The following is a 55,661-nucleotide window of genomic DNA, read 5'->3' as shown; positions in this document are numbered from 1 at the left end:
CTCGGCTTCTTCGCCTGGGAGTGGCCCGAGGGGCCGCCCACCCTGCGCCGGCGCAACGCCCTGCTGAAGGCCTGGGGATTCGGCGAGGTGGCATCACTGAGCCGGCCGGTCGCCTCGATCGAGGACATCGCTGCGTGGCGTCAGCGCTGGTATCACGCAGGGCTGCCGTTCGCCAGCGATGGCATCGTGGTGCGCCAGAGCCGGCGCCCCGAGGGCGAACGGTGGCGGGCAGAGCCGCCGGACTGGGCGGTGGCGTGGAAGTATCCGGCCGAAGAGGCGCTGGCCACGGTCGAAAAGGTCGAGTTTCACATCGGCCGTACCGGTCGGATCACGCCTGTGCTGGCACTGGCGCCGGTACAACTCGACGATCGCCAGGTCACGGCCGTCAGCGTCGGCTCGATGGCGCGCTGGCGTCGTCTGGATATCCGACCCGGGGATCAGGTGCGTCTTGCCCTGGCCGGCCTGACCATCCCCCGGCTGGAGGGGCGCGAGATCGCCGTGCAGCCGCGCCCGGCGCTGCAGCTGCCCGATGAGCGGGCCTACGACCGCTTGAGCTGTCTGAGCCTGACCCCCGCCTGCCGGGAGCAGTTCGTGGCGCGGCTGGTCTGGCTGGGCGGGCCTCATGGCCTGAACCTGCAGGGCATTGGCGAGGGCAGCTGGCAGGCAATGGTGGATGCCGGTCTGGTCAGCGGGCTGCTGGACTGGCTGACACTTGAGCCCGAGCAGCTGGCGGCGTTACCGGGCGTTGGTGAGGCACGCGCTCGTCAGTGGCAGCAGCAATTCCAGCAGACGCTGCACCAGAGTGATCGGCACTGGCTGGCGGCGCTGGGCATGCCGCCGCTGCCGGAGGTGGCGTGGCCGGATCAGCCGCGGCTGGCGTTCGATCGGCTGGCCGCTCGCTCGCGGCAGCAGTGGCAGCGTCTGCCGGGGATTGGCGCCGTACGGTCGGAGCAGCTGGTGCGCTTTTTTACCTCTGGTAACGTTAAGACACTATTGCGGCAGCTGCGTCAGTTCGAAAGCGCTTCGGCCTTTCAGGGCAGGGGCCTCCCGGGGTAGCGGATCACCCGGGTATGAGTCCCTGGAGAAGGCGGTTTGCCTGGCCCTGCATAAGAAAACGCTGTTCTTTAAAAGTCGTGGTAATAGTGCCTTTGTATGAACACGATCATACTTCAGGGTATATACTTTCTGTTACAGGACGACTAAGGTAGCAGTGCATGTTGTCATGCTTCTGACATCATGACACTCATGCAGGGGCCGAAGGCAGGATGGCAGGGATAGGAAAGATGACTTCAGAAGTCGTCGCACCTGCCGATAGCCGAACAAGAGCCTTACATGAAGTTAACCAACGGGCAGCGTCGATTGACGCGATGTGCAGGAGCTGCAGGGGTGCAGCGATGTGTCAGGGAGTGAACCTGCGATCAGTCCCGCCCAGCGATATCGCCATTTGAGCGATATGGATCCAGGAGAAAGGACATGACACTGTTGATGATTGGTGGTACCGCCTACGCACTGCTCATGCTGTTCGTGTTTGGCGCCATGGTGGCTTCCGGTCGGGCGTCCGATCGCGAGGAACTGCAGCGTCAGACCGTCCAGAGTCGGGCAGTCCAGGTTCCGGCTACCAGCGAGGCCGGTCAGCTGCGCCTGAAGGTCGAACCGGAGCAGCATCCGCAACCGCACGCTGCCTGAACAGTTCGCGACTCCGGCCGTCAGGGCCGGAGCGCCCGAGATGAAAAACGCCGCCGGGAAAACCGGCGGCGTTTTCGTTGTTACCCCGAAAGACCGCGCGCATGCCCGGTACCGAGGTACCGGGCCGCAGCCAGCGCTTACTTGCGGGCGCGCTTGCGCTCGTTCTCGGTCAGCTGCTTCTTGCGCAGCCGGACGTGTTCGGGCGTGATCTCGACCAGCTCATCGTCGTCGATGAACTCGATCGCCTGCTCGAGGCTGAAGCGTACCGGCGGGGTCAGCACGATGTTCTCGTCACTGCCCGAGGAACGCATGTTATCGAGCTTCTTGCCCTTGGTGGGGTTGACCACCATGTCGTCGGCGCGATTGTTGATCCCGATCAGCATGCCCTCGTAGACCTCGGTGCCCTGCTCGATGATCAGCTTGCCGCGATCCTGCAGGGTGAACAGCGCATAGGGCAGCGCCTTGCCGGCCACCATGGAGACCAGCACGCCGTTGCGGCGTTCGATCGTGGCATCCGGCTTGAGCGGGCCGTAGTGATCGAACCGGCTGGTCAGGATGCCGGTACCGGAGGTCAGGGTCAGGAACTGGCCACGGAAGCCGATCAGACCGCGCGACGGGATGGTGAAGTCCAGCCGGACCCGGCCCTTGCCGTCGGGGTTCATGTTGGTCATCTCGCCCTTGCGATAGCCGAGCTCCTCCATGATGGCGCCCTGGTGCTCTTCCTCGCAGTCGATGATGACCTCTTCGTAGGGCTCCTGCTGTTCGCCGTCGACCTCGCGGATGATGACCTCGGGGCGCGCCACGGCCAGTTCGAAGCCCTCGCGGCGCATGGCCTCGATGAGTACCGACAGGTGCAGCTCGCCGCGTCCGGAGACCTTGAACCTCTCCGGCGATTCGCCCGGCTCGACCCGCAGTGCCACGTTGTGGATCAGTTCGCGCTCGAGGCGCTCCTTGATGTTGCGGCTGGTGACGAACTTGCCCTCGCGACCGGCGAAGGGCGAGTCGTTGACCTGGAAGGTCATCGATACGGTGGGTTCGTCGACGGTCAGCGCCGGCAGGGCCTCAACGGTGTTGGGGTCGCAGAGCGTATCGGAAATCGCCAGGTCGTCGATGCCGGTAATGCAGACGATGTCGCCGGCACTGACCACGTCGGCCTGCATGCGCTCCAGGCCCATGTGGGTCATGACCTGGCCGATCTTGCCGCGACGGGTCGCGCCGTCGCGGGAGACCACGGTGACCTGCTGATTGGTGCGCACGCTGCCGCGCTTGACGCGGCCCAGGCCGATGACGCCGACGTAGCTGTTGTAGTCCAGCGCCGAGATCTGCATCTGGAAGGGGCCGTCGAGCTCGACCGTGGGCGGCTCGACGATATCGACGATGGACTGGAACATGGGCGTCATGTCCTCGGCCATCTCGTCCGGATCCATGCCGGCGACGCCGTTGATGGCCGAGCAGTAGATGATCGGAAAGTCGAGCTGGTCCTCGGTGGCGCCGAGATTGTCGAACAGATCGAAGATCTGATCGATGACCCAGTCGGGGCGGGCGCCGGGGCGGTCGATCTTGTTGACCACCACGATCGGCTTGAGCCCCTGGGCGAAGGCCTTCTGGGTCACGAAGCGGGTCTGCGGCATCGGGCCATCGACGGCATCCACCATCAGCAGCACCGAATCGACCATCGACATCACGCGCTCGACCTCGCCGCCGAAGTCGGCGTGACCGGGCGTGTCGACGATGTTGATGTGATAGTCGTGCCAGCTGATCGCGGTATTCTTCGCCAGGATGGTGATGCCGCGTTCCTTCTCCTGGTCGTTGGAATCCATGATCCGCTCCTGGTTTTCCGCCTTGCGGTCCAGGGTACCGGATTGCTGCAGCAGCTTGTCGACCAGGGTGGTCTTGCCGTGGTCAACGTGAGCGATGATGGCGATATTGCGCAGTTTGCTGATATCGCCGGCGATGTCCTGACTGGTCATGGATGATCACCCGAAAGTGGAAGACACGCGTTCACTCCTGTCCGACGAAGCCTGTCGGAGGGATGACGTGTGGAAATTTGCGCGCATTGTAGCGATTCACGGGCGTGACGAATAGCTGCCCCATGCCTTGCAGGCAAGAAGTCGGCAAATCCGGTGGCTGGCAGCGCCGCAGATGACGTTATTGAACTGATTTGGTGCATGCACCCATAAGGTGCATCAGGAAGGTGCAGTGTCCGGGGCTGCTGTACTCCGTCGGCGGCTGGAAGTGTGTCTGGAGAAAGCCGGGAAGCGTGAAATTTCATTTCCAAATCATGATGATATTTTTATCAGCGCAGAGGGCGACAGGGGATTGGCACGGTGCGTGCATTATTTGGGGACAGCACACGGCCTGTATGCACTACAGGTGAGCGTGTTACAACGACAGTGCCGAGAAGATGTTTATCGATCCCGAGCCGTCACGCTCATAACGGAGGACCATCATGTCAGAGAAAACACTTGCCCTGATCGAGGAAAATGACGTCAGGTGGGTTGATCTGCGCTTTACCGATACCAGGGGCAAGGAGCAGCACGTCACCATTCCTGCGCGCAGTGTCGATGAAGAGTTCTTCGAGACCGGTCAGATGTTCGATGGCTCCTCCATCGATGGCTGGAAGGGGATCAACGAGTCCGACATGATCCTGATGCCGGAAGATGGCACGTCCTATCTCGATCCGTTCACCGAGGATCCCACCCTGGTGCTGCGCTGCGACATCATCGAGCCGGCCACCATGCAGGGTTATGAGCGTGACCCGCGCTCCATCGCCAAGCGCGCCGAAGCCTACCTCAAGAACACCGGCCTGGGCGATACGGCCTTCTTCGGTCCGGAACCCGAGTTCTTCATCTTCGATGAGGTGCATTTCAAGACCGACCTGCGTGGTTCCTACTACCGGATCAGCTCCGAAGAGGGTGCCTGGGCGACCGACGAGAACTTCGAAGGCGGCAACATGGGCCACCGGCCGCGCGTCAAGGGCGGCTACTTCCCGGTGCCGCCGGTCGACTCCTTCCACGATATCCGCAGTGCCATGTGCACCACGCTGGAGTCCGTGGGGCAGGGCGTCGAGGTGCATCACCACGAGGTGGCCAACGCCGGGCAGAACGAGATCGGGGTCAAGTTCAACACCCTCGTGCAGAAGTGTGACGAGGTGCAGACCCTCAAGTACGTGATCCACAACGTGGCGCACGCCTACGGCAAGACCGCCACCTTCATGCCCAAGCCGATGAACGGTGACAACGGCTCCGGCATGCACGTGCACCAGTCCTTCTGGAAGGACGGCGAGAACATGTTCGCCGGTGACGGCTACGCCGGGCTCTCCGAGACCGCGCTGTACTACATCGGTGGCATCATCAAGCACGCTCGTGCCCTGAACGCCTTCACCAATCCCTCGACCAACTCCTACAAGCGCCTGGTGCCGGGCTTCGAGGCGCCGGTCATGCTGGCCTACAGCGCCCGCAACCGCAGTGCCTCGCTGCGTATTCCGTATACCTCGAGCCCCAAGGCCAAGCGTGTCGAGACCCGCTTCCCGGATCCGGCGGCCAACCCCTATCTCGCCTTTGCTGCCATGCTGATGGCGGGTATCGATGGTATCCGCAACAAGATCCATCCCGGCGATGCCATGGACAAGAACCTCTATGACCTGCCGCCGGAAGAGGGCAAGTCGGTGCCCACCGTGGCCAACAGCCTGGACCAGGCACTCGATGCCCTGAAGGAAGATCACGACTTCCTGACCGAGGGTGGCGTGTTCAGCGAGGACATGATCGAAGCCTACATCGAGCTCAAGATGGAAGAGGTCACGGCAGTGCGCATGGCGCCGACGCCGGTCGAGTTCGATCTCTACTACAGCGTCTGAGCTGTCGCATCCGGGGCCGCCTGTCAGCCGGCAGGCGCGCTCCGGTCGCAATGAAAGCGCCCCGCATCATGCGGGGCGTTTTCTTGCGTTGCCGATCGGTCGTGCGGCGGCGGATCAGTTGGTGTGCAGGTTGAACCAGAGCCAGAAGCCCTTCGGCGTCTTCGGCTGCCCCGTCTGACGATCGACGAAGTGCAGGGTCAGCCAGCGGGAGGAGCGGGAGTCGCTGTGATTCCAGGTCTCTCCCTTGTCATAGGTGACCCCGTCGAGCACGATGCCGCGGTCCTCGACCGTGACGTTGAGCATGGGGTTGTCGAAGCCATAGACGGCCGCCAGCGAGATTTCGCCCTCGGTGCCGCGGTCGATGTCGGTAAAGGCTTCCAGACCGCGGGAGCGGCCACCTTCACAGACATAGCACTGGGCGGGCACCCCGGTCAGGGCCACATGGTCCTGTTCCAGCTCGGAGCGGCCGATCAGGCCGGGCTGGGGGTGGTCAGCGCCATCGCGCACCAGCCGCAGCGATTCATGGCGCTTGTTGTCCCCGTCCACCAGCTTCAAGAACCGCAGCGAGCTCTTGAAGACGCCGCCACTGTTTTCCGGATAGTTGTCGAGCGTGACATGGCCGCCATCGCCGCCCGGGCCACCGGTGCGCAGGGCAATGTCCTGTGACCAGCCGCCTCCCCTGGAGCGTCCGGCGCAGATCATCAGTGGATCGGCGCCGATCCAGTCCGCGCGGCTGGAGGTGAGGCCATCCGGGGTCAGCTTGGTCGACTTGCCGACACTGCTGATGACACGCAGCAGCCCCTTGTTGGTGGAGACACCCCCCATGCCGCCACCGTTGCGGCCTTCCTCATCGAGGTTGAACAGGTTCAGCCAGCCATCGGCCACCTGGTTGGAGCTGGCCGTGTTGTTCATCATCTGCTGGGATTCGGTCACGCGCAGGCAGGGGTAGCCGTCAGGGTACTTGTCGCTGTCATGGCCGTTGTGCCCTTCCCACCAGTTGCCTTCGAAGTTGCAGACATAGATGTGCGAAGCCCTGATGGCATCACCATCCATCTGTTCGAAGATGTTCTGGCAGAAGTTGGACCCCCAGAGCTTGCCGGCAAAGATCAGGCCGTGATGGGTGCTGTTGAATTCGCACCCGATGACATGGACGGTCGTGTTGAGTGCGCCGCCCTTTGTCTGGCGAATGCCGTAACCTACCGAGGTGAAGTTGCAGAACTCGACCCGGAAGTTGACGAAGGCGTCTTCCTCGAACATGGCGGTGCCGAGCTGTTCGAAATAGCAGTTGCGCACCACGGCGTTATAGCTGAACAGATCGAAAACGCCGCCCTTGCCCAGGTTGCGGAACGTCAGGCCGTCCACTATCGGGCCCTGATTTTTGAACAGGTAATCGTTCTCGCCGGTCAGCTTGCCGGTGGTGAGGTGGCTGGATTTGGAAGTGGCCTGACCGTAACGGGATTTCCCCGGACCCTGCAGATTCTTCATTTTCAGATCGACGGTCGAGTCGATGCGGAAGATGCCATTCGGGACGATGACGGTCGAGATCGACGAGTCCTCGGCCATCTTGCGAAAGGCCTGGCTGGAATCGCTCTTGCCGCTCGCATCAGCGCCATAGTCGAGTACGGTCGTGTATTCGCTCATGAAAACCTCCGGGTACTGCGTGAATGAGGCTTTACCGTACGAAAGAGTGATGTGGCTTGTTTAGCGGCGCCCGATGTAAGTCAAAAGGCTTACACACGTTATAATTAAAAACCCCATTCCCAGGGGGCGGCGTGGCCGCATCCGGCCCGAACAGGGCAGGCGGACGCCGGCTTATCGGGCGATGCCCGCCGTGCGGGCTCGGCTACCCTGGTACGGTTTCCTCCTCCGGACCCGGCCATGACATCGTTGCAACAGCCCCCTGCAGTGGGGCGTACCCGCCTCGGAGCGCGCCTTGCGGGGCTTGCCGCCCTGCTGCTGGCCGCCACGGCCGCGGCCGATACGGCGTTCTACCGCCAGGTGGATGATCAGGGCCGGGTGTACTGGAGCGACCGCCCGCAGGGCGAGCGTCGCCTGCCGGCAGCGCCCCGGGTGCTGGCGCCGGCAGAAGGGGAGGTACGGGGTGCGGCACCTCCCGGCACGGTGTGGCGGGGCTGTACACGACTGTCCCTGACGCTGTCGTCGCCCGAGCGCTCGATCACGCCGCATGAAGCGGCCACCGGCATTGCCCTGCGGCTGCGCTGCCATCCGTCGCTGGCTGCAGGTGTTCGGGTGCAGCTGACGGTGGATGGTCGGCTGCATCAATCCCCCCTGCATGCCACCGCCTTTCTGGTTCGCGGCCTCGCCGCCGGTTCGCATCAGCTGCGGGCCGAGCTGGTGGATGGTGCAGGCCGGGTGCGTCAGCGCTCGGCGCGGCTGACACTGCACGTGGCTGCGGCCCCCTGACGCCTGCCCTCATGAGTGTCAGAGTGGCTGATGTCATGCACTGTAGTGGTGCAATATTGCGGTCAGAGTGGACCGGGCTGACCGGCTGCCGTCAGGCCATGGCCGCCATTGTCGGTTGTGGTGCAGGACCGGGATCCGGTTTGCACGAGACTGGCGCGCTTCTTGCACCAGCTCAGGCACTACCGGGGAGAGATCACGATGACGGAACACGGCATGCATCAGCGGCTGCTGGAACATCTCACCACAGCGGTCGTGCTGCTTGATGAACAACTGCGGGTGCGCTGGCTCAATCCGGCCGCCGAAGCGCTTTTGAGCGTCAGTCTGAGCCGGGCCGGTAATACCTTCCTGGAGTGTCTGGATGGTGAGGAGGGGCGCATCAGCACCATGCTGCGTCAGTCACTGCGCGACCAGCATCCCTTCACCCAGCGTGAGGCGCAGCTGTTCCTGAGCAGCGGGGAGAGCATCACCGTGGACTACACGGCCACCCCCCTGTCCGCCCGGGAGCTGCTGCTGGAGTTCGAATCGCGTGATCGGCTGATGCGGATCTCCCGTGAAGAGACGCTGATGGCCCGTCAGGAGATGGTCAAGGTGCTGACCCGCGGACTGGCGCACGAGGTCAAGAATCCGCTGGGGGGCATTCGGGGGGCCGCCCAGCTGCTCGAGCGCGATCTGCCCGATGACAGTCTGACCGAGTTCACCCGCATCATCGTGGAAGAGGCCGATCGCCTGCGCGATCTGGTCGATCGCATGCTGGGGCCCAACAAGCCGGTGCAGCACGGCCCGCTCAACATCCATGCCGTGCTCGAGCGGGTGCGGACCCTGCTCGACGCCGAAACCGGGCGGGTCGCCCTGCTGCGCGACTACGATCCCAGCCTGCCCGACATTACCGGCGACGAGTCCGCCCTGATCCAGGCCGTGCTCAATGTCGCCCGCAACGCGGTGCAGGCGCTGGCAGAGCATGAAACCGCCGAACCCGCGGTGACGTTGCGCACCCGCGCACGGCGTCAGTTCACGCTGGGGGCCGAGCGCCACCGGCTGGTCTGCGAGGTATCCATCATCGACAACGGTCCCGGAATCCCCGAAACGCTGCGGGAATCGCTGTTCTACCCGATGATCTCGGGCCGGGCCGAAGGCAGCGGGCTGGGGCTGTCGATCTCCCAGTCGATCCTGCATCAGCACCAGGGCCTGATCGAGTGCCACAGTCAGCCCGGTCATACCGAATTCCGCCTGTTGATTCCGCTGGACGTTTCCGGCGAACACAGCGCCAGGCACGAGCATGGAGGCCAAGCATGAGTGATATCGCCCGCGTCTACGTCGTCGATGACGATCGCGCCATCCGCTGGGTGCTCGAGCGTACGCTCGCCCAGCCCGATATCGAGGTGGAGTGCTTCGAGCGCGCCGATCAGGCCGAAATGGCCATGGAGCGGCAGCCGCCGGATGTGCTGCTGACCGATATCCGCATGCCGGGCATTGATGGGCTGGATCTGATGGCCCGGACCCGTGAGCGTCATCCTGACATGCCGGTCATCGTCATGACGGCGCACTCCGATCTCGACAGTGCCGTGGCGTCCTATCAGGGCGGGGCCTTCGAATACCTGCCCAAGCCCTTCGATGTGGACGACGCCCTGGCGCTGGTGCGCCGGGCGATCGCGCATGCCCAGGAGCGCAGGACGCCCTCGCGGGAGCCGGAGGGCATCGATACCGAAATCATCGGGGAAGCGCCGGCCATGCAGGAGGTCTTTCGTGCCATCGGCCGGCTGTCGCAGTCACATATCACGGTGATGATCAACGGCGAATCGGGCACCGGCAAGGAGCGGGTCGCCCAGGCGCTGCATCAGCACAGCCCCCGGGCCCGATCCCCCTTCATCGCCCTGAACATGGCGGCGATTCCGCGCGATCTGATGGAATCGGAGCTGTTCGGCCACGAGAAGGGTGCCTTTACCGGTGCGACTTCGCAGCGGCGCGGGCGTTTCGAACAGGCTGATGGCGGCACGCTCTTTCTCGACGAGATCGGTGACATGCCGGCCGAAACCCAGACCCGGCTGCTGCGGGTGCTGGCCGATGGCGAGTTCTACCGGGTGGGCGGTCACACCTCGGTGAAGGTCGATGTGCGGATTATTGCCGCCACCCACCAGAATCTCGAACAGCTGGTGAGCGAAGGGCGCTTTCGCGAGGATCTCTATCATCGCCTCAACGTGATCCGCATTCAACTGCCGCGGCTGGCCGAGCGGCGCGAGGACATCCCGCGGCTGGCGCATCACTTCCTGGCCGAGGCGGCCAAGGAGCTCTCCGCCGAGCCCAAGCTTCTGACCGAGGAGGCCGAAGCGCATCTGGCGCGCCTCTCCTGGCCCGGCAATGTGCGTCAGCTCGAAAACACCTGCCGCTGGCTGACGGTGATGGCCTCGGGGCGCGAGATTCTGGTCGATGACCTGCCGCCCGAGCTGCGCGAGGTCGGCAGCGCCGAGATGGCCGCCGGGGACTGGCGCGGCGCCTTTCGCGAATGGGCCGATCGCGCCCTGGCCGCGGGGCATACCCATCTGCTCGAGGAGGCCGTGCCGGATTTCGAGCGCATCCTGATCGAAACGGCGCTCAAGCACACCGGCGGGCGCAAGGGTGAGGCCGCCGAGCTGCTGGGCTGGGGGCGCAATACCCTGACCCGCAAGCTCAAGGTGCTGCTGCCGGCGCTGGCGGATGGCAGCGACTGACCGCCCGGAGCGCCGGCGGGAGAGGCCCGGGGCGTACCAGCGCCGGGTCGGTTCCGACGCCGGCATTGGTGCCACGCCCGGCAAACGTATAAAGTAATGCGCCATTGTACCCGGGTCGCATCGACCGTTTTCGGCGGTTTCAGGAGTTATCATGGCCACGCCTTCCCAGCACGATCTGCGCAAGGAATTCCGCGCTCTGCTCGACAATCGACAGTGCTACTACACGGCATCGACATTCGATCCCATGTCGGCCCGCATTGCCGCCGATCTCGGTTTCGAGATCGGCATTCTGGGCGGTTCGGTGGCCTCGCTGCAGGTACTGGCCGCCCCCGATTTTGCGCTGATCACGCTGAGCGAGTTCACCGAGCAGGCGACCCGGATCGGCCGGGTCGCGCGGCTGCCGATCATTGCCGATGCCGATCACGGCTACGGCAACGCCCTCAATGTGATGCGCACCGTCTCCGAACTGGAGCGTGCGGGGGTGGCGGCACTGACCATCGAGGATACCCTGCTGCCGGCCAGGTACGGTCACAAGTCCACCGATCTGATTCCGCTCGAGGAGGGGGTCGGCAAGATCCAGGCCGCGCTGGAAGCGCGCATCGATCCGGCCATGGCGATCTTTGCGCGCACCAATGCCGGCCAGCTCAGCGTCGAGGATACCATTACCCGCACGATGGCCTATCAGGAGGCCGGCGCCGACGGGATCTGCATGGTCGGCATCCGCAACTTCGATCACCTCGAGGAAGTGGCCCGCCACCTGAGCGTGCCGATCATGCTGGTGGCCTACGACAACCCCGAGCTGCGCGACCGGGCGCGGCTGGCCGAGGCCGGCGTGCGCGTGGTGGTCAACGGCCACGCGGCCTATTTCGCGGCGATCAAGGCGACCTATGACTGCCTGCGCGAGCAGCGCGGCATTGCCGAGGGCGAGCTCGATGCCTCCGAACTCTCCACCCGCTACTCGACCCTCGAGGAGAACCGCGAGTGGGCGCGGCGCTACATGGATGTGAGCGAGTAGTCCCGGCGGCACGCCGGTGACGGTGGATGACACGGCAACGGGATGAAGGCATGACAAGAATGCAGTGGCAGCAGCTGCTGGACCCTGCGCGGCTCAATGACAAGCCCTCCGGCAGCGAGCGCGAGATCGGTCGCAGTCCGTTTCACAAGGATTTCGACCGCATCGTGTTTGCCGGCTCGTTTCGGCGGCTGGGCCGCAAGACCCAGGTCCATCCGCTGACCGAGAATGATCATATCCATACCCGGCTGACACACTCGCTGGAAGTGGGCTGTGTCGGCCGCAGTCTGGGGATGATCGTCGGCGAGCAGCTCAGCGATCAGTTGCCGGCCTGGATCGCGCCGGCGGATCTGGGCGTCATCGTGCAGGCCGCCTGCCTGGGACATGACATCGGCAATCCGCCCTTCGGCCATGCCGGTGAGTACGCAATCCGCGACTGGTTCACCAGTGCCGTTCACAACGGCAGCGGTCTGCTCGATGATCTCGACGCGGTCGAGCGTGCCGACCTGCTGACCTACGAGGGCAACGCCCAGGGCTTTCGCACGGTCACCCAGATCGAATACAACCAGTTCCGGGGCGGCATGCGGCTGACCATGCCCACCCTGGGGGCGATGCTGAAGTATCCCTGGACGGTAGAGAGCGCGGGCATGACCGGCAAGTTCGGTGCCTACCAGTCCGAGAAGCACATGCTGGCCGAGGTCGCCGAGGGGCTGGGGCTGCTGCGGACCGGCGACTGGTCATGGTCTCGGCATCCGCTGGCCTGGCTGGTCGAGGCCGCCGACGATATCTGCTATGCGCTGCTGGATCTCGAGGACGGCCTGGAGATGGGCATCCTGCGCTATCAGGAGGTGGCCGACATCCTGATCCACATTGCCGGCGCGCCCCCCGAGGGCTACGAGCGGATGGAGCGCGAGGGCGTCTCCCAGCGCCGGCGGATTGCCGCCCTGCGCGGTGCGGCCATGGAGCGCGCGGTTACCGAAGTGGCCGGGGCCTTTGTCGAGCACGAGCAGGAGCTGCTGCACGGCCGGCTCGAGGATGACCTGCTTGATCTCTGCCATCCCGATCTCGGCTGGGGGGTCGGCGAGGCCAAGAAGACCGCCCGCGAACGCATCTTTCGCAACGCGCGCAAGGCCAAGATGGAGATCGGTGCCCATACCACCCTCGGGCTGCTGCTGGAGACCTTCATCGGTGCGGCGCACGAGCTGCACCACACCGGACTCTCGAGCTACAAGCACCAGCGCGTGCTGATGCTGATCGGCGAGAACACCCCGCTGGCCCAGTGGCCGCTCTATGACAGCTACCGCCGCATGCTCGACTTCATCGGCGGCATGACCGACCACTATGCGGTCGATCTCGCCCAGGAGATGGGCGGCCGGCTGCGCGGCGAGTAGTCACGTGCTCGACAGCGCGCCCGGGTAGCGCTCTTCGGCATCAGGTATGGCGCTCCAGCCAGCGCTGCATGGCGCCGCCCAGCTGACGACTGGCGTTGTCGATGCCCTGATTGCCGAACAGCCGGTTGAATTCGAGCAGGACCGGCTTCCCCCCGACCATCGCGATATCGAAGCCGGCATGGTCGATATCCAGGCGTTTCGCAATCTCCAGTGCCATGGCGATGGCGGCCTGCGGTATATCGTCGAAGACGATCTCGCCGCCCTGGGAGACATTGGCCCGGTAACCTCCCATCGGCGTGATGCGCCAGTAGGCCGTCAGTACCTCATCCCCCACGATGACGATGCGCAGGTCACGATCGATCGGCAGCCGCGGCTGTACGTAGAGGGTCTCGTGCGCGTCGGCAAAGCCTTGCAGCTCGGTGCGATCGGCGATCAGGTGCACGCCATGGCCCTGGGCGCTGCGGATCTCCTTGACGATCAGCGGGTAGTCGAAGGCCTGCTCGATCACCTCGATGCCGGCGCGAGTGGCGGGCTGGATCTCGGTGGGCGGCATGGCCTCGGGAAAGACCGCCCGGATGACGCGGGTCTGCTCGACCTTGTCATGGCCCAGATAGTAGGTGGCCGGCGAGGGAAAGATCCGCTTGTGCAGACCGAACAGCAGCGTATTGATCTGCCAGTAACCCGGAAACAGCAGCCAGTCGGCCGCCCGGATTTCATCGAGATGATCGTACATGCGTTCGGGCTTGATGTAGCGTACGCCGGCCATGCCGAGGGTGCGAAAGGCGTCAAACGTGATCAGTTTCATGGTGATGATCGTTTTCCGGACGAGTAGCGCGCGTTGTACCGCAGGAGATTCCACGATGGTGCCGTCGGCCATGATAGCCCGCTGCCGCGGCCTTGACCCGGGTCCGGCCGGCTGCCTTTTGCGGGCACAGCGGTAACCGGTATCGAGGCCGCTGTCCCGGCCGATCACGCCATGCAGCCCTGCACCATGGGCTGATAGACCTTGGCACAAGCGACCAAGGTACAGCTTGTGGCCCCTCCCTCCGGTTGTTACTGATAGATCTCCAGTGAATCAGCAAAAAACGGTATGCCACCGGAGGTCTGATGAAAGCTCTCTCCCTTGTGAGCATTGCGGCCGTGTCAGGTCTGGTTGCCATGCAGGTTCAGGCGGCGGAAATCACCATCTCCTGCGGTGCAGTGGGCGCCGAACTGCAGCTCTGCCAGGCCGGCGTGGCGCGCTGGGAGAAGCAGAGCGGCCACAGCGTCGAGGTGGTGTCGACGCCCAATTCGGCCACCGAGCGGCTGTCGCTCTATCAGCAGATCCTCAACGCCCGCTCCAGTGATATTGATGTCTTCCAGATCGATGTGGTGTGGCCCGGCATGCTGGCGCCGCATCTGGTCGATCTCCAGCAATATCTGCCGCAGGACGCGACCGATGACTTCTTCGAGGCCATCGTCGCCAACAACACCGTTGATGGCCGGCTGGTGGCGATGCCCTGGTTCACCGACGCCGGGGTGCTCTACTACCGCCAGGATCTGCTCGACGAGTACGGGCTTGAGGTACCGACCACCTGGCAGGCGCTGACCGCGGCGTCGCAGACCGTTCAGGCCGGCGAACGCGAAAAGGGCAATGGCGGCTTCTGGGGCTACGTGTTCCAGGGGCGGGCCTACGAGGGGCTGACCGTCAATGCGCTGGAGTGGATTGCCAGCTATCCCGAGGGCGGCACGATTGTCAACGATCAGGGCGATATCACCGTCAATAACCCGCAGGCGGTAGAGGCATTGTCCCGGGCCGCCGGCTGGATCGGCGATATCTCGCCGCAGGGGGTGCTCAACTACACCGAGGAGGAGGCGCGCGGCGTCTTCCAGTCGGGCAACGCGCTGTTCATGCGCAACTGGCCCTACGCCTGGGATCTGGTGCAGTCCGAGCAGAGCGATATTCGCGACCGGGTTGGCGTGGTGGCACTGCCTGCCGGTGGCAACGATGGCCAGAGCGCGGCGGTGCTGGGCGGCTGGAATCTGGCGGTATCGCGCTACAGTGAACATCCCGAGCTGGCCGCCGAGCTGGTCGCCTTTCTGACTTCGCCCGGGGAACAGAAGCGTCGCGCCATCGAGGGGGCCTACAACCCCACCCTGCCGGCACTCTATCAGGATGAGGAGGTGCTTGCCGCGGTGCCCTTCTTCGGCACCCTCTATGACACCTTCACCTCGGCGGTACCACGGCCCTCGGCGGTCACCGGCGACAAGTATCCGCGTGTCTCCAATGCCTTCTTCAACGCCGTTCACGAGGTGCTCTCCGGCAATACCGGGGCCGAGCAGGGGCTCGCAAATCTGCAAAGCGAGCTCGAACGCATCAAGCGGCGCCGCTGGTAAGCGCCTGAGGAGGGCACACCATGATCACCCGACAGCGGGCAGCGACGGCCGACGTCGCTGGCGACACCAGGGATGCGGCACCGCTCGAGCGTCAGGCCGATAGCCTGCACCGCGAGCGCGGTACCCGGGTGCGTCGTCGTCGGGTGCGCGCTGCCTGGCTGTTCCTTGCGCCCATGCTGGTGGTTCTGGCGGCGGTCGCCGGCTGGCCGCTTGTGCGCACCTTCTGGTTCAGCATGACCGATGCCAGCCTGGCGAGTCTTGAAGGGGCGCAGTTCATCGGTTTCGAGAACTACCTGGTCTTTGATAACGGCTGGTACGGCATCATGGCCGATCCGCTGTGGTGGCAGTCGGTGTGGAATACCCTCTACTTCACCGTGGTGTCGGTAGCGCTGGAGGCGATGCTGGGAGTGATCGTGGCGCTGGTGCTCAACGCCCGCTTCAGGGGGCGCACCCTGGTACGGGCGGCGGTGCTGATCCCCTGGGCCATTCCCACCGTGGTGTCGGCCAAGATCTGGGCGTGGATGCTCAACGACCAGTTCGGCATCATCAATCACGTGTTGCTGGGGCTGGGGCTGATCGATGCGCCGCTCTCCTGGACTGCCGATGCCAGCCTCTCCATGTGGGCGGTCATCATCGTCGACGTCTGGAAGGCGACCCCCTTCGTTGCGCTGCTGGTGCTGGCGGCGCTGCAGATGCTGCCGTCGGACTGCTATGAGGCAGCGAAGGTCGACGGCATCCATCCGGTCAGGGTGTTCTTTCGCGTCACCCTGCCGCTGATCATGCCGGCACTGCTGGTGGCGATCATCTTTCGCGCGCTGGATGCGCTGCGGGTGTTCGATGTCATCTACGTGCTGACCTCCAACGCTTCCTCAACCATGACCATGTCGATCTATGCCCGCCAGCAGCTGGTGGAGTTTCAGGACGTGGGCTATGGCAGCGCGGCCTCGACCCTGCTGTTTCTGATCATTGCGCTGATCACGGTGGTCTATCTCTACCTCGGCCGCCGCCAGCTGGGAGGTGGCTCATGACGCTGCGTACGCTGAAGGCCTTGATGCTCAGGCTCGGCTTCTGGCTGCTGGTCGCGGTGCTGATGGTCTATGCCATCTTCCCCTTCTACTACGCGGTGGTGACCTCACTGAAGCCGTCGAGCGAGCTCTTCGAGGTCAGTTACTGGGTCGACAGCCTCGATCTCGCCAACTATGCCACGGTGCTCTCCCAGCCCACCTTTCTGGCGGCCATCCGCAACTCGGTGATCGTCGCCGTAAGCGTGGTGATCATCGCCCTGCTGCTGGGACTGACCGCGGCCTGGGCGCTGGGGCGGGTGCGCTTTCGCGGTCGTACCACGGTGATGATGACCGTGCTGGGGGTGTCGATGTTCCCCCAGGTGGCGGTGCTCTCGGGGCTGTTCGAGGTGATCCGCACGCTTGATCTCTACAACTCGCCGGGCGGGCTGATCCTCAGCTACACCATTTTTACCCTGCCGTTCACGGTGTGGATCCTGACCACCTTCATGCGCCAGCTCCCCGACGAACTGGAGGAGGCGGCGATCGTCGATGGCGCCTCGCCCTGGGTCACGCTAACGAAGGTGTTCATGCCGCTCTTGTGGCCGGCAATGGCCACCACCGGGCTGCTGGCCTTCATTGCGGCGTGGAACGAGTTTCTGTTTGCCCTGACCTTCACCCTGACCGACTCCCAGCGCACGGTGCCGGTGGCGATTGCGCTGATCTCCGGGGGCAGCCAGTACGAGCTGCCGTGGGGGCCGATCATGGCAGCGTCGGTGATCGTCACCGTGCCGCTGGTGGTGCTGGTGGTGATCTTCCAGCGTCGCATTGTCTCCGGTCTGACCGCCGGCGCGGTCAAGGGCTGAACGCGGTTCGGCGACTTTCCGATTTCGTGCAGGAGGGCATATGGCTGGCGTAAGGCTTGAGCGGGTCAACAAGCGTTTTGGTGCCACCCGGGTGATCGAGGATGTCTCGATGGAGATCGGCGATGGCGAGTTCGTGGTCTTCGTCGGCCCTTCGGGTTGCGGCAAGTCGACACTGCTGCGGCTGATCGCGGGGCTCGAGTCGATCACCCACGGCGATCTGCTGATCGACGAGGCCCGGGTCAATAACCTGACGCCGCAGGAGCGCGGCATCGGCATGGTGTTTCAGTCCTATGCGCTCTATCCGCACATGAACGTTTATCAGAACATCGCTTTCGGTCTGAAGCTGGCGAAGGCGGACCGGCAGACGGTGGATGAGCGGGTACGCCAGACGGCACGGATCCTGCAGCTCGACACCCTGCTGGAGCGGCTGCCGAAGGCACTCTCCGGTGGTCAGCGCCAGCGTGTGGCAATCGGCCGGGCAATGGCGCGCGAGCCGAAGATCCTGCTCTTTGATGAGCCGCTCTCCAATCTCGACGCTGCCCTGCGGGTGCAGACGCGCAACGAGATCGCCGGGCTGCACAAGCGTCTCGGCTCGACCATGATCTACGTCACCCATGATCAGGTGGAGGCGATGACGCTGGCCGATCGCATCGTGGTGCTCAATGCCGGCCATGTCGAGCAGATCGGCACGCCGCGAGAGCTGTACGAGCGCCCCGCTTCCCGGTTCGTGGCCGGCTTCATCGGCTCACCGCGGATGAACTTCGTCAGCGTCGAGGCACGCGCCGGCAATGACGATGGCTGTCGTGTCGAGGTGCCCGGCGTGGGTGAGCGCGAGCTGCCGCAGCGGCTGCCGGAAAATGCAGTCGGCGAGCGGCTGGAGCTGGGCGTGCGCCCTGAGCATCTGCGCCCGACGGCGGCGCCGGAGGGCGAGGGGATCGGGATCGTCAACGTCGAGTATCTCGGCAGCGAGGCCTATCTCTATCTGGAGATGGCCGACGGCGAGCTGCTGGTGTGCCGCACCGAGGCGCCCAGCCGCTTCGAGCGCGGCGAGCGGGTCACCCTCGACTTCGATGCCGACAGGGTGCATCTGTTCGATCGCGACGGCCACGCCCTGCCTCTGGCACACCATACCGGCGCTGCGCGCCATACCGAGCAGGAGCCTTCCTGATGATTACCCGCATCCTCGGACAGCCACCACGGCTTCTCGGTATCGGCATGACGGCTGTACTGCTGCTGGGCGGTGCTGCCCGGAGCGCAGGCGGGCAGGAGATTGCCATTGCCTGCGGCGGTGGCGGCGACAGTGACTACTGTCCGCAGGCAGCGCAGGCGTGGGCGGAAAAGACCGGCCACAGTGTCAGCGTCGTCTCCACCCCCAACGGTACCACCGAGAAGCTGGCGCTGTTTCAGCAGCTGCTCAACAGCCACTCCAGCGATGTCGACGTGATGATGATCGATATCGCCTGGCCGGGACTGCTGGCGCCGCATCTGGTCGATCTCGGCGAGGCGCTGCCCGGCGTCGAGCGCGACGCCTTCTTCAGCGCCTTGATCGAGGCCAACACCGTTGATGGCCGGCTGGTGGCGCTGCCGTGGTATACCGATGCCGGGCTGCTCTACTATCGCACCGATCTGCTGGACAAATACGACCGTCCGGTGCCCGGAACATGGGCGGAAATGGCCGACACTGCTGCCCTGATCCAGCAGGGCGAGCGCGAGGCCGGGCATGACGAGCTGTGGGGCCATGTCTTTCAGGGGCGTGCCTACGAGGGGCTGACCTGCAACGCGCTGGAGTGGATCGCCGGCTACGGCGGCGGGCGCATCGTCGAGCAGGACGGCACCATCACGGTGGATAACCCGCAGGCCGCACAGGCGCTGGCCGAGGTGTCGGGCTGGATCGGCACCATCGCGCCGCGCGGCGTACTCAACTATACCGAAGAGGAGGCGCGCGGTGTCTTTCAGAGCGGTAATGCGGTCTTCATGCGCAACTGGCCCTATGTCTGGTCGCTCGCCCAGGCCGACGGTAGCCGGGTGCAGGGCAGGATCGGTATGGCGCCGCTGCCCCACGGCCCTGACGGCGAGTCGACCAGCACCCTGGGCGGCTGGAACTTCGCGGTATCGCGCTATAGCGATCACCCCGGGCTGGCGGCCGAGCTGGTGCAATACCTGACCAGTGCCGAGGTGCAGCGCCGTCATGCCCTGAGCAACGGCATGAATCCGACCCGCCCCGCGCTCTACGATGAGCCGCAGGTGGTGGCGGCCAATCCCACCATGGATGTGCTGCGTCCGGTATTGGCCAACGCCATCCCGCGGCCATCGGCGGTAACGGGCAGTCACTATGCGCGGGTCTCCAACGAGATCTTCAATACAGCGCACTCGGTGCTCTCCGGCGGGACGCAGCCCGGGCCGGCGGTCGAGTCGCTGGCGCAGCGGCTGGAGCATCTGCACCGGCGTCATTGGTGATCATCGTTCGCGAGCTTTCGCATTCACGTTCATTCGATTACGGGAACAATCATGACTCAGCAGCCGTGGTGGCGCAGTGCGGTCATCTATCAGATCTATCCGCGCAGTTTCATGGATGGCAACGGTGACGGCGTGGGAGACCTGCCGGGGATCGTGGAGCGCCTTCCCTATCTGGCGCAACTGGGTGTAGATGCCATCTGGCTGTCGCCGTTCTATCGTTCGCCGCAGGCGGATGCCGGTTACGATGTGGCCGACTATCATGATGTCGACCCACTGTTCGGCACTCTGGCCGACTTCGATGCCATGCTGAAGCAGGCGCATCTGCTGGATCTGCGGGTGATCGTCGATCTGGTGCCCAACCATACCTCGGATGAGCATGCCTGGTTCAGGGCGGCGCTGGCGTCACCCGAAGGCAGCCCCGAGCGTGCCCGCTACATCTTTCGCGAGGGGCAGGGCGCGCATGGCGAGCTGCCGCCCAACAACTGGCAGAGCGTGTTCGGCGGCCCGGCATGGACGCGCGTGCCCGGCGAGCGGCAATGGTATCTGCATCTCTTTGACAGCAAGCAGCCCGATCTCGACTGGCGCAATCCCGAAGTGCGCGATGCGTTCGACGATATCCTGCGTTTCTGGCTCGATCGTGGCGTGGATGGTTTCCGGGTCGATGTCGCCCATGGACTGATCAAGCAGCCCGAGCTGCCCGACTGGGACGGCAGCCAGGCGATGGTGGAAGGCGGCAGCATGGGGCCGATGTGGGATCAGGACGAGGTACACGAGATTTATCGCCGCTGGCATCGGATACTCGAGGAGTATACCGGTCATCGCATGATGGTAGCGGAAGCCTGGGTGAGGCCGCAGGCGCGGCTGGCGCACTATATTCGCGCCGACGAGATGCAGCAGGCGTTCAATTTCGATTACCTGCTGGCGCGCTGGGATGCCGGTGAGCTGCGCGAGGTCATCGACGACTCGCTGGCCCAGACGCAGGCCGTGGGTGCGCCGACCACCTGGGTGATGTCCAATCATGACGGGGTGCGGCATGCCTCGCGGCTGGGACTGTCACAGCCCGGCGCCCGGCCGCACGGCATCGACAGTCATGGCGAACAGCCCGATGAGGCACTGGGGCTGCGCCGCGCCCGGGCGGCCATCATGCTGACGCTGGCCCTGCCCGGTTCGGCCTACCTCTACCAGGGAGAGGAGCTGGGGCTGCCGGATCACACCACCATGGCGGCGGAGTATCGTCAGGACCCGACCTATCACCGTACCGCCGGTCGCGAGATCGGCCGTGATGGCTGCCGGGTGCCGCTGCCCTGGCAGGCGCAGGCGCCCGCCTACGGGTTCGGCAGTGATGGTATGCCCTGGCTGCCGCAGCCGGAGAGTTTCCGGCGCTACGCGGTCGATCAGCAGGAGGACGATGGTGATTCCACCCTGGCCCTCTATCGCCAGCTGCTGGCGCTGCGGCGTGAGCATGAGCTGGGCGAGGGCTCGCTGGAGTGGCTCGAGGCCCCCGGCCCGGAAGTGCTGGTGCTGCGCAACGGCGCCCTGACCGCCGTCATCAATCTCGGTCATGACCCCGTGGCCCTGCCGTCATCGGCCGGCAACGTACAGGCCTGCAGCCTGCCCGGAGCGCTGCCGAACACGGAACTGCCCGGCAACGCGGCCGTCTGGCTGGTCGGCTGACCCCACCGAGGCCGGGGTGGCGGCGGCATCATCCGCGCCGCTGCCATCCCGGGGCGGGCGCTCAGGGCGTGCTCGTTCTGAGCTGTTTCGCCAGCCACGCCCGGGTGCCGGTCTGGCCGGCGCTTTCGGCACGATCGGCCAGCTGCATCGCCAGCTCGATATCCCCTGCCTTGAGGGCGGCGCGAATCATGCGGCGATAATCCAGCTCGGACTGCTGAGTCCGAGTCGCCTCGCGCTGTCGTGACGAGGAGGCGGCCGTGGCCTGCTGCGCGGAAACCGCTGCTGCAGGGGCCGTAGAGGTCGTATTGCGCGCGCTCTGCGATGCATTGAGCGGCGTGGGGGACTGGCGACCCATCAGTGGCGCCAGCAGATTACCGTTTTCCGAAATCGGCGAGATCTCGAGGGTCACCCGGCCGGTTGCAGCATGGTCGGCCACCGGGTCGGGCAGGGCGGGTTCGGCCAGACCGCGTACCCGGGCGTAGGTCTTCTCCGGATTCTCGTAGCTGGTGCTCCCGGCGCGATCGCTGTCGCTGGTATAGAGCACGATATAGGCGGCATCGGGGCCCGGCATCACGCTGACGGCGCCGCCCAGGCGGGCATCCCGGAAACCGTTGGGGCCCTGGTAGGTGAGCTGATCGCTGCCCAGCCGGCGTACCGGCTGGAAGTTGTCATCCAGCAGCAGCAGGGTGGGGGCCACGACCTGTTCCTGCTCGATCGGGCTGCTGATCTGCAGCACGACCGGCTGCTGGCTGTCGGGCAGGGCGAAGGCGTGGAAGAAGCTCTTGCCATCACTGAAGTGGTGGGCCGGGGTGTTGGCATCGAAGGTCAGGGTCAGGCTCTGCCGGTTCTGCAGGGACTGATAGGGCAGGCTGGCCAGGCTGTCACAGCAGTCGGCCGCCCGGCTCAACGCCTGCTGGCCGGTTGCCACCGAGGGCGTCGAGGTCGTGGGCGAAGACATGGCGGCACAGCCGCTCAGCGTGATCAGCAGACCGCTGGTGAGCAGTGCAAGAGGCGCTCGTTTCATGAAGCTTTATCCCGCGCTATGGAAAGGGCCCCGAAGCGCGCTCCGGGGCCGAAGAGATGAACAGTAAACCCTGACGGACGAGGCGTCCGCGATCAGTCGCCGAACCAGACCTCGATCTGGGCGCCGAAGGTCACGCCATCACCGTCGTCGAAGTCGACGTTGGAGGGGCCATTGCCCACTGCGATGTTCTCCGAGCCGCGATCGTAATCGGTATCGCCCGGGGCGCCATCGACGTTATAGGCGTTGCCGCTCCAGTCGGCATAGGTGGCGAACAGGCGGATGGTGGGGCGCACCAGCGCACCGCGGCCGGCGGACCACTGCTGGGCTAGCGTGACCTTGGTGACGTGGTTGTTGCCGCCATTGCTGGCAGCGCTTTGCGGCTTGATGTAGTCGTAACCGAGCTCGAGTGCGGTGCTCATGATGTCGGTCCAGTAATACACCGGGCGGACACCGGCGGAGTACCACTCACGCCCGGTGTTGTCATTGAAGTTCTTGTCTTCGTAGATGACGGCATAGAGCATGTCGAGCTGATTGGGTACCAGCCAGATGTGGCCATGATCCAGCACGCGCCACATGTGGCCATCCCGGCTCTCCAGGTTGCTGACCCGGCCGACGCTGTTGTTCGGGGTCAGGATGCCATCGGTGCCGTACTGGAGGGCCAGCTTGTTGTAACCGCCGAACCAGTTGGCCTGGGTGTGCTGGATGGTGCCCAGCCAGCCCTTGTCGGCGTCATCCGGATCAATGTCCTGGCTTTCGAGCAGATCCTCCTGCCAGTCGCTCAGGTTGGCCTCGCCGTAGTCCACCCCGAGCTCCAGGGAGCCGCCCGGGTTGACCGGGATTTCGCTCCAGCGCACATCCACGGTATCGCCGGAGAGGCGTTCACCGGCATCGGGGAAACGGTCATCGGTGCTACCGCTGGCGCGGGTCCAGGCCAGGCTCAGCTTGCCGGTACCGACATCGATGTCCTCGATCCCCACGCCGGGCCCGGAGACATCCCAGTAGTAGAAGTCGTTCATGTGGATGTCGTGACGGCGGTAGAAGCGCTTGCCCGCCCACAGCGTGGCGCCGGGCAGACCGTCGATGACATTCTTGCCGGTCACGAACATCTCCCGGAGGGCGATGTTGTTGCCATCATCCTGGAGCGATTCATCATCGTTGCTCTGGGAGGTGACGTAGGCGACCCGGCTTCTGAAATCGAAGGTGGTATCCTGCTGCTGATAGACCTGCGCCCCCAGGCCGATTTCGGCGTAGGTTTCACACTCGTTGCCGAGACGATACTTGGCGGGTGCACCGGCGGCCTGGAAGCAGGTCTGCGCACCGCCGCCGGCGGTCGAGCCGATGCCCGAGCGGGCATAACCGAAGAAGTAGGGATTGATGGCGGCATGAGCGAGTGCCGGCGCCATGCAGGTGGCACCCAGCAGCCCCAGCAGCAGTGGCCGATGGAAGGTGTGGCGGTTTCTGATTTTCATTGGTGTTTCCCTTGTTTTTTAAAGGTTGTTGTCGATCCGCAATACCCGGAATTCGATGAAGGTCCTGACGACAGGAACGGCATTATCGGTTGTTCTTTTGTCCTGATGTTTTGTACTGATGGTTTATATTGATGCTGGCGGGATCATCAACCCGCTCGAAACACTTTTCCGGTTCGCAAGCCTGAAGGAAAACCGGTTTGCGCAAGGCATTGTTGTTCTTCAGGGAGACAGCACAATGCCGGCCTCGGTGCATGAGTCACCGCGGCGGGCCGGTCTGAAAGGCCAAAAAGGGTGTATCGCTTCTCTGCGTTACCGGCATCTTGTCAACCTCGACGGCAGGACAGGTCAGCAGGTTGGTAAGCCGGTTTTCAGGAGCCCTTTCAGCACCTGCCGCCATGCATGAGATGTTATCGATTGTGCGCATTGCGGCTCGGGTATGGTTACACGGTGTCCCCATTGCGCTGGCTCCATTGGTATCGTTATGAAATCCTGCCATCCCCTTGTGCGGCCATCTTTCTCGAATATGAGATATTTGTCACTTTGACAATGGTATATAGGGACCAAAGTCGAACTGGCGCTACACGAGAGCGATTTTTCCTTTCAAAACAGCTATTAATTACAGAGATTCCGGTTTGATGAATCGTCTGTCTTGTGCCGGTTCGGTCATGTTGTTCCGATGAAAATAAATACGGGCATGACGGCAACAACGGATTGAAAGGAGAGGGCGGCTATGGCCATGACAGGCAGAATGCTCAAACGGGTCGGCATCGGATTGCTTGCGCTGGGTATGATGGGCGAGGCCATGGCCCGGTCACTGTCGCCCACGCGCCTGACCGATTTCGAGCACTACACCCTGGCCCTGAGCTGGCATCCCGGCTTCTGTCATGTCGAAGGCCGGGGCAGAGCCGAATGTGCCACGGATACGCCCGATGGCCTGCTGGTACTGCATGGGCTCTGGCCCTCGCTGCCGCAGCAGTTGCGCCAGCAGGGCGTAGCGCAGAGCGAATGGTGGCAGGCGGGCTGTTATCACTTCAGTGGCGAACCCCGGGGCGGCTTCTGCCGGCTGACGCCGCTGACGCTGGAAGACAGGCTGCAGGGCCGGCTCGAACAGGCCATGCCGGGAACACGCAGCTGCCTCGAGCGGCATGAATATACCAAGCATGCCGCCTGTTTCGGCCTTTCGGCCCAGGACTATTTCTCGACCGCGCTGCAGCTGTATCGACGGATCAATGCCAGCGACTGGAGTGACTTCATGCGTCTGCGGGCGGGTACGATGGTCGCGCGCGAGACACTGCTGGCACGCTTTCGCGAGGAGTTTCGAACCGACAGCACTCGTGCGCTGAGGCTGGATTGCGAACGCCGCGAGGGGGTGGCCTGGCTGACCGGCATTGCCATCGGCATCCAGCGCCGGGCGCTCGACGCTTTCCCGCAACCGCGCTCGCTGGCGCCCCTCGAGCCCGGCAGCTGTCCGAGCCGCTTCCTGATTGCGGCACCGTCCTGAAGCCCGCGGCAGCGGCCGGCGGATTCAGGTCTGGGGCAGCCGGCGCAGCAGGCGGTCGATGCGTCGATACTGCTCGATCGGGATGATCTCGGCGTCGGCCCCGGCGATCAATTGCGACAGCCCGGCTTCATTGACAATACTGATCCCCCGGTTCCTGTCGCTGTCGTTGATCTGCCAGCCCGGAAGTACCAGTACCGCCTGCACCGGTATGGCCTCGTCTGCGTCGCGGTTGACCCGGGCCTCCAGCCAGCGGGCGGCCCGACGGGCCTCGCGCAGGGGGCGACGCTCCTCGTTGTGGGGAAACAGCAGGCGCTCCTCCTGTACCCGGACCGGACTCTCCGCAGTGGTCCAGGGAGGGCGCTGCCGGCCCTTGGTGGTGATGACGAAGAGGGCCTGACGGGTCAGTACCACATGGCCGATACTGAAACCGTCACCGGGAACGTCATGCAGCAGATCGATGTCACGATGGCCTTCCAGCGATGCCTGATGACAGACCTCATCCAGCGTATGGTGGACTTCCAGGGCACAGGAGAGGCTCAGGCGCAGATGGCTGATATGGTAGTGCAGGCGCATCAGCAGGCCGCAGGCGATCATCACCGCCAGCGTGCACAGCAGGCCGTAGAAACTCCATTCGATCCAGTCCTGGCGCGGTGCAAACAGCATTCGCCCCATGCCGTAGACAAGCGGCAGCATGACCATGATGGGCCCCAGACCGCCCACCAGAAACAGTCGGGTCTGGGCGGTATCGAGACGATCGCGCAGATGCTGACCGGGTTCGCGCAGCGGGCGTTGCGTCACGGGCGATACCAGTCGCCGGCTGAACAGGCGACGCAGTGCGATGACCACGAGTGCGGTCGCGCAGGGTGGGGCAAGAAAGATCAGGGGCAGCAGGTATTCCAGCCAGGCCATGGGCAGGTTCCACGGAAGAGAGAGCCGACGAGGGGTCATGGTAACGGCAGTGGTCCGCGGGGACCACGTCCGATCGGTGAAGAGCGGGTAACGAAGAGAGGTCAGCCAGCGTCATGAAACACCAGCCAGTCAGACCGGATGCCGGCGATGAGGACGCCGCGAGCCGCGATCGCACCCTGGCAGTGCTGGCCGAGCAGGTGCAGGGGCGGCGGCTGTGTGTATTGACCGGCGCCGGTATCAGCACCGCCAGCGGCATCCCCGACTATCGCGACGAGAGCGGGGCCTGGAAGCGCCCGCAGCCGATGAGCCATCAGAGCTACATGAGCAGCGAGTGGGCGCGTCGCCGCTACTGGGCGCGCAGCCTGGTGGGCTATCGGCTGCTTGCCGGGGCGCAGCCGGGGGCGGCCCATCGCGAGCTGGCGGAACTCGAGCGGCGCGGCCACATCGAGGGCGTGATTACCCAGAACGTTGATCGGCTGCATCAGAAGGCCGGCAGCCGCCGGGTGATCGATCTTCATGGGCGTGCCGATCTGGTGCGCTGCATGCAGTGCAATCTGCTCATAAAGCGCGATGCCCTGCATGAGCATCTCGGCGCGCTCAACCCCGACTGGGTGAACATGGAAGCCGAGGTGGCTCCCGACGGGGATGCCTATCTCGAGGAGGTGGATTTCTCACGCTTTCGGCTGGCGGCCTGTCCGCGCTGTGAAAGCGGCATTCTCAAGCCGGATGTGGTGTTCTTCGGCGATAACGTGTCCCATCCGCGCCTCGGCCGGGCAATGGGCATGCTCGAGCGGGCCGATGCCCTGCTGGTGATCGGCTCCTCGCTGATGGTGTTCTCGGGCTATCGCTTTGCCCGCCATGCCGCGAGACTCGCCATGCCCATCTTCTGTTTCAATCGCGGTCGCACCCGGGCCGATGCGCTTTTCACCCTCAAGCATGACCGGATCGACGAGGGGCTTGCCACCCTGCTGACGGTCATGCGTCCGGGCGGTTGACCGGCACCATCGGAATATCCAGCGGCTGCCCGGGGTCGTGCTCCGTCGACAGGGGCACGGTGTCGCCGTTGAGATAGCGCACCCGAGTGTTGACCCGGATGGTGGCATCCAGCGTGTAGCGGTGGTCAGTGCGCAGGGCAGCGGCGTCGTAACGAAGCTGGTAGTCGATCGGAAAGGGCCCGGGGTGGTGCAGCTCGGTGGTTGCCAGGGTGGTGTCATCGCCGCCGTGCTCGATCAGGCGTACCTCGATCGTGGCGTCGGCTGGCAGGGAGGTGGTCGTCTCGCTGGTCAGCTGCCCCGATAGCGTCTCCAGCTGCGGCTCGCCGGCGAACAGGCTGCAGCCGCCCAGTAGGCCGGAAATACACGCAAGCGCCAGCAGTGGCGCGGACTTCCGTGCTCTCATGCGTCAGCCACCTGCCAGCCGAACGGTGTAGCCGCGACGCTCGAGTTCCGATTTGAGCGTGTCGCGATGGTCGCCCTGAATCTCGAGCACGCCCTCCTTGAGCGCGCCACCGCTGCCGCAGCGCTTCTTCAGGGCCTGCAGCAGAGGCTTGAGTGCTTCTTCCCGCAGCGGTACGCCGTCAATGACGGTCACCCCCTTGCCCTTGCGGCCCGACTTTTCACGCCGGAGGCGTACGATGCCGTCCAGCCGGGCCAGCCGTTCATCCTCGACATCATGGTCAGGGAGCTGCTGTTTGCGCAGATCACCCTGTTCGGTGGAGTACACCTGACGACTCAGTTGGTCACGCAACGATGACATGATGGCTCTCCAAGGCGTTGCGATGTGATAAAAGCGGGTACAGAGGCCTGCCAGGGTGGTGCGCCATTTTCGGGCAGTACCACCATGGCCCGAACAGAACCCATTGCAACAGGGTATTCGATCCTTGCAGCCGTTTGAAATGGGGCATGATAAGAAGCCGTCGACTGCCGGATTACACGACCGGGCCCATCTTGCCGACGGTAGCCGCCGCGTCGATACCAATTATTATTCAGGGGAATCGTCTGTCATGTTTCGTTCTGCTTCAATGGCGCTGGCTGGCGCACTGCTGCTGTCGACCGGGGTGAGTGCCCAGGCGGCCGATCACTGGTCGGTGGGGGCCCAGGCCGGCACCACCGGCTTCGGCGGAAGCGTCAGCTGGCGCTTCAGTGACCATTTCGCACTGACCGCCGGTTACAGCGGCTTCAACTACGACAATCTCGATTACAGCAACGATGACGTCGATTATGACGGTGAAATCGACTCCGACATCTACAGCCTCAAGCTGGATTACTTCCCCTGGGCCGGCGGTTTCTTCCTGTCGGCCGGGGCCGTGCGTCCGGACGTTCAGCTGAAGGCCACGGGAACCTATGACGGGGCGCCGGACTCGGTCCGGTTTGGCGGCAATACCTACAGCACCGAGGATCTGGGGCGTCTTGAGGGCCGTGCCGAGCTCTCCGACAGCGTCGAACCCTATCTGGGGCTGGGCTGGCGCAACAGCAGCCGGTCGGGGCTGGGCTTCTTCGCCGAGGCCGGGGCCTTCTGGATCGATCCGGACGTGTCCCTCACGCCGCGGGGCAGTGCCACCTCCGATCCGGCTGTCCAGGCCGAGCTGCGTCGTGAAGCCGACCGGCAGGAAGACGATATCCGCGATGATCTGAACAAGTATCATATCTATCCGGTCGCCGTGATCGGGATCGAATACACCTTCTGAATCGGCCTTGCTGGCCGGCTCCGCCTCCAGAGCGCCCTTTCCGGGGCGCTTTTTTTGTTTCACGGGTGGTTGGGCTGCTTATAAATAAGATTCGATTTTTATACCCTGTAGATTCCATAATGGATTTTTCTTGAACACTCGTTAAAATAAAGCGAGGATAGTGGCGGTCGCGCTGAGCCGGCATCGCTGGCGCCCGTTGTCAGGGAGACCGCTCCCGGCGATATCCGGCGCATCAGGCGGCCCGTGCTGGATCCCGCATGCGGTGATCCAGGCGTTTTCATTTCACTTCTTGAACCATCAGGAATCCCATGAGCGCACAAACCGACAACGACACCGCATCGCGGGATCGGCTCAATCCGGTGGTCTTCTACGGCTCGGTCATCGGGATTGTTGTCTTCTCGCTGTGGACGATGATCGACACCGAGCGGGCCAACACCGTCATCAACGCCGTGCTGGGGTGGATCGCCCATACCTTCGGCTGGTACTACTTCCTCACGGTCGTCATCTATCTCGCCTTCGTGATATTCATCGGCCTCTCCCGCTTCGGCAAGATCCGGCTGGGGCCTGAACACGCCCGTCCCGACTTCAATATCTTCTCCTGGTCGGCGATGCTGTTTTCCGCCGGCATCGGGATCGGCGTGATCTTCTTTGCGCTGGCCGAACCGCTGACCCAGTTCTACAACGCGCCCGATGCGCCGGAGAATCAGGTCGCGGCTGCCCGTCATGCCATGCAGCTGACCTTCCTTCACTGGGGGCTCTCGGGCTGGGGGATCTATACCCTGGTGGGGATGTCGCTGGCCTTCTTCAGCTATCGGCATAACCTGCCGCTGACCATCAGCAGCGCGCTGTATCCCATCTTCGGCAAACGCATCTACGGGCCCATCGGCCATGCGGTCGATATTGCCGCGGTGCTGGGCACCGTCTTCGGGATCGCCGCCAGCCTCGGCATCGGGGTGATTCAGCTCAACTATGGGCTGAACTTCATGTTCGGCATTACCGAGAGTGCCTGGACCCAGACCATTCTGGTGCTGATGATCGTCGTCTTTGCCACCATTTCCGCCGTTACCGGGGTGGAAAAGGGCATCCGGCGTCTCTCCGAGTTCAATATCCTGCTGGCGGTAGCGCTTCTGCTGTTCGTGCTGTTTGCCGGCAAGACGATCTTTTTGCTCAATGCGCTGGTGATGAACGTCGGTGACTATCTGGCCGGTTTTGTCGCCATGTCGTTCGATACCTACGCCTTCGATCCGCCCACCAGCTGGCTCAATGCCTGGACGCTGTTCTTCTGGGCGTGGTGGATTGCCTGGGGGCCGTTCGTGGGGCTGTTCCTGGCGCGCATCTCGCGCGGGCGCACCATTCGTACCTTCGTGGCCGGTACCCTGACCCTGCCGATCGCCTTCATGATGATCTGGATGTCGCTGCTGGGTAACAGCGCCATCGACATGGCCATGAATGGCGCGACCGATTTCGGTCAGCAGGTCATGGAGACGCCGCCAGCCGGTATCTATCTGTTCCTGCAGGAGTATCCGTTCCCGATCGTGACCACCATTGCAGTCAGTATCCTGGCGATCGTGTTCTTCGTGACCTCGGGGGATTCCGGCGCGCTGGTACTGTCGAACTTCACCTCGATCCTGAAGAACGTCAACAGTGACGCACCGATCTGGATGCGCATCCTGTGGTCGGCCGTGATCGGCGTACTGACCCTGGCGCTGCTGCTGGCCGGCGGCCTCTCCGCCCTGCAGAGTGCGGTGGTGATCACCGGGCTGCCCTTCTCGGTGGTGCTGTTCTTCATGATTGCGGGGCTCTACAAGGCGCTCAAGGTCGAGGCCTTCAAGGAGGACAGCCATCGTCTCAGCCTGGCCGGTCATCTTTCCGGCCGGACCGGCGGCGGCAGCGAGCGCGGCAGCAATCGCAGCTGGCAGCAGCGGCTCAAGCGCGCCATGAGCTTCCCCGATCTCAAGCAGTCGAAACGCTTTCTCGCGGAGACGGTGCAACCGGCGATGGAGTCGGTCAGCCAGGAGATCGAGGCGCAGGGGGTACAGGTCGAGATCAATCAGGGCATCCAGAACGAGTCGCACTACATCTCGCTCAACGTGCAGCTCGACGAGGAGCAGAACTTCACCTACCAGGTGTGGACCTGCCGCTACGGAACGCCCTCGTTTGCGATGCGCACGCCCCATGCCTCATCGCAGTACTACCGGCTCGAGGTGCATCTGCTCGAGGGCAGCCAGGGGTATGATCTGATGGGCTACAGCCGCGAACAGGTGATCGAGGACATTCTCGATCAGTACGAGCGGCACCTGCACTTTCTGCATCTCAACCGGCAGGAGCCCGGTAGCGTCAACATGCCGGACAGTCCCGAGCAGCCCCCTGCCTGAGACACTTGAGCAGCGAACGTTGCTGAGACGGAAACCCCGGTCGCAATACGCGACCGGGGTTTTTCGTGGTCATGGCGCTGTGATCATGGATCCGGGGTCATGAAAGGGCGCGACGGCCGTTACATAGGCGGCACCGTGCCGTCCAGACCGACAATGACTACCTTCGCCGGGATGGGTGACTGGTTCATGTCACCGGCAACAAAGACGGCCTGGCCGGTGGAGAGATCCTCCATGGTGGCCTGCTGTGCCTTCACGGTAGGCACATTGCGCGGCACGCGAATCTGCTTGCTGCCGTCGCCGTAATCCACCGTCAGCGTCATCGTGCCGTTGCTGCTGTCGGTGCCGCTGACGGTGCCATTGGTCATGGTGGAACCGCCGCTGGCGCCCCCCAGCTTTTTGCTGCCGCCGGTATCGGTCACGGTGCCGTTGGTCATGGAGGAGTTACCCCCGGCGCCTCCCAGCTTTTCGCCATCTTCGCTACCGGTCACGGTGCCATTGGTCATGGTGGAACTGCTGCCGGCCCCGCCCAGCCGGTCGCCGGCGTTGCTGCCGGCAGAGGCGCCGCGTGGCATGTCCCAGGGGTAGTTGCCCAGTCCGGTGCCCTTCATCGATTCGGGGAAGATCACCATTTCCAGCGCCCGCGAGGCCTGGCCATCGTTGCCGGGCACATTGGCCGTGCCGATGAAGGTGCCCTCGCTGATCTCGTCGAGGCTGGCGCGTCTGACGGCGGAGAAGCGCGTGCTGTCGCTGACCGCGATGCGGTGGGTTTCACCATTTTGGTTGCTGCGTACGGTAAAGCCGTCATCCGAGATTTCGGTGATGGTGCCGCGCAGATTGCTGGGCGTCTGGGCCTGGTCGTCGGCGGCCAGCGCCGTTCCGGCCGAGAGTGCCCCCGCCAGGGCGACGGCAGAGGCGAGCAGGGTAGTGCGAAAGGCAGTGCCAGTCATATCGTGCAGTCCGTTTTCAGTGGATGAAGGCTGACGCCTCCGGGTTTGCCGGTTGGCGCTTGAATCCCCTTCAGTTCAGCCTGGCGCAGGCGTTTGTCAACGCGGATCCCCGGGGCATCGACCAAAGCCGCAGCGTCAGACGCCGGCGTACCAGGTGTAGCCGCGATCCTCCCAGTAGCCGCCCCGGCCGCCCTGGATGTCGTCGAGATGTTCGACCAGCGTGATGCCGCGCAGATACTTGGCCATCTTGTAGCCCAGCTGGCGCTCCACCCGCAGTCGCAGCGGCGCGCCGTTGGCAACGGGCACCGTCTCGCCGTTGAGTGAATGGGCCAGAATGGTCTGGGGGTGGCGGGCAGCGACCATGTCGAGGCTCTCGTAATAGAAGTCGCGGCCATTGAGCTGATCCATGCAGTGAAAGACCACATAGCGGGCCTCGGGGCGTACGCCGGCACGCTGGAGCACATCCTCCAGCACCGGGCCGCTCCACTGGCCGATGACACTCCAGCCCTCGACGCAGTCGTGGCGGGTGATCTGGGTACGGGCCGGCATGCTGCGCAGCTCAGTCAGGCTCAGGCTCAGCGGCTGCGCCACCAGTCCGTCGATGTCGAGGCGCCAGTCGGCAAAGTCACTGGCGAGATGGCGCTGATAGAGCCCGGTCTGCGGGTTGGTGGAGCCATTGGGCCGAAAGACCGGCGAGATCATCGAGGCGGGATACTCGGGGGCCAGGGCGTCGCTCCCCGCCAGCAGCCGCTGGGTTTTCATGTTGAGGGCCTGACCGCTCTCGAGCAGTCGGGTCATCGTCTCGCTCTGCGACAGCCGGTCACAGCCGCCCAGGGTAACCGCAGCGGCCCCCAGCGCCGCGCGCTGCAGCAGCATGCGCCGACTCAGGCGGCGATCATCGCGATCACTCATGGGGCACCTCCGGATGGCCGTCGGTTCGACGCGACCCGTGCCGCTCCGGCGCCCGTCCGGTGATCATGCCCCGCAGCTGGCGCAGCGGGTGGGTAAGCAGTACCAGCAGTACATGCACGATGACAAACAGCACCAGCGAGCCGGCGATGATGAAATGCAGCGAGCGGGCGCTCTGACGCCCCCCGAACAGATCCAGCAGCCAGGGGGCAGCTGCATTGACGGTGGGCGACATGCACAGGCCGGTCACGATCATCAGCGGCAGGGCCGCGAAGATGACGCCGGCGTAGCTGAGCTTCTGCAGGCTGTTGTACTTGCCCGCATGATCGTGAAAGCGGAATTTCAGATGATTGAGCATGTCGCGGCCGAGCCCCCGCCACTCGCGGCCGGCGGGCCACAGATCCCGTCGCAGGTGCCCGCTGATCACGGCATGGAGCACGAAGAGCGCGCCGCTGACGGCAAACAGCCAGCCGAAGAAGAAGTGCCACAGCCGCCCCATGGAGAGAAACTGATGGCTCGGCAGGGTGGCCCAGGCAGGAAAGCCGCGCACCGTCTGCTGGCCATTGATGCTGGAGTAGCCCAGCACGCCGGTGGTCTCGAACTGCCAGGGGCCGAGCGCCGTCACCCCTTCGATTGCGCCATCGGATGCGCGGATGGCGTACATCTCAAGCCAGGGATCGTCGAAATTGGAAACGCTGCCCCAGTAGAGCGCCGGATGGGCATTGAAGATCTGCAGCCCGCTCATCAGCAGCACGACCAGACACCACAGGTTGAACCAGTGCCAGAGGCGGACCGGCAGGGCGTGGCGTCTGACCGGGCGGGAGGAAGGCGGGGCGGTACTGGCTGCACGCATGCCGGCACTCACATGAAATGAAAGACATCCCCGAGTGTAGTCCAGCACATCCCGAACGGGGCCCGCCCGCCGGCCCCCTTTTCGTCGAAGGTATCGCGGCTTGCGGGCCGCGACCCCGCTCACACCGTCACGATGATCTTGCCGATCTGGCTGTTGGATTCCATGTAGCGATGGGCCTCGGCCATCTCCTCGAGCGGGAAGCTGCGGGCGATGATTGGCGCAAGCTGACCGCTGGCCAGACCCGCGTGGATGAAATCGCGTGCGCGCTGCATCCGCTGCGGATCGCCGGTGACCTCGAACAGCTGATAGCCGCGAATGGTCAGATCCTTGCCCAGCAGCTCCATGACCGGAATGGTCAGGTCATCGGTTTCCAGGGCGCCGTACTGGAAGAAGAAGCCACCGAATTTCAGCGTCTTCAGGATATTGCGGACTTTCCGGCCGCCGACCGGATCGAAGGCCACCCGGGCGCCCTCTCCGGCAGTAATGCGCTCGACCGCCTCGATCAGATCCTGTTCCTCGGTTGCGATGACGTGCTGCGCTCCGGCATCGAGCAGGGCCTGACGCTTGCTGTCGGTGCGTGTCAGGGCCACCGGAATGGCGCCGATCTGATTGGCGATCTGGATGGCCGCCAGCCCCACACTGCTGGACGCCGCCCGGATCAGTACCGTGTCGCCCGGCTGCAGGTCGGCAATATCGATCAGCGCGCCATAGGCCGTGGTATACATCATCCAGGCGGCAGCGGCCTGCTCGAAGGAGAGGTTGGCCGGGTGTCTGACCACGGCGTGCACCGGGGCGTTGACGAGTTCGCCATGCACGCCGTAATCGGCAAACGAGAAGGCCGGAATGACACTGACGGCATCGCCGATGGCAAATTCGCTGACGCCTTCCCCCACGGCTTCAACGGTGCCGGCCGCTTCATAACCGATCACGGCAGGGAATTCCGGCTGTACCAGATACTGGCCGGTGCGGTACATGACCTCGGCCCGGTTGATGCCGAGGGCCCGGGGTCGGATCTGCACCTCCCCGGGCCCGGGGGGCGCGACGCTCACCTCCTCGAGGCGAAGAACGTCGGGACCGCCCAGTTCGTGAAAGCGAACGATACGTGACATGTGTGTGCCTTCCTGTAGTCCGTTAGCCCGCTAACAGCATGGCGGCCGGATGTCATCCCGTCAATGTGTTCGCGGCGTCACTCGTCGGCCTCCGGCCACAGCGCCATCTGCTGCCCCGGCGGGGCGAAGCGCGAGCAGTCCAGGGCGTGCTCCTGGCGGCGCCGGTTGAGGCCGAGCCTTCGAATGGCAAGACGGAAACGCTGGGCCAGCAGGTCGGCGAAGGGCCCGTTACCGCGCAGGCGGTGGCCGAAACGGCTGTCGTAGTCACGCCCGCCGCGGGACTGGCGGATCAGGCTCATGACATGGCCGGCCCGCTCGGGGAAGTGCTCGGCGAGCCAGCTTTCGAACAGCGGGCGTACCTCATGGGGCAGGCGCAGAAAGGTATAGCCGGCACTGGTGGCACCGGCGTTGCGGCCGGCTTCGAGCAGGCGTTCCAGCTCCATGTCGTTGATCATCGGGATCATCGGCGCGGTGATGATGCCGACCGGTATGCCGTGTGCGCTGAGCGTCTCGATGATGCGCAGCCGCCCCTGCGGTGAGGCCGCCCGGGGTTCCATCAGGCGCTTGAGCTCGCGATCCAGGGTGGTAAAGCTGATGAATACCCGCACCAGGCGCTGCTCGGCAAGCCGACCGAGCAGATCGAGATCGCGCAGTACCAGCGTGCTGCGGGTGGTGAGGGTCGCCGGGTGGCGGTGGGCGAGCAGCACCTCCAGCACGCCCCGGGTCAGCCGGTGTTCGCGCTCGATCGGCTGGTAGGGGTCGGTATTGGCCCCGATGGCGATCGGCTGACACTGATAGCCGGGCTGCTGCAGTTCGCGAGCGAGCTGTTCGGCCAGGTTGGTACGCGCGATCAGCCGGGTTTCGAAGTCGAGTCCCGGCGAGAAGTCCCAGTACGCATGGCTGGGGCGGGCAAAGCAGTAGATGCAGCCGTGCTCGCAGCCGCGATAGGGGTTGAGTGAACGCGCGAAGGGAATGTCCGGTGAGTCGTTGCGCGAGATTGCCGAGCGGCTCTGTTCGCAGCGCACCTCGGTGGCGCGGGTCGGCTCGCTCTCCTCCTGCCACCAGCCATCGTCGACGGCATCGATCCGGATGCGTTCGAAACGGTGGTGCGGATTGTGACTGGCACCCCGGCCACGAAGGGATGAAGCGGACATGACGACGCTCCCGATAACTGTATTTGCATACAGTATACTGGGCGCGTCGGGTTGACCAGTCCGGCGCCGGTTACAGGCTGTAGGCCACCCATCTGGGCTGATCGGCATGCCGTTCGAGGCTGGTCAGTCGACTCAGCTCACTGGTATAGAGCGTGACAAAACCACCCGCGCCCAGACGCGTCGCCAGGGCGCGCGCCAGATACGGGGCATGCCGGCGAGCCTGCTCGTCATCGTTGAAGTAGTGCGCAAGCCAGGTCACCGCAAAGCGCTCGGCGTCACGGGCGTTGGCGGTATCCTCGAGCAGGTCGTCACGCAGCGCAAGCGACACCGGCGTGGCAGCCGCGCCGCTGAATTCCGCCAGACACAGGCAGCGACCGCCGGAGCGCACGGCGTGATAGCGGAGCGCTTCGCTCCGGCGGGGCGCCGGGGCCCGCTGCGGACGCTCGGCAGAGGCGTCGGTGAACGAGGAGAGCAGCGTCGCGGTATAGCGCGACAGCCGGGGCATGAAAGTGGCCAGTGACATGAGCGGTAACCTCCTGACGGGAACGCCATCTACGACCTTGGTCGATATAGACCAAAGTCTAACCCTGTTCCGTCGGGATGTGAAGCGCCAGGGCCTGCGGCCTCCTCTCAGCCGGGCCAGCGGGTGGCATCGATCTCGATCAGCCAGGGGGCATCCTGGCGTTCGGCCGCGGTCGACAGCGTGGCGGCCAGCTCTCCGGGCGTGGCGAGCTGCTGCCAGTGGCAGCCGAAACCGGCGGCAATCGCCGCGAAGTCCGGTGCCACGGGATCGACCCCCAGACGCGGGACATCGGCCGCGTCCATGGCGTGGCGAATCTCTTCGTAACCGGCGTTGTGCCAGACAATCACGATCAGCGGGAGGTGTTCATCCCGGGCGGTGGCGAGCTCGGCGAGGGTGAACATCAGCCCGCCATCGCCGACCAGGGCCACCACCGGCGGCGGCGCACCGTCGGGCTGGCGGGGTGCACCGAGCGCGGCGCCGATGGCGGCCGGCAGGGCGTAGCCGAGGGCGCCGTAGCCGGTCGAGGCATTGAACCAGCGTCGCACCTGCCCGCGCCGGGCGAGATGGTTACCGGCATAGACCGGGGCCGTGGAATCACCCACCACGATGGCTTCCGGCAGCAGCCGATCCAGCATCTCGAACAGCGGCACGAAGGGCGCCATGTCGGCCCGTTCGGCCAGCGCCAGCTGCCCGTGCAGGGAGGCGACCGTAGCGGCGCCGGCGTGGTGACCCTGTTCGAGCCGGGGCAGCAGGGCGCGCAGGGCACCGCCGGCCTCGGCCACCATCGCCAGGGCCGGGCGATGGCTGGTGCTCAGGGCCTCGGCGTCGATATCGACGCGGATCAGCCGGCCGGTGAGCCGAAAGCCCTCATCGAAGGTCACGTCGTAATCGGTTTCGCCGAGCTCGGTGCCGATCGCCAGAATGACATCGGCACGGGCGGCATGCTCGCGCACCGCCGGCCAGGTGGCATTGGCACCCAGATCGAGGGGATGCGCGCGGCCCAGCAGGCCGCGCGCGTTGATGGTGGTGAGGGTCGGGGCATCAAGCCGCTCGGCCAGCCGCCGCGCCGTGTCGGGATCGTGGAGGGCACCGCCGCCCAGTAGCAGCAGCGGCCGGTCGGCCGCGTTGAGCCACTGTGCGGCCTGCTCGATGGCGGCCGGATCGGCGCCCGGCGGATGAAAAACCGGCAGCGGCCCGGCAGCGGGCAGCGGGCACTCGGCGGCGAACAGGTCGCGGGGAATCTCGATATGCACCGGCCGCGGCCGGCAGGTGGCGAACACGGCGAAGGCACGATCGAGCACGGCGGGCAGGTTGGCCGGCTCCAGCAGGGTATGGCTGAAGGCGCACAGCCCGCTCATGCTCTGCTGCTGCGAGGGCAGCTCGTGCAGGCGCCCCTCCTGCATGCCGAGTTCACGCCGCCGGTTGACGCTGGAGATCACCAGCATCGGGACGCTGTCGGCATAAGCCTGGGCCATGGCGGTGGCGATGTTGGTCATCCCCGGTCCGGTGATGATGAAACAGGCGGCCGGCCGCCCGCTGGCGCGGGCATGGCCGTCGGCCATGAAGCCGGCCCCCTGCTCGTGGCGCGGGGTGACGTGACGCAGCCGGCTGCCTGCCAGGCCGCGATAGAGCTCGATGGTATGGACGCCGGGAATGCCGAACACGGTCTCGAGGCCGCGCGCCTCGAGGGCCGTGACCAGCCAGTGGGCGAGGGTGGTCATGTCAGGCCCCTCCCGTGCGGCTGGCGGTCGCTGGCGTGGCATGCGACTGCGGGCGCAGCAGGCTGCCGGCCACGAATACCAGCAGGCTGGCGATCAGACCGGCATAGATCGGCGAGTTGGCCAGCAGGCCGTCCTTGAGCATGAAGACTACCACCGCCAGCGTGCCGGCGATCATGGCGCCGATGGCGCCGGCGTTGGAGGCCCGCTTCCAGAACATGGCGCCGATGATCGGTACCAGCATGCCGCCGACCAGCAGGTTGTAGGCGATGGTCAGGGCGCCGATGACATCATCCACCAGCAGCGACAGCAGGATGGTCACCACGCCGATCGCCAGGGTGCAGAGCCGATGGCTGGCAAGCCGCTCGACCGGCCGGCCGCCGTTGACGGCCGGCAGCAGATCGCGGGTCAGCAGCGTCGAGGCCGCCAGCGTGCCAGCGCTGGAGGTCGACATCATCGCCGCCATGGCCGCGGCAATGATCAGTCCGCGGACACCGTCGGGCAGTGCCAGCTGGGCCACCGCAGCGAAGGCGTTGTTGGCGTCGTCGAGATTCGGCAGCAGCACGCTGGCGGCAACCCCCACCAGTGCGCCGAGCACGCCATAGGCGATACAGTAGAGCCCGGCGGCCGTGCCGGCCACCCGGGCCACCCCGCTCGAGCGGGCTGTAAAGACCCGCTGCCAGATGTCCTGGCCGATGAGAATGCCGAGAAAATAGATCACGAAGTAGGTGATGATGGTGTTCCAGCCGATGCCGGTCAGCGAGAAGTGCCCCGGCTCGGCCTTTGCCATCAGCGCCGACCAGCCGCCGGCATAGTGCACCGTCAGTGGCAGCATCAGTGCCACCATGCCCACTGTCATCACCAGAAACTGGATGATGTCGGTCAGCGTCAGCGACCACATGCCGCCGATGGTGGAGTAGATCACCACGATGGTGCCGCCGATCAGAATGCCCACCCAGGAGGGCACCGAGAACAGTACCGTCACCAGGGTGCCGATGGCGATGGTCGAGGTGACGGCGATCATCAGGTCATAGGCGAGCATGACCGCCGAGCTGACCGTCTTCGCCGCCGGGGTATAGCGCCGCTCCAGCAGCTGGGTGACGGTATAGAGCTTCAGCTTCGCCAGTGGTCTGGCCAGCGCCAGACTGAGCACGATCAGTCCCAGACCGAGCGCGGCGCACAGCCACATGCCCGACAGCCCGTAGGTGTAGCCGAGCTTGACGGTACCCACGGTGGAGGCCCCGCCGAGTACCACCGCCGAGAGGGTGCCGATATAGAGCCCCGGCCCCAGCCGGCGGCCGGCGACCAGATAATCCTCCTGGTTGGTAGCGCGTTTCATGCCCCACCAGCCCAGGCAGAGCATGCCCAGCGCATAAAGGGCGATTACCAGCAGATCGAGCCACATGAGTGCTATCTCCTTCCGCCCCCGGGGGCGGGTGATTGTTGTTGTCCGTCAGGCAGGGCGGCATGATGGCCGGGCCACTGCCTCCCGGCGGTCATTCAGGAACACCATTGCCGGTGCTGATCGGCAATCAGCGTCAGGGCGGCCTGCCAGGCGAGCCTGTTGATTTCAGCCTCGCTGTCGCTGTCAAACTGCGCTGCGGTATGCTGCCTTGTCGCTTCGTCGGGATAATGCAGCGGCCGGCCTCCGGACAGTGCCTGGATCTGCGCCTGGCAGGCGCGTTCGAGGAAGTAGATGTCCATGAAGGCCTCGGGGACATCCCGCCCGCCGACCAGCAGACCGTGATTGCGCAGGATCATGGCGCGATGCCGGCCCAGATCGGCAACCAGGCGTTCCCGTTCGGCGAGGTCCAGGGCGATGCCCTCATACTCGTGATAGGCGAGATGGCCGTAAAACCTGAGCGCATGCTGGGTAATGGGCAGCAGTCCCTCCTGCTGTGCCGCGACTGCCATGCCGGCTGCCGTATGGGTATGAATGACACAGCTGAGCTCCGGGCGTGCCATGTGCACTGCCGAATGGATGACAAAGCCTGCCGTATTGACGTGCCCCTCGGGGTTGAGACGATCCACGACGCTGCCCTTGTGATCGATGCGTACCAGGTCAGAGGCGCGCATGCATTCGAAGGGGATGCCGTAGTGGTTGATCAGGAAATGATCCTGCCCATCGGGAATCCGCAGGGTCAGATGGGTATCGATCAGATCGGTCATGCGGTAGTACGCGATCAGCCGATAGAGCGCGGCAAGTTCGCAGCGCGCCTGCCACTCGATGTCATCGATCTGCCCGGCATATTCTGCAGGCAGCGGGGCATGGGCGAGTGTGGTCATGAGGAACTCCTGTCCGAATTCGGCCGGGCCTTGCCCGTATTGTTGTCATTGAGTTCGGCAATGCCGCGGGCTGGCATCAGCGATAGCGCACGCCAGGCAGCACGCAGAGCATCTCGAACAGCAGGTTGGCGGCGACGACCGCGGTCTGGCCGTGGGCATCATAGGGCGGGGAGACCTCGACCAGATCGCAGCCGACCAGGTCCAGCCCGCGCAGCCCGCGAATGATCTCCAGTGCCTGGGGGATGGTCAGGCCGCCGATCTCTACCGTGCCGGTGCCCGGGGCGTAGGCCGGATCGAGGCTGTCGATGTCGTAGCTGAGATAGACCGGGCCACCGCCGACCTTCTCCCGGATGTCCGCCATCAGCGGTGTCAGCGATTGGTGCCAGCACTCCTCGGCCGGCACCACGCGAAAGCCCTGCTCGCGTCCCCAGTCGAACTCCTCGGGCGAGTAGCCGGTGCCGCGCAGGCCGATCTGGGCCACCCGGTTCGTATCCAGCAGCCCCTCTTCGACGGCACGCCGGAACGGGGTGCCGTGGGCAATCTGTTCGCCGAACATGTGCTCGTTGATGTCGGCATGGGCATCGACGTGCACCAGCCCCACCGGGCCGTGTCGCTTCGCCATCGCCCGCAGGATCGGCAGGGTGAGGGTGTGATCGCCGCCGAGCGTCAGCGGCAGGGTGCCGTGGCCGAGCAGCTCATCATAAAAGCGCTCGATGATGCCGACACTCTTCTTGAGATCGAAGGTATTGATCGGGACATCGCCGATATCGGCGACCTGCAGGCTCTCGAAGGGGGCTGCCCGGGTGGCCATGTTGAACGGGCGCAGCATGCGCGACTCATCCCGGATCTGACGGGGACCGAAGCGGGTGCCGGGGCGGTTGGAGGTCCCGATGTCCATGGGAATGCCGACGAAGGCGGCATCGAGCCCGGCCGCGCTCTCCTGGGTCGGCAGGCGCATCATGGTGGCAGGGCCGCCGAATCGGGGCATCGCGTTGCCGCCCAGCGGCTGATTGAAATCTCGGGTTGTCATTGTCGAACTCTCCACGATGAGCACGGCAACTTACCGAGCAGGAAATGTGCCAACTGCGATGTCATGGCAGATCAATGACTTGCCGACCGGCGTGATACAGCGCTGTATCGGTGGCGGCCAAACTGTGATTCAGTGATGCATGAGTGATACAGAACTGAATCGATCCAACCGCGATGCCCGGGAGGCGATCGCCATGACGGCTCATCCACACCGGCTGACGCCGGCGACCGAGCACATCGACAGCGCCCTGCTGACCACGCTGCTGGCCACCACCCATGACCATCTGCTGATTACCGATGGCGAGGGTCGCATCCTGCGGGCCAGCCCCAGCTGCGGGGCGGTCTATGGCCTGACGGTCGAGGCCCTGTGCGAGACCACGGTGGCCGAGCTCGAGCGCCGGGGTGTGCTCGCCCCTTCGGTGACGCTGCGGGTGCTCGCGACCCGCTGCCCGCAGCGGGTGATGCAGACCACCCCCACCGGGCGGCAGGTACTGGCCGAGGCGCATCCGGTGTTCATCGGCGATGAGCTGGTACGCATCATCAGCCGGTCGCGGGATACCACCGACCTGCGCCATCTGCAGGAGGAGTATGTGCAGCTGACCCGGCACCTGAGCGCTCAGCTCAGGCACTCCGGCGACACCGCCGACGAGGCGGACCCGGGCTTCGAGGCGCACAGCCGGGCGATGCAGGAGGTGCGCGGCCTGCTGCGCCGGGTCGCCGATACCGATGCCACGGTACTGCTGCTGGGGGAGTCCGGGGTCGGCAAGACCCTGCTGGCCCGCCAGCTGCATCGCTGGAGCAGCCGGCGTGACGGCCCCTTCATCGATATCAACTGCGGGGCGATTCCCGAGGGGCTGTTCGAGGCGGAGATGTTCGGCTCGATGCCGGGGGCCTTCAGCGGTGCGCCGCCGCGCGGCCGGCCGGGGCTGCTGGAGCAGGCCGAGGGTGGCACCCTGTTGCTCGACGAGATCGGGGAACTGCCGCTGGGGGACACCCAGCCGCGCCGGCTCGATTTTCGTCTGATCGTCGCCACTCATCAGGATCTGGCCAGCCGGGTCGAGGCGGGCAGCTTCCGGCTCGATCTGTTCTACCGGCTCAACGTGGTGCCGGTGTCGATTCCGCCGCTGCGCGAGCGCCGCGAGGAGATTCCGGCACTGGTGGAGCGCCACATGAGCCGGCTCGGCGAGCGCTACGGGGAGACCCGGGTGGTCGACGAGTCGCTGTGGGGGTATCTGATGGGCCATGACTGGCCGGGCAATGTGCGTGAGCTGGAGAACTTCCTCGAGCGTCGGTGGCTGGCCGGCAGTGACACGCCGGGCCGAATCGGGGAAACCGGCACGGCTGCGCCCGCGGATGACACTGTCTCGGGGGCGGAGCCGATGCCGCCCACCCTGGCCGAGGCGCTGGCGCGCACCGAGCGGGCGTGTCTGGAGCAGGCCGCCCGTGACGCCGGGAGCACCTATGAAGTGGCGCGTCGGCTGGGCATCAGCCAGCCCGGTGCGGTGCGCAAGCTGAGAAAACACGGTATAAAGCTGACCGGACATCACGCATGAGCATCGGGGAGGGCGGGAGCATGGGAACGAGGCGCAACCGGCGCACCGGCAGGGTCGTGATCACGGCGGCGCTGCTGCTGGCGCTGGCGGGCTGTCAGAGCGTGCAGCGTCAGATCGGCGAGTGGCTGCCGGGCGAGGAGAAACCTGCCGGTCCGGTGGTCAGGCGTCAGGTGCCGTTTCCGGCCGAGACCTACGCCGCGCTGCCGAAAAGCGGGACCGCCGCGGTCATGGGGCGGCTGTTCTATCAGCGTCCCGAAGGGGGCACCGTATACGGCGATCATGAGCAGGTCTCGATTGCCCCGGTCACCGAGTACTCCGCCGAAGCGGCCAGTGAGGCGCTGGCCGGTCGCCGGGTCGAGCCCGCCGACCCGCGCGCACGGGCCCATACCCATACGACGACCACCGACAGTCGCGGCTATTTCAGCGCCAGCGGTATTCCGGCCGGGGAGTTTTATGTTGCCGGTACGGTCGCGCTGCCGGATGGGGGCCGCAGTCCCTTCATTCTCAAGCAGATCAGGGTGGGCGAGGGGAGTACGGTCGAGGTGGAGCTGAGCCGCTGATAGTGGTGATGCCATGAAAAAACGGGCGCCTGGTGGCGCCCGTTTGCTGTTACCGGTAAATCGAGTCCGGTTCAGCTCTTTCTCGACAGCGTGTTCAGCGCATCGTTGAGAATCCGGCTCGGCCGCATTGCCTGGCTGGCCAGCTCATGATCGGGATGATAGTACCCCTGGATCTCCACCGACTGACCCTGCACGCCGTTGAGCTCCTCGACGATGGCGGCTTCGTTGTCGCTCAGCGTCTGTGCCAGCTCACCGAACAGCGACTTGAGCTCGCTGTCCTCATCCTGCTCGGCCAGCGCCTGCGCCCAGTAGAGCGCGAGATAGAAGTGGCTGCCGCGGTTGTCGAGCTCGCCAACCTTGCGTTTGGGCGACTTGTCGCTGGCGAGGAATGCGCTGTTGGCCTGATCCAGCGTGGTCGCCAGAATGCGTGCGCGGGCATTGTCGAAGGTCTTGCCGAGATGCTCCAGCGAGGCTGCCAGCGCGAGGAATTCGCCCAGCGAGTCCCAGCGCAGGTGGTTCTCGTCGAGCAGCTGCTGGACGTGCTTCGGCGCGCTGCCGCCGGCACCGGTCTCGAACAGCCCGCCGCCATTCATCAGCGGCACGATGGAGAGCATCTTGGCGCTGGTGCCGAGCTCCATGATCGGGAACAGGTCGGTCAGGTAGTCGCGCAGCACGTTGCCGGTCACCGAGATGGTGTCCTCGCCGCGGCGGGTACGGGCCAGCGTCTCCCGCATCGCCTCGTTCGGCGCCATGATGCGGATGTCCAGGCCACTGGTGTCATGCTCCTTCAGATAGCGCTCGACCTTGCCGATCAGCTGCGCATCGTGGGCGCGCTCGCGATCGAGCCAGAAGATGGCCGGGGTGGCGCTGTCGCGGGCACGGTTGACCGCCAGCTTGACCCAGTCCTGAATCGCCGCGTCCTTCGTCTGGCACATGCGCCAGATGTCGCCGCGTTCCACCTCGTGTTCGAACAGCAGCTGACCATTGGCGTCGGTCACACGCATGGTGCCATCGCTCGGGATGTGGAAGGTCTTGTCGTGAGAGCCATACTCTTCGGCCTTCTGTGCCATCAGCCCGACGTTGGGGACGCTGCCCATGGTGGTGGGGTCGAAGGCGCCGTTGGCCCTGCAGTCCTCGATCACGGTCTGATAGATGCCGGCATAGCAGCGATCCGGGATTACCGCCTTGGCATCGTGGCGAGCGTCGTCGGCGCCCCACATCTGCCCGGAGTCACGGATCATCGCCGGCATCGAGGCGTCGATGATGACGTCGCTGGGCACGTGCAGGTTGGTGATGCCCTTGTGGGAATCGACCATCGCCAGCGGCGGACGCTCCTTGTAGAGCGCGTCGATATCGGACTTGATCTCCTCCTGCTGCTCCTGCGGCAGCGAGCCGATCACCGAATAGAGCTCACCGACGCCGCTGTTGGGGTCGAAGCCGAGCGTCTTCAGGGTGTCTTCGTGCTTCTCCAGCACCTCCCGGTAGAACTCGCTGACCACGGTGCCGAAGATGATCGGGTCGGAGACCTTCATCATGGTCGCCTTGAGGTGCAGCGAGAACAGGATGTTCTGCTCCCGGGCGTCCCTGATCTCGCCACCGATGAACTTGCGCAGCTGGCGCTCGCTCATGCGGGCACCATCGATCACTTCGCCCTCGGTCACGGCCACTTCCTTGAGCAGGGTGGTGGTGCCGTCCTTCGTGGCCAGCTCGATCTTCACCGCGCCGGGGCGGTCGATCACCGCGGACTGCTCGCTGCCGTAGAAGTCGCCTTCGCTCATGTGGGCGACATGCGACTTCGAATCGCTCGACCACTGCCCCATGCGGTGCGGATACTTCTTCGCATAGTTCTTGACCGACTGCGGCGCGCGGCGGTCGGAGTTGCCCTCGCGCAGCACCGGATTGACCGCACTGCCCTTGACCCGGTCATAGCGGGCGCGCACTTCCTTCTCGGCGTCGCCGGCCGGCTCTTCCGGATAGTCCGGCAGGTTGTAGCCCTGTCCCTGCAGCTCCCGGATGGCGGCCTTGAGCTGGGGGACCGAGGCGCTGATGTTGGGCAGCTTGATGATGTTGGCCTCGGGCTGCTGGGTCATTTCCCCCAGCTCGGCGAGATGATCGGCGATCTGCTGATCGCTGCTCAGGTAGTCCGGAAACTGGGCGATGATCCGGCCGGCCAGCGAGATATCCCGCGTTTCCACGGTGATTCCGGCCGAGTCGGTAAAGGCGTCGATGATCGGCAGCAGGGAGTGGGTGGCCAGCGCAGGGGCCTCGTCGGTAAGCGTATAGATGATCTTCGGTGTTTCGGACATCGTGGCGTCAACCTCTCTTGTCACTGCGTTGGCATGAATCCTGAGCGGCAGGAACCGGACTGTCAGGATAGGAGATGTCAGGCGGATCGGCCGGCCATTCCGGCCCCCTGTCGGCAATCGCATGATCTGGCTGGAGTATAACAGCGTACCCGGGGGCCCTTATGCAAGGGCGCGGCCCGCCGGAGGGCGACGTGACCCGCTTTCTTATGCTTATTTCGAACATAAGGGGGCTGCGCTATGCTGACCGCGCCAATGATCAGGGGTCGGGAGCCGAACAATGAAAACGAGTCGCTGGATTCACGCCATCTGGGTACTGGTGGCGCTCTGCTATCTGCTGCCCTTCGGGCCACTGCGCCAGGTGCAGGCCTGGTATGGCAGCTTGCTGCTCTGGGCGGTCATCGGGGGGCTGGTGATCGTCATCAATGCGCTGGCCACCCGCGGCTTCACGGCCGCCGACCGGGAGGGGGGTGATGAGTGACACACTGATCTGGGGCGCCATTGCGGTCTATCTGCTGGCCGCCCTCGTCACCGCCTGGCGCTCGCGCACGGGGGCGGCCCGGGACATGAGCGGCTACTTCCTCGGCCACCGTCGCATGGGCGGGTTCGTTTCGGCGCTGAGCTACAGCGCCACCACCTACAGTGCCTTCATGATGGTGGGGCTGGCCGGGCTGACCTATGCCGGGGGCGTCGGCGCCTTCGGCTTCGAGATCGTCTACTTCGCCGGGGTCTCGCTGGTGGCGATCTTCGGGCCGCGCTTCTGGGCGGTCGGGCGCCGCTTCGGTTTCATTACCCCCAGCGAGATGCTCGGTCACCGCTACGAAAGCGGCGCGGTGGCGGTGGTGGTGGCGCTGACCAGCTGCCTTTTCTTGATCCCCTACGCGGCGGTACAGCTCGCCGGCGTCGGCTATCTGCTCTCCGGCATGAGCGATGGGGCGATCCCGTTCACCACCGGCGTCATCGTGGCCACCCTGCTGGCGCTGGTGTTCAGCTGGATCTCGGGCATCCGCTCGGTGATGTGGACCGATGCCCTGCAGGCCCTGTTCATGATCGTCGCCTCGACCCTGGTGGCACTGCTGGTGGTTCGGGGGCTGGGCGGCTTCGGCACGCTGTTTGATACCCTGGCCGACCGGCATCCGCAGGCCCTGAGCGTGCCCGGCAGCGGCCTGTTCAGTCTGACCACCTTTCTCGGCCTGACCATTCCCTGGTTCTTCTTCTCGCTCTCCAATCCCCAGGTCAGCCAGCGCCTGTTCATGCCCGTGTCGCTGGCGGCGATGCGACGCATGCTGCTGGGCTTCATGGTCTTCGGCTTCATCTACACGCTGGTCTCGGTGCTGTGGGGCTTCTCCGCGCTGGTGGCCTTTCCCGGACTCGAGACGGCCGATCTCGCCACCCCCACCCTGCTGGCCTCCACCCATGTGCCGCCCCTGCTGGGCGTGATCGTGATGGTGGGGATCCTGGCGGCGGCGGTCTCCACCATCGATTCGATCATGCTGACCCTCTCCTCGATGATCGCCCGCGATGTCTATGCCCGCACGCGGCCGGGCGCCAGCGAGCGCGCCCAGCTGCGCTGCGGCATCGGGGTGATTCCGCTGATTGCCCTGCTGGCGCTGGCCTTTGCCGAACTGCAGCTCGATCTGATCGCGGTGCTGTCGGTGGCGGCCTCCGCCGGGCTGGTGGTGATCGTGCCGGCGATCGTCGGCGCCTTCTTCTGGCATCAGGGCACTGCCGCCGGGGCGCTGGTCAGCATTCTCGGCGCCGGCAGCTGTGTATTGCTGAGCCAGTTCAGCGGTTTTCACCCGCTGGGTCTGCCCCCGGGGATCTGGGGCATCGGGCTTGCGGGGGGCCTTTTCGTGGGCGTGAGTCTGGTGACCCGGGCGGGCGCCGAGCGCGCCGACGAATTCATGCGGGCCGCGGTCGGCAACTGACATTTCGAGACAAATTGCTACTTGTCCGGGGGTATGGCGGATCACCATGGTGACAGGGTATTCATCAAGCAGGAGCGCTTATGAAACGCATGACGACATGGATCGCCCCCGCCATTCTGGCACTGGCCACCACGCCGGTGCTGGCCGCCGACAGTTCGTCCGGTGATCAAATGGGCCAGTCGGACAGCGACATGAACTCGGGTCAGCAGACCGAACAGCAGCGCGATCAGCGCAGCATGTCCAACGAGATGCAGGGCGACAACCGCCAGTCGCACAGCGGCTCGAGCAATATCGGCCGTGAGGAGTCTGCCTCGGGCAGCCAGAGCCGACAGACGCAGACCGGTCGTGACAGCAGCTCCGAGGGCATGCAGTCGAACGGCTCTGCCACGTCGCAGTCCGGCGGCATGAAAGACCAGATGAAGCAGAAGGCGGCCGACAAGGCCAAGCGCGAGATCGATCGCAAGGCCGGCACCGGGTCCGGTGGTTCCGGTCAATAAGGGCGTCTCCGGAGGCCCTGCGCTTTTCGACACCCCCGCCCTGCGGGGGTGTTGTCATGTCCGTCCGAGGGCTGCGCGCCAGCACTCCTCCGGGGCCGCATCATCGCCCGGCAGTGATTCATCAACGGGCTGGCAGCGCGGCGCCATGCAAGACCCTCGCCTCCTCCCGGGGAGGCTTTTTTGTACGCATGGCTGGCCCTGACGGCAGAAATCGTCCACTTTCCCCCATTCTCTGCACTGCACTCAAACCGGGGGGAAGGCGAGCATGGAACGGCAGGACTGGCGGCAACGCCTGGGCGAGCGTCTGAGTCAATGGATGGACGACCCCCGGGCCTACTGGGGGCTCTTTCTGGCTTCGATCATGGAGACCCTGCTCATTCCGGTCCCGATCGAAACCATTCTGGTGCCCTGGATGGTAGCCCGTCCGCGCAGGATCTGGCGGCTGGCGCTGGTGGCGCTGCTGGGCAACCTGGCCGCGGCCTGTATCGGTTACGGGCTGGGCGCCTGGGCGATGAATCAGTTCGGTGACCAGCTGATTCAGCTGTTCGGGGGGCAGGCCGCCTTCGATCAGTTCGATCAGCGCTTCAGCAACAACGGCTTTCTGGCGGTGCTGTCGATTGCCATCATTCCGGTGCCGTTCCAGATTGCCATGCTGGTGGCCGGCAGTACCGGCTACTCCTTCCTGCTGTTTCTGCTCGCCTCGCTGCTGGCGCGCAGCGTGCGCTATTTCGGGCTGGCGCTGCTGGTTCACTTCGTCGGCGATCGCGCACGCGAGATCTGGCGTCGCCATGAACGGGTGATGAAGATCGTGCTGGCGGTCGTGGTCGTGGGTTATCTGCTCTACAAGCTGGTCGGCTGGTGGACGGGCAGTGGTGCCTGAGTGCCTGGCAGACGTTTTCCTTTCGCACCTGCAAACGGGAAAAATTGTCATTTGGCTGCGATCAGCGCTTAAAGTGCGCCAAAGTATCGGGTGTTGGCGTTTTTCGAAAGATCAGGGATAATGCGCGCATGTCATCTGATGCGCCCCTTTTCGAGCGCGGGAGAATCACCATGCACCACGCCGCCCAGCTTCGTTTCGGTTTCGAGAACATCCGCCATGATGATCTGGAAAACGATACCGTCGTGTTTGCCGAGCCGGTCATGGTGACCCTCAACGGTCGCCCCCATCAGCTGCTGGATCCCATGACCGACCATCAGCGGGCACGGATCCTGTCCATTCGCGAGGCCATGCTGGACCAGCCCTTCCCCTGGTGCCCGCTCAGTCATCAGCAGTGCCCGCTGCGTCATCTCACCTTCGGACGGGCGGCCTGAGCCCGGCCCCGGTATCTCCCTGCCCCGGCTGATCGCTTGCCGGCGCAGCCTCTGACAGGGCCGCTCCGGCGGACCTGTTACACCTTGGTCGTGTCTTCAGGCCAGCTGATGCCATTTCGTCGTACGGTAGTCGGACAGTCACTTGATAAGTCACTGCCATAACGACAGTGCGTCATTGCAAGGGGGAGCGAACATGGCTGATCAGCAGGATTCGGAATACGGCAGCAGCAAAGCGGCAGGCGCGATACTGTCGCGACGCGGCTTTCTGGCGGGCAGTGCTGCCACGCTGGCGGCGTCATCGCTGCCGGGGGTCGCGTTTGCCGAGGCCTCCGGCGATGACTTCAACCGTCCCCGGGGCTACCCGGACCCCGCCTGGCGCATTGATGATCCCGATTTCGAGAAGCTGTTCATCGGCAACACGCCGCTGCAGCGCCACTACGCCAGCGGGCTCTGGCTCGAAGGGCCGGCCTGGAACGCGATCGGCCGCTACGCGGTGTTCAGTGACATCCCCCGTCAGCGGCAGATGCGCTGGGATGAGGTGACCGGCGAGGTCAGCGTGCTGCGCGAGCAGGTGGGCTACTCCAACGGCAACAATTTCGATGATCACGGCCGCCAGGTCAGCTGCGAGCACTATCCGCCGAAGGTAGTGCGCTACGAGTGGGACGGCAGTGTCACCACCCTGGTCAGCCAGGTCGATGGCAAGCCGCTGAATGCGCCCAATGATCTGGTCACGCTGCCCGGCGGCGGCATCATCTTTACCGACCCCGGCTACGGCGCCAGGGTCGACTACGAGGGACGCGAGCGCGAGCTGACGCTGCCGACCCGGATCTACTACATCGACGATTCGCTCGAGGCGCCGATCGTGCTCGATGAGACGCTGGGACGACCCAACGGCGTGGCGCTGACCGCGGATCGCCGGCGGCTCTATGCCAGTGACACCGCGGGCACCAATGACTACAAGTCCCGCATTCAGAGCTGGGAAGTGGTCGACAATGGCAAGCGGCTCACGAACCGCAGCACCTTTGTCTCCGCCAAGTCGATCGTCCATGACGGCCTGGCCTGCGATGTGCACGGCAATCTCTGGGCCAGTGCGGCCGGCTCGGGCAAGACGGACAGCGGGGTGGTGGTCTTCAACCCCGAAGGTAGGCAGCTCGGCGCCATCGTGCTGCCCGAGCACTGTGCCAACGTCTGCTTCGTCGGCGAACATCGCAACCGCCTGCTGATGGCCGCCAGCCGTTCGATCTACACGATCTACACGGCAACCCGCGGTACGGTCTGAGCCTGTCCGGCCGCCTGCGGGCGGTCGGATGTCACCGCGAGGCATGCCCGAGGGGCAGGGCATCGTACCGTCATCACGTCGCCATCACCCTGGACTGTCGCTGCCATCGAACCGACCGGTCGCAAATGCGCCTGAGCCCGGGTGGGTGCTGGGCTATGCTGGGAGTCACGAGAACGAGCGCATGCGTGCCGGTGGCTGGTGCGAGCCTGGCAGACACTGCGCACCGGCGCCGGATGAAGGAGGACTTCTCATGGCCAACGGCTGGGCAAGGGATGGTGCGGTTCAGGAGCAGATCGACGACACCGTCGAGGATGGCATTCGCCAGGCACGCAGCCGGCTCGGTGGCGAGGGTGAAAGCCTGAGCCACTGCGAGCTGTGCGAGGCCGGGATTCCTCAGAGGCGCCGCGAGGCGATCCCGGGGGTACGCCTCTGTGTGGCGTGCCAGGCCGAAGAGGATCGACGCCAGCAGCAGGGCCGCGGCATCAACCGGCGCGCCAGCAAGGACAGCCAGCTGCGCTGAGCGTGTGCTGCCATCGTCGCACTGTCCTCCGAGGGTGATTGGTGTCTGCCAGGCTGAGGGGTTCATTCGCTTCGGAGTGTCAGCATGACCGATCGCACTCATCGTCCGGTGCTGCGGGGTCTGAGCGCACTGGCCGAGCCATCGACAGGTTCGCCTCGGCAGCAGACGGCCACGGTTTCCACCGCTGATGACCTCGCCGATCGGCAGGGGTACGACCCTGCCTTTCTGCCCGATTTCGAGGTGCCGCTGCCGACACCGGTCGGCTCGCGCGCCGATGATGTCACCCCGGTCGAGGGCAGCCGCGACAATCGGCTCGACTACACCCACTTCTCGATCGTGATGTCGCGCTCGCGCCGACTGGCGCTCTTCACCGCGCTCAATATCGACGGCGAGCAGCTGCGCCGCATCGACCGCGGCGATGATCACTGGCGCTTTGATGATCGCATTCCGCGTGACTGCCAGCTCGGCGAGGCCCTCTACGCCGACAATCCGCTTGATCGCGGTCATCTGGTGCGGCGCACGGCGCCCAACTGGGGTGACCGGGCGGAGCAGGCCAACCGCGATACCTTTCACTTCACCAACTGCAGCCCGCAGATGGCCGGCTTCAATCAGCAGACCTGGCTGGGGCTGGAGGATTATCTGATCGATCATGCCCGCGCCGATGACCAGCGCATCACGGTGTTTACCGGGCCGGTACTGCGTGACAGCGATCGCTGTTATCGGGGCGTGCAGATTCCCGAGGCCTTCTGGAAGGTGGTGGCCTTTGTCGACCGCAATGGCAGGCCTTCGGCCAGCGGTTACATGATCGAGCAGGCCGAGGACCTCGATCGGCTCGGCTTCATGTTCGGCCAGTACCGCACCTATCAGCGCAGCGTGGCGCGCATCGCCTCGCTGGTTGAGCTCGATTTCGGGGAGCTGGCGGGCTTCGATGGCTTCTCCAACGAGGAGCACGACACCGGCGCCCGCATCGACGCCGTGATCAACGGCCCGGAGGATATCCGCCTCTGACCCATCGTGGCTCAGAAGCAGCGCCAGACCGGCAGCGGCGCGGCCTTGAGCCGCGTCCCCAGCCAGCGGCGCACGTCGTGGATCTGGGTGGTACAGAAGCCGTGGGGCATGTCGTAGGGGAGGTATTCCACGGTCAGACCCTGCTGCTTCAGCCGGTCGGCGCCGCTGCGGGCGCGATGTTCGGCAATCACGTCATCGCGGAAGCCGTGCTGAATCAGTAGCGGCAGGTCCCGGTTGGCCTCGGTCACGTCATCGGTGGCGAGCTGCGAGAGGTCGGTCGACATCGCCACAACACCCCCCAGCCGTGACCCGAAGGTCAGCGCCGCGCGGCAGGCAATCTCGGCGCCCTGCTGGAAGCCGACCAGGAAGATGCGCCGGCTGTCCACATCGCGTTCGATCTCGCTTTCGATCAGCACCTGCACCCAGGCGGTGGCGATGGCCAGTCCGATGTCGTCCCGTTGACCACTGTCATCGGGCCGGTCATACCAGCCGCTGCGCTCGATGCCGCTGTCATCCGTCGGGCGACGTGCCGCATCCGGCAGCAGAAAGCGCATGGCCCCCTGCGTGGCGGGCAGCTGCAGCAGGGGTATCAGCGGCCGGAAGTCATCGCCCTGACCGCCGCTGCCATGCAGCACGATGATACTGGTGTTGGCCAGCTGGTCACGGTCGGGTTCGATGATGGTATTGAGTGTGTGGGTCATGGCGCGATCCTGGGCATGAAACGATGCTTCAGGATTACCCGCCTGCACCGCGAGCATCATGCCGATCCGCGCTGATCGCCCCGCCGGTTGCGATGCGGCACAGTGCCGGTGACGGGGGTCATGCTTCCGACAGGCGCGCTCATGCGCAGCTCTCATGCTCCGGCATGAAACGGTTTACTCCTCGGCAGGCTGCAGCCGCTCGAGCAGCCAGCGACGGATTTCCGGCAGCTGCTCGGGGCTGACCGAGTGCGGCATTGGCCAGGTGCGGTAGTTGACCGGATAACCCATCGCCTCCAGCCGTTCGGCGCTCCGGCGGCCCAGCGTTTCGGGCACGATCGGATCCTGGGTGCCGTGATGCACCTCGATGGGGATGTCGCGATTGGCGGCGCTGGGCTCGAGGCTGTCGGGGGTGGCGAAATAGGTCGACAGGGCCAGCACGCCGCCCAGTGGCCGGGGGTAGGAGAGCGCGGCCTCATAGGCCACGGCGCCGCCCTGGGAGAACCCGGCGACAATCACCCGACGGCTGTCGATGCCGGCTTCGATCTGCTCGTCGATCAGCGTCTGTATCCGGTGGGCGGACTCGCGCAGCTGGGCCTCATCGACCCGGCGGTCGAGCTCCATGTCGAGGATGTCGTACCACGCCGGCATGGTCATGCCACCGTTGACGGTGACCGGCAGGCTGGGGGCATGCGGCAGCACGAAACGGACCGCCAGGTCCTCCGGCAGTTCCAGCATCGGCACCAGCGGCTCGAAATCATGGCCGCTGGCACCCAGGCCGTGCAGGATGATGACAGTAGCCTGTGCCGGGCGTTCCGGCTCGATGATGATCGGGGCGTCGGCAACCATGGCACTCTCTCGCGGGGGGTCGCAGTTCGGTCGGAATGCGCCATAGGGTGTGTCAGCCGGCAGGGATTGTCCATGCCCGTGGCGGGATCACTGTTCGTTATACCGGCGAGGGGCGACTGCCCGTTGCTGCTCGACAGTGGCGTGGGCCGGAACGGCGGCGGGCAGTCGGCCCCTGTCGGCGCAGGGGCCGCCGGCCGGTGTTATTCGCGGTGAACCGTCATGCCGGGCTCGGCCGAGGCGGGACAGCCGCTCTCCAGACACAGCTGCTGCCAGCACAGTTCGGCCAGGGTGCTTTCCGATAGTGCTTCATCGCTGCCTTCGGGGGTGCCGGTGCAGGCAGGCACGGGTTCCAGAATCATCATTGTGTTATCCCCTGTCGATGTACCCTGTGTCGAGCATAGCCAACCCTTGTGACACTTGCCTGACAATGCGCGATTGGACGTATTGACGGAGCGTACGGGTTGTCGGGGGCTGCCATCGGGTGAGTGGTCTACGCTGGGGACAGACTTGCCAGGCAACAGGAGCAGAGCATGAAGCCTCAGACGGTATGGACCCTTTTCGGCACCGCGACGGCGCTGACTACCGGCGTGCTGGTGCGTCAGACGCTCAAGCGCACCTCGCGTCGTTATGGCTTCGAGCCGCCGCTCAATCCCGATGAGCCGGATGTACGCTGGCGCGAGGCGCTGGCCTGGGGGGCCTGTTCGGGCATGCTGGTCGGCATGGCGCGCATCCTGGGCTGGCGCATGGGTTCCGAGGCGATGAAGCGCGCCCGCCATCATCCGAAGGGGCAGCGGGTACTGTCGCGCTTCGAGGAGTGAGGCGTTCCGCCCCGGGGTCAGGCGGCCCCGGGGGGCTGCGAGCGGTTTTCGGGGTGCTCCTCGTCATCGGAGACGGGGGAGGCGTCCTGGTAGTGCCGGATCAGCCGCTTGATCAGCACCGAGATCACGAACACGGCCCAGCCCGCGGTGGCCAGCAGGGCGGCCAGTGTCCAGCGCTGGGCGCCGGGCAGCTCTCCCACCAGTCTCTCCAGCAGCCACCAGATCAGCGGTCCCAGCAGCAGGGGTGGCAGCATGAGATGCATCAGCATCTCGGTGCGTCGCTTGCGCACCCGGAACCGGCGCAATGCCAGGCGCATGGAGCGGCGACTCATGATGACCAGCAGCGTGGCGGCCAGGACAATGGTCGCGGGCAGGAAGGGCAGGCTTCGGCCATGTA

At 65.0% G+C, this 55,661-nt stretch carries 53 protein-coding genes (2 of these 53 cut by a window edge); 30 read left to right on the top strand and 23 right to left on the bottom strand.

Annotated elements, in window-relative coordinates; genetic code table 11:
- Both ligB and C7446_RS09220 read left to right on the top strand, forming a co-directional pair.
- Window positions 1-1,056: the 3' portion of an NAD-dependent DNA ligase LigB gene (ligB, locus tag C7446_RS09225; RefSeq protein ID WP_211327922.1), read on the top strand. Its footprint begins 654 nt before the window's first position; the window shows 1,056 of its 1,710 coding nt (coding positions 655-1,710); the start codon falls outside the window, past its left edge; the stop codon is at window positions 1,054-1,056.
- 417 nt (window positions 1,057-1,473) lie between these two features.
- Window positions 1,474-1,686 carry a hypothetical protein gene (locus C7446_RS09220; RefSeq protein WP_121172821.1) on the top strand — a complete coding sequence of 71 codons (213 nt, stop codon included), beginning with the start codon at window positions 1,474-1,476 and terminating at the stop codon, window positions 1,684-1,686.
- A 137-nt stretch (window positions 1,687-1,823) separates the two neighbouring features.
- Here C7446_RS09220 and typA read toward each other — a convergent pair whose 3' ends face one another.
- The gene (gene typA, locus C7446_RS09215; protein ID WP_121172820.1) at window positions 1,824-3,656 is read right to left on the bottom strand and encodes a translational GTPase TypA; all 1,833 of its coding nucleotides are present in this window, start codon (window positions 3,654-3,656) and stop codon (window positions 1,824-1,826) included.
- A 479-nt stretch (window positions 3,657-4,135) separates the two neighbouring features.
- On the opposite strand from typA, the gene glnA reads away from it, so the two are divergent.
- Window positions 4,136-5,542, top strand: a complete 1,407-nt coding sequence (gene glnA / locus C7446_RS09210; protein ID WP_121172819.1) for a glutamate--ammonia ligase — start codon at window positions 4,136-4,138, stop codon at window positions 5,540-5,542.
- A gap of 114 nt (window positions 5,543-5,656) precedes the next feature.
- Here glnA and C7446_RS09205 read toward each other — a convergent pair whose 3' ends face one another.
- Entirely contained in the window at window positions 5,657-7,183 is a 1,527-nt protein-coding gene (locus C7446_RS09205; protein ID WP_121172818.1) for a hypothetical protein, read from the bottom strand.
- 237 nt (window positions 7,184-7,420) lie between these two features.
- On the opposite strand from C7446_RS09205, the gene C7446_RS09200 reads away from it, so the two are divergent.
- The 5 genes from C7446_RS09200 (at window position 7,421) to C7446_RS09180 (ending at window position 13,074) form a co-directional block, all read left to right on the top strand.
- Window positions 7,421-7,966: a DUF4124 domain-containing protein gene (locus C7446_RS09200; protein ID WP_121172817.1), complete on the top strand. Its 546-nt coding sequence runs from the start codon at window positions 7,421-7,423 to the stop codon at window positions 7,964-7,966.
- Window positions 7,967-8,179: 213 nt separating this feature from the next.
- Window positions 8,180-9,259: a nitrogen regulation protein NR(II) gene (glnL, locus tag C7446_RS09195; protein ID WP_121173032.1), complete on the top strand. Its 1,080-nt coding sequence runs from the start codon at window positions 8,180-8,182 to the stop codon at window positions 9,257-9,259.
- A complete protein-coding gene (ntrC, locus tag C7446_RS09190) occupies window positions 9,256-10,671 on the top strand; it encodes a nitrogen regulation protein NR(I) (RefSeq protein ID WP_121172816.1) in 1,416 nt (471 codons plus the stop codon). The genes glnL and ntrC overlap by 4 nt, the downstream gene beginning before the upstream one ends.
- A gap of 151 nt (window positions 10,672-10,822) precedes the next feature.
- Entirely contained in the window at window positions 10,823-11,686 is an 864-nt protein-coding gene (locus tag C7446_RS09185; RefSeq protein WP_121172815.1) for an isocitrate lyase/PEP mutase family protein, read from the top strand.
- A 50-nt stretch (window positions 11,687-11,736) separates the two neighbouring features.
- Entirely contained in the window at window positions 11,737-13,074 is a 1,338-nt protein-coding gene (locus tag C7446_RS09180; RefSeq protein WP_121172814.1) for a deoxyguanosinetriphosphate triphosphohydrolase, read from the top strand.
- Window positions 13,075-13,114: 40 nt separating this feature from the next.
- On the opposite strand, the gene C7446_RS09175 is transcribed toward C7446_RS09180, so the two are convergent.
- Entirely contained in the window at window positions 13,115-13,879 is a 765-nt protein-coding gene (locus C7446_RS09175) for an ATP-grasp domain-containing protein (RefSeq protein ID WP_121172813.1), read from the bottom strand.
- A 302-nt stretch (window positions 13,880-14,181) separates the two neighbouring features.
- On the opposite strand from C7446_RS09175, the gene C7446_RS09170 reads away from it, so the two are divergent.
- From C7446_RS09170 to C7446_RS09145, 6 genes are read left to right on the top strand one after another with little or no spacing between them, the layout of a single operon-like run.
- Window positions 14,182-15,450, top strand: coding sequence for an ABC transporter substrate-binding protein (locus C7446_RS09170; protein ID WP_121172812.1), 1,269 nt, complete (start codon window positions 14,182-14,184; stop codon window positions 15,448-15,450).
- A gap of 20 nt (window positions 15,451-15,470) precedes the next feature.
- Window positions 15,471-16,478, top strand: coding sequence for a carbohydrate ABC transporter permease (locus tag C7446_RS09165; protein ID WP_121172811.1), 1,008 nt, complete (start codon window positions 15,471-15,473; stop codon window positions 16,476-16,478).
- On the top strand, window positions 16,475-17,317 hold the full coding sequence (locus C7446_RS09160; protein ID WP_121172810.1) for a carbohydrate ABC transporter permease: 843 nt from the start codon (window positions 16,475-16,477) through the stop codon (window positions 17,315-17,317). Before C7446_RS09165 ends, C7446_RS09160 begins: the two co-directional genes overlap by 4 nt.
- A gap of 40 nt (window positions 17,318-17,357) precedes the next feature.
- A complete protein-coding gene (locus C7446_RS09155; protein ID WP_121172809.1) occupies window positions 17,358-18,485 on the top strand; it encodes an ABC transporter ATP-binding protein in 1,128 nt (375 codons plus the stop codon).
- Entirely contained in the window at window positions 18,485-19,774 is a 1,290-nt protein-coding gene (locus C7446_RS09150; protein ID WP_245977785.1) for an ABC transporter substrate-binding protein, read from the top strand. Before C7446_RS09155 ends, C7446_RS09150 begins: the two co-directional genes overlap by 1 nt.
- Before the next feature lie 51 nt (window positions 19,775-19,825).
- Window positions 19,826-21,448 carry a glycoside hydrolase family 13 protein gene (locus tag C7446_RS09145; protein ID WP_121172808.1) on the top strand — a complete coding sequence of 541 codons (1,623 nt, stop codon included), beginning with the start codon at window positions 19,826-19,828 and terminating at the stop codon, window positions 21,446-21,448.
- A gap of 61 nt (window positions 21,449-21,509) precedes the next feature.
- Here the strand turns inward: C7446_RS09145 and C7446_RS09140 are convergent, their stop codons facing one another.
- Window positions 21,510-22,472, bottom strand: a complete 963-nt coding sequence (locus C7446_RS09140; protein WP_121172807.1) for a MalM family protein — start codon at window positions 22,470-22,472, stop codon at window positions 21,510-21,512.
- A gap of 92 nt (window positions 22,473-22,564) precedes the next feature.
- Window positions 22,565-23,941, bottom strand: a complete 1,377-nt coding sequence (locus C7446_RS09135) for a maltoporin (RefSeq protein ID WP_121172806.1) — start codon at window positions 23,939-23,941, stop codon at window positions 22,565-22,567.
- 118 nt (window positions 23,942-24,059) lie between these two features.
- Between C7446_RS09135 and C7446_RS16300 the strand changes: the two genes are divergently transcribed.
- Window positions 24,060-24,344 (top strand): hypothetical protein, encoded by a 285-nt coding sequence (locus C7446_RS16300; RefSeq protein ID WP_147408744.1) that lies wholly within the window; start codon window positions 24,060-24,062, stop codon window positions 24,342-24,344.
- 333 nt (window positions 24,345-24,677) lie between these two features.
- Window positions 24,678-25,442 carry a ribonuclease T2 family protein gene (locus tag C7446_RS09130; RefSeq protein ID WP_170150042.1) on the top strand — a complete coding sequence of 255 codons (765 nt, stop codon included), beginning with the start codon at window positions 24,678-24,680 and terminating at the stop codon, window positions 25,440-25,442.
- Window positions 25,443-25,466: 24 nt separating this feature from the next.
- On the opposite strand, the gene C7446_RS09125 is transcribed toward C7446_RS09130, so the two are convergent.
- A complete protein-coding gene (locus tag C7446_RS09125; protein WP_170150041.1) occupies window positions 25,467-26,351 on the bottom strand; it encodes a nuclease-related domain-containing protein in 885 nt (294 codons plus the stop codon).
- Between the two features lie 113 nt (window positions 26,352-26,464).
- On the opposite strand from C7446_RS09125, the gene C7446_RS09120 reads away from it, so the two are divergent.
- On the top strand, window positions 26,465-27,346 hold the full coding sequence (locus tag C7446_RS09120) for an NAD-dependent protein deacetylase (RefSeq protein WP_121172803.1): 882 nt from the start codon (window positions 26,465-26,467) through the stop codon (window positions 27,344-27,346).
- Here C7446_RS09120 and C7446_RS09115 read toward each other — a convergent pair.
- On the bottom strand, window positions 27,327-27,749 hold the full coding sequence (locus tag C7446_RS09115) for a YbaY family lipoprotein (protein ID WP_121172802.1): 423 nt from the start codon (window positions 27,747-27,749) through the stop codon (window positions 27,327-27,329). The genes C7446_RS09120 and C7446_RS09115 overlap by 20 nt on opposite strands.
- Window positions 27,750-27,752: 3 nt before the next feature.
- Entirely contained in the window at window positions 27,753-28,106 is a 354-nt protein-coding gene (locus C7446_RS09110; RefSeq protein ID WP_121172801.1) for a translation initiation factor, read from the bottom strand.
- Window positions 28,107-28,353: 247 nt separating this feature from the next.
- On the opposite strand from C7446_RS09110, the gene C7446_RS09105 reads away from it, so the two are divergent.
- Together C7446_RS09105 and betT are read left to right on the top strand one after the other, a co-directional pair.
- Window positions 28,354-29,037, top strand: coding sequence for a hypothetical protein (locus tag C7446_RS09105; protein WP_121172800.1), 684 nt, complete (start codon window positions 28,354-28,356; stop codon window positions 29,035-29,037).
- A 308-nt stretch (window positions 29,038-29,345) separates the two neighbouring features.
- Complete coding sequence (gene betT / locus C7446_RS09100) at window positions 29,346-31,412, top strand: choline BCCT transporter BetT (protein WP_121172799.1); 2,067 nt, start codon at window positions 29,346-29,348, stop codon at window positions 31,410-31,412.
- A 119-nt stretch (window positions 31,413-31,531) separates the two neighbouring features.
- Here the strand turns inward: betT and C7446_RS09095 are convergent, their stop codons facing one another.
- The 10 genes from C7446_RS09095 to speB all read right to left on the bottom strand — a co-directional run bounded on the left by C7446_RS09095 (window position 31,532) and on the right by speB (window position 41,941).
- A complete protein-coding gene (locus C7446_RS09095) occupies window positions 31,532-32,359 on the bottom strand; it encodes a hypothetical protein (protein ID WP_121172798.1) in 828 nt (275 codons plus the stop codon).
- A gap of 135 nt (window positions 32,360-32,494) precedes the next feature.
- Window positions 32,495-33,271: a molybdopterin-binding protein gene (locus tag C7446_RS09090; protein WP_121172797.1), complete on the bottom strand. Its 777-nt coding sequence runs from the start codon at window positions 33,269-33,271 to the stop codon at window positions 32,495-32,497.
- Complete coding sequence (locus tag C7446_RS09085) at window positions 33,264-34,121, bottom strand: cytochrome b/b6 domain-containing protein (RefSeq protein ID WP_121172796.1); 858 nt, start codon at window positions 34,119-34,121, stop codon at window positions 33,264-33,266. Before C7446_RS09085 ends, C7446_RS09090 begins: the two co-directional genes overlap by 8 nt.
- A 119-nt stretch (window positions 34,122-34,240) precedes the next feature.
- A complete protein-coding gene (locus tag C7446_RS09080) occupies window positions 34,241-35,230 on the bottom strand; it encodes a zinc-dependent alcohol dehydrogenase family protein (RefSeq protein WP_121172795.1) in 990 nt (329 codons plus the stop codon).
- A 77-nt stretch (window positions 35,231-35,307) separates the two neighbouring features.
- The gene (locus C7446_RS09075) at window positions 35,308-36,384 is read right to left on the bottom strand and encodes a PA0069 family radical SAM protein (RefSeq protein WP_121172794.1); all 1,077 of its coding nucleotides are present in this window, start codon (window positions 36,382-36,384) and stop codon (window positions 35,308-35,310) included.
- Between the two features lie 70 nt (window positions 36,385-36,454).
- Entirely contained in the window at window positions 36,455-36,907 is a 453-nt protein-coding gene (locus C7446_RS09070; RefSeq protein WP_121172793.1) for a hypothetical protein, read from the bottom strand.
- 107 nt (window positions 36,908-37,014) lie between these two features.
- The gene (locus C7446_RS09065) at window positions 37,015-38,628 is read right to left on the bottom strand and encodes a 5-guanidino-2-oxopentanoate decarboxylase (protein ID WP_121172792.1); all 1,614 of its coding nucleotides are present in this window, start codon (window positions 38,626-38,628) and stop codon (window positions 37,015-37,017) included.
- Window position 38,629: 1 nt separating this feature from the next.
- Window positions 38,630-40,030 (bottom strand): sodium:solute symporter family protein, encoded by a 1,401-nt coding sequence (locus C7446_RS09060; protein ID WP_121172791.1) that lies wholly within the window; start codon window positions 40,028-40,030, stop codon window positions 38,630-38,632.
- 95 nt (window positions 40,031-40,125) lie between these two features.
- Window positions 40,126-40,911 (bottom strand): class II aldolase/adducin family protein, encoded by a 786-nt coding sequence (locus tag C7446_RS09055; RefSeq protein ID WP_121172790.1) that lies wholly within the window; start codon window positions 40,909-40,911, stop codon window positions 40,126-40,128.
- Between the two features lie 76 nt (window positions 40,912-40,987).
- On the bottom strand, window positions 40,988-41,941 hold the full coding sequence (gene speB, locus C7446_RS09050) for an agmatinase (protein WP_121172789.1): 954 nt from the start codon (window positions 41,939-41,941) through the stop codon (window positions 40,988-40,990).
- Between the two features lie 139 nt (window positions 41,942-42,080).
- Between speB and C7446_RS09045 the strand changes: the two genes are divergently transcribed.
- Both C7446_RS09045 and C7446_RS09040 read left to right on the top strand, forming a co-directional pair.
- Complete coding sequence (locus tag C7446_RS09045; RefSeq protein ID WP_245977784.1) at window positions 42,081-43,493, top strand: sigma-54 interaction domain-containing protein; 1,413 nt, start codon at window positions 42,081-42,083, stop codon at window positions 43,491-43,493.
- 20 nt (window positions 43,494-43,513) lie between these two features.
- Window positions 43,514-44,053 carry a carboxypeptidase regulatory-like domain-containing protein gene (locus C7446_RS09040; protein WP_121173029.1) on the top strand — a complete coding sequence of 180 codons (540 nt, stop codon included), beginning with the start codon at window positions 43,514-43,516 and terminating at the stop codon, window positions 44,051-44,053.
- Window positions 44,054-44,124: 71 nt separating this feature from the next.
- Here the strand turns inward: C7446_RS09040 and C7446_RS09035 are convergent, their stop codons facing one another.
- Window positions 44,125-46,359, bottom strand: coding sequence for an NADP-dependent isocitrate dehydrogenase (locus tag C7446_RS09035; protein WP_121172788.1), 2,235 nt, complete (start codon window positions 46,357-46,359; stop codon window positions 44,125-44,127).
- A 277-nt stretch (window positions 46,360-46,636) separates the two neighbouring features.
- On the opposite strand from C7446_RS09035, the gene C7446_RS09030 reads away from it, so the two are divergent.
- The 8 genes from C7446_RS09030 (at window position 46,637) to C7446_RS08995 (ending at window position 52,899) form a co-directional block, all read left to right on the top strand.
- Window positions 46,637-46,837 (top strand): hypothetical protein, encoded by a 201-nt coding sequence (locus C7446_RS09030; protein WP_121172787.1) that lies wholly within the window; start codon window positions 46,637-46,639, stop codon window positions 46,835-46,837.
- Window positions 46,830-48,284, top strand: coding sequence for a sodium:solute symporter family protein (locus C7446_RS09025; RefSeq protein ID WP_121172786.1), 1,455 nt, complete (start codon window positions 46,830-46,832; stop codon window positions 48,282-48,284). The genes C7446_RS09030 and C7446_RS09025 overlap by 8 nt, the downstream gene beginning before the upstream one ends.
- Before the next feature lie 80 nt (window positions 48,285-48,364).
- The gene (locus C7446_RS09020; RefSeq protein WP_121172785.1) at window positions 48,365-48,781 is read left to right on the top strand and encodes a hypothetical protein; all 417 of its coding nucleotides are present in this window, start codon (window positions 48,365-48,367) and stop codon (window positions 48,779-48,781) included.
- A gap of 265 nt (window positions 48,782-49,046) precedes the next feature.
- Window positions 49,047-49,661, top strand: a complete 615-nt coding sequence (locus C7446_RS09015; RefSeq protein WP_121172784.1) for a YqaA family protein — start codon at window positions 49,047-49,049, stop codon at window positions 49,659-49,661.
- Window positions 49,662-49,831: 170 nt separating this feature from the next.
- Window positions 49,832-50,092, top strand: a complete 261-nt coding sequence (locus tag C7446_RS09010) for a hypothetical protein (RefSeq protein ID WP_121172783.1) — start codon at window positions 49,832-49,834, stop codon at window positions 50,090-50,092.
- Between the two features lie 193 nt (window positions 50,093-50,285).
- On the top strand, window positions 50,286-51,371 hold the full coding sequence (locus C7446_RS09005) for an SMP-30/gluconolactonase/LRE family protein (protein ID WP_121172782.1): 1,086 nt from the start codon (window positions 50,286-50,288) through the stop codon (window positions 51,369-51,371).
- A 250-nt stretch (window positions 51,372-51,621) separates the two neighbouring features.
- On the top strand, window positions 51,622-51,891 hold the full coding sequence (locus C7446_RS09000) for a DksA/TraR family C4-type zinc finger protein (protein ID WP_121172781.1): 270 nt from the start codon (window positions 51,622-51,624) through the stop codon (window positions 51,889-51,891).
- A gap of 84 nt (window positions 51,892-51,975) precedes the next feature.
- Complete coding sequence (locus C7446_RS08995; RefSeq protein WP_121172780.1) at window positions 51,976-52,899, top strand: DNA/RNA non-specific endonuclease; 924 nt, start codon at window positions 51,976-51,978, stop codon at window positions 52,897-52,899.
- A gap of 11 nt (window positions 52,900-52,910) precedes the next feature.
- Here the strand turns inward: C7446_RS08995 and C7446_RS08990 are convergent, their stop codons facing one another.
- From C7446_RS08990 to C7446_RS16465, 3 genes are all read right to left on the bottom strand, one after another.
- On the bottom strand, window positions 52,911-53,600 hold the full coding sequence (locus C7446_RS08990) for an alpha/beta hydrolase (protein ID WP_170150040.1): 690 nt from the start codon (window positions 53,598-53,600) through the stop codon (window positions 52,911-52,913).
- A gap of 174 nt (window positions 53,601-53,774) precedes the next feature.
- On the bottom strand, window positions 53,775-54,446 hold the full coding sequence (locus tag C7446_RS08985; protein ID WP_121172778.1) for an alpha/beta hydrolase: 672 nt from the start codon (window positions 54,444-54,446) through the stop codon (window positions 53,775-53,777).
- Window positions 54,447-54,646: 200 nt separating this feature from the next.
- Complete coding sequence (locus C7446_RS16465; RefSeq protein ID WP_170150039.1) at window positions 54,647-54,808, bottom strand: hypothetical protein; 162 nt, start codon at window positions 54,806-54,808, stop codon at window positions 54,647-54,649.
- 168 nt (window positions 54,809-54,976) lie between these two features.
- On the opposite strand from C7446_RS16465, the gene C7446_RS08980 reads away from it, so the two are divergent.
- Complete coding sequence (locus C7446_RS08980; RefSeq protein WP_121172777.1) at window positions 54,977-55,264, top strand: DUF4235 domain-containing protein; 288 nt, start codon at window positions 54,977-54,979, stop codon at window positions 55,262-55,264.
- Between the two features lie 17 nt (window positions 55,265-55,281).
- Here C7446_RS08980 and C7446_RS08975 read toward each other — a convergent pair whose 3' ends face one another.
- Window positions 55,282-55,661, bottom strand: partial view of a hypothetical protein gene (locus C7446_RS08975; protein ID WP_121172776.1) — the 3' portion only. Its footprint extends 103 nt past the window's final position; only the last 380 of its 483 coding nucleotides appear in the window; its start codon lies off the right edge, out of view; its stop codon occupies window positions 55,282-55,284.

The organism is Kushneria sinocarnis (assembly GCF_003633775.1).
Classification (GTDB): Bacteria; Pseudomonadota; Gammaproteobacteria; order Pseudomonadales; family Halomonadaceae; genus Kushneria; species Kushneria sinocarnis.
The sequence above is the reverse complement of the archived record's forward strand: the minus strand, read 5'-3'. Positions and strand labels throughout refer to the sequence as shown.

Excerpts from the sequence above, each read along its gene's own strand:
- C7446_RS09160 (WP_121172810.1), top strand. The coding sequence starts at position 16,475 with ATGACGCTGCGTACGCTGAAGGCCTTGATGCTCAGGCTCGGCTTCTGG.
- C7446_RS09000 (WP_121172781.1), top strand. The coding sequence starts at position 51,622 with ATGGCCAACGGCTGGGCAAGGGATGGTGCGGTTCAGGAGCAGATCGAC.
- C7446_RS09010 (WP_121172783.1), top strand. The coding sequence starts at position 49,832 with ATGCACCACGCCGCCCAGCTTCGTTTCGGTTTCGAGAACATCCGCCAT.
- C7446_RS09090 (WP_121172797.1), bottom strand. The coding sequence starts at position 33,271 with ATGAGTGATCGCGATGATCGCCGCCTGAGTCGGCGCATGCTGCTGCAG.
- betT (WP_121172799.1), top strand. The coding sequence starts at position 29,346 with ATGAGCGCACAAACCGACAACGACACCGCATCGCGGGATCGGCTCAAT.
- C7446_RS09105 (WP_121172800.1), top strand. The coding sequence starts at position 28,354 with ATGTTTCGTTCTGCTTCAATGGCGCTGGCTGGCGCACTGCTGCTGTCG.
- C7446_RS09075 (WP_121172794.1), bottom strand. The coding sequence starts at position 36,384 with ATGTCCGCTTCATCCCTTCGTGGCCGGGGTGCCAGTCACAATCCGCAC.
- C7446_RS09135 (WP_121172806.1), bottom strand. The coding sequence starts at position 23,941 with ATGAAAATCAGAAACCGCCACACCTTCCATCGGCCACTGCTGCTGGGG.
- C7446_RS09060 (WP_121172791.1), bottom strand. The coding sequence starts at position 40,030 with ATGTGGCTCGATCTGCTGGTAATCGCCCTTTATGCGCTGGGCATGCTC.
- C7446_RS16465 (WP_170150039.1), bottom strand. The coding sequence starts at position 54,808 with ATGATGATTCTGGAACCCGTGCCTGCCTGCACCGGCACCCCCGAAGGC.
- C7446_RS09200 (WP_121172817.1), top strand. The coding sequence starts at position 7,421 with ATGACATCGTTGCAACAGCCCCCTGCAGTGGGGCGTACCCGCCTCGGA.
- C7446_RS16300 (WP_147408744.1), top strand. The coding sequence starts at position 24,060 with ATGGTTTATATTGATGCTGGCGGGATCATCAACCCGCTCGAAACACTT.
- C7446_RS09145 (WP_121172808.1), top strand. The coding sequence starts at position 19,826 with ATGACTCAGCAGCCGTGGTGGCGCAGTGCGGTCATCTATCAGATCTAT.
- C7446_RS08985 (WP_121172778.1), bottom strand. The coding sequence starts at position 54,446 with ATGGTTGCCGACGCCCCGATCATCATCGAGCCGGAACGCCCGGCACAG.
- C7446_RS09115 (WP_121172802.1), bottom strand. The coding sequence starts at position 27,749 with ATGAGAGCACGGAAGTCCGCGCCACTGCTGGCGCTTGCGTGTATTTCC.
- C7446_RS09110 (WP_121172801.1), bottom strand. The coding sequence starts at position 28,106 with ATGTCATCGTTGCGTGACCAACTGAGTCGTCAGGTGTACTCCACCGAA.
- C7446_RS08980 (WP_121172777.1), top strand. The coding sequence starts at position 54,977 with ATGAAGCCTCAGACGGTATGGACCCTTTTCGGCACCGCGACGGCGCTG.
- C7446_RS09165 (WP_121172811.1), top strand. The coding sequence starts at position 15,471 with ATGATCACCCGACAGCGGGCAGCGACGGCCGACGTCGCTGGCGACACC.
- C7446_RS09185 (WP_121172815.1), top strand. The coding sequence starts at position 10,823 with ATGGCCACGCCTTCCCAGCACGATCTGCGCAAGGAATTCCGCGCTCTG.
- typA (WP_121172820.1), bottom strand. The coding sequence starts at position 3,656 with ATGACCAGTCAGGACATCGCCGGCGATATCAGCAAACTGCGCAATATC.
- C7446_RS09085 (WP_121172796.1), bottom strand. The coding sequence starts at position 34,121 with ATGCGTGCAGCCAGTACCGCCCCGCCTTCCTCCCGCCCGGTCAGACGC.
- C7446_RS09125 (WP_170150041.1), bottom strand. The coding sequence starts at position 26,351 with ATGGCCTGGCTGGAATACCTGCTGCCCCTGATCTTTCTTGCCCCACCC.
- C7446_RS09005 (WP_121172782.1), top strand. The coding sequence starts at position 50,286 with ATGGCTGATCAGCAGGATTCGGAATACGGCAGCAGCAAAGCGGCAGGC.
- C7446_RS09220 (WP_121172821.1), top strand. The coding sequence starts at position 1,474 with ATGACACTGTTGATGATTGGTGGTACCGCCTACGCACTGCTCATGCTG.
- C7446_RS09080 (WP_121172795.1), bottom strand. The coding sequence starts at position 35,230 with ATGTCACGTATCGTTCGCTTTCACGAACTGGGCGGTCCCGACGTTCTT.
- ntrC (WP_121172816.1), top strand. The coding sequence starts at position 9,256 with ATGAGTGATATCGCCCGCGTCTACGTCGTCGATGACGATCGCGCCATC.
- C7446_RS09025 (WP_121172786.1), top strand. The coding sequence starts at position 46,830 with ATGAGTGACACACTGATCTGGGGCGCCATTGCGGTCTATCTGCTGGCC.
- C7446_RS09045 (WP_245977784.1), top strand. The coding sequence starts at position 42,081 with ATGAGTGATACAGAACTGAATCGATCCAACCGCGATGCCCGGGAGGCG.
- glnA (WP_121172819.1), top strand. The coding sequence starts at position 4,136 with ATGTCAGAGAAAACACTTGCCCTGATCGAGGAAAATGACGTCAGGTGG.
- speB (WP_121172789.1), bottom strand. The coding sequence starts at position 41,941 with ATGACAACCCGAGATTTCAATCAGCCGCTGGGCGGCAACGCGATGCCC.
- C7446_RS09130 (WP_170150042.1), top strand. The coding sequence starts at position 24,678 with ATGACAGGCAGAATGCTCAAACGGGTCGGCATCGGATTGCTTGCGCTG.
- C7446_RS09205 (WP_121172818.1), bottom strand. The coding sequence starts at position 7,183 with ATGAGCGAATACACGACCGTACTCGACTATGGCGCTGATGCGAGCGGC.
- glnL (WP_121173032.1), top strand. The coding sequence starts at position 8,180 with ATGCATCAGCGGCTGCTGGAACATCTCACCACAGCGGTCGTGCTGCTT.
- C7446_RS09180 (WP_121172814.1), top strand. The coding sequence starts at position 11,737 with ATGACAAGAATGCAGTGGCAGCAGCTGCTGGACCCTGCGCGGCTCAAT.
- C7446_RS09155 (WP_121172809.1), top strand. The coding sequence starts at position 17,358 with ATGGCTGGCGTAAGGCTTGAGCGGGTCAACAAGCGTTTTGGTGCCACC.
- C7446_RS09070 (WP_121172793.1), bottom strand. The coding sequence starts at position 36,907 with ATGTCACTGGCCACTTTCATGCCCCGGCTGTCGCGCTATACCGCGACG.
- C7446_RS09015 (WP_121172784.1), top strand. The coding sequence starts at position 49,047 with ATGGAACGGCAGGACTGGCGGCAACGCCTGGGCGAGCGTCTGAGTCAA.
- C7446_RS09030 (WP_121172787.1), top strand. The coding sequence starts at position 46,637 with ATGAAAACGAGTCGCTGGATTCACGCCATCTGGGTACTGGTGGCGCTC.
- C7446_RS09020 (WP_121172785.1), top strand. The coding sequence starts at position 48,365 with ATGAAACGCATGACGACATGGATCGCCCCCGCCATTCTGGCACTGGCC.
- C7446_RS09150 (WP_245977785.1), top strand. The coding sequence starts at position 18,485 with ATGATTACCCGCATCCTCGGACAGCCACCACGGCTTCTCGGTATCGGC.
- C7446_RS09065 (WP_121172792.1), bottom strand. The coding sequence starts at position 38,628 with ATGACCACCCTCGCCCACTGGCTGGTCACGGCCCTCGAGGCGCGCGGC.
- C7446_RS09035 (WP_121172788.1), bottom strand. The coding sequence starts at position 46,359 with ATGTCCGAAACACCGAAGATCATCTATACGCTTACCGACGAGGCCCCT.
- C7446_RS09095 (WP_121172798.1), bottom strand. The coding sequence starts at position 32,359 with ATGACTGGCACTGCCTTTCGCACTACCCTGCTCGCCTCTGCCGTCGCC.
- C7446_RS08990 (WP_170150040.1), bottom strand. The coding sequence starts at position 53,600 with ATGACCCACACACTCAATACCATCATCGAACCCGACCGTGACCAGCTG.
- C7446_RS09175 (WP_121172813.1), bottom strand. The coding sequence starts at position 13,879 with ATGAAACTGATCACGTTTGACGCCTTTCGCACCCTCGGCATGGCCGGC.
- C7446_RS09120 (WP_121172803.1), top strand. The coding sequence starts at position 26,465 with ATGAAACACCAGCCAGTCAGACCGGATGCCGGCGATGAGGACGCCGCG.
- C7446_RS09055 (WP_121172790.1), bottom strand. The coding sequence starts at position 40,911 with ATGACCACACTCGCCCATGCCCCGCTGCCTGCAGAATATGCCGGGCAG.
- C7446_RS09040 (WP_121173029.1), top strand. The coding sequence starts at position 43,514 with ATGGGAACGAGGCGCAACCGGCGCACCGGCAGGGTCGTGATCACGGCG.
- C7446_RS08995 (WP_121172780.1), top strand. The coding sequence starts at position 51,976 with ATGACCGATCGCACTCATCGTCCGGTGCTGCGGGGTCTGAGCGCACTG.
- C7446_RS09140 (WP_121172807.1), bottom strand. The coding sequence starts at position 22,472 with ATGAAACGAGCGCCTCTTGCACTGCTCACCAGCGGTCTGCTGATCACG.
- C7446_RS09170 (WP_121172812.1), top strand. The coding sequence starts at position 14,182 with ATGAAAGCTCTCTCCCTTGTGAGCATTGCGGCCGTGTCAGGTCTGGTT.